The organism is Cryobacterium sp. MP_M3 (assembly GCF_015752155.1).
Lineage (GTDB): Bacteria > Actinomycetota > Actinomycetes > Actinomycetales > Microbacteriaceae > Cryobacterium.
Genome location: NZ_JADOVI010000002.1, coordinates 1 through 55,930 on the forward strand (window position 1 = coordinate 1; position 55,930 = coordinate 55,930).

56 protein-coding genes (1 of these 56 cut by a window edge) are annotated in these 55,930 nt (G+C 68.1%); 32 read left to right on the forward strand and 24 right to left on the reverse strand.

All coding sequences use genetic code 11. From position 1 onward, the window contains the following. Nucleotides 1-303 precede the first annotated feature (303 nt). The 5 genes from IWX89_RS19065 to IWX89_RS03175 form a co-directional block, all read right to left on the reverse strand. Complete coding sequence (locus IWX89_RS19065; RefSeq protein WP_374220479.1) at nt 304-759, reverse strand: zinc-binding dehydrogenase; 456 nt, start codon at nt 757-759, stop codon at nt 304-306. Between the two features lie 138 nt (nt 760-897). Then, entirely contained in the window at nt 898-1,080 is a 183-nt protein-coding gene (locus tag IWX89_RS19070; RefSeq protein WP_196902142.1) for an alcohol dehydrogenase catalytic domain-containing protein, read from the reverse strand. A gap of 98 nt (nt 1,081-1,178) precedes the next feature. Next, nucleotides 1,179-2,963: a class I mannose-6-phosphate isomerase gene (locus IWX89_RS03165; protein WP_196902143.1), complete on the reverse strand. Its 1,785-nt coding sequence runs from the start codon at nt 2,961-2,963 to the stop codon at nt 1,179-1,181. A gap of 4 nt (nt 2,964-2,967) precedes the next feature. After that, complete coding sequence (locus IWX89_RS03170) at nt 2,968-3,888, reverse strand: ROK family protein (protein WP_196902144.1); 921 nt, start codon at nt 3,886-3,888, stop codon at nt 2,968-2,970. Nucleotides 3,889-3,953: 65 nt separating this feature from the next. Continuing rightward, entirely contained in the window at nt 3,954-4,988 is a 1,035-nt protein-coding gene (locus IWX89_RS03175; RefSeq protein ID WP_196902145.1) for a LacI family DNA-binding transcriptional regulator, read from the reverse strand. A 92-nt stretch (nt 4,989-5,080) separates the two neighbouring features. Between IWX89_RS03175 and IWX89_RS03180 the strand changes: the two genes are divergently transcribed. The 6 genes from IWX89_RS03180 to IWX89_RS18950 all read left to right on the forward strand — a co-directional run bounded on the left by IWX89_RS03180 (nt 5,081) and on the right by IWX89_RS18950 (nt 12,822). Continuing rightward, on the forward strand, nt 5,081-7,210 hold the full coding sequence (locus IWX89_RS03180; protein WP_196902146.1) for a beta-galactosidase: 2,130 nt from the start codon (nt 5,081-5,083) through the stop codon (nt 7,208-7,210). Between the two features lie 100 nt (nt 7,211-7,310). Then, nucleotides 7,311-8,561, forward strand: a complete 1,251-nt coding sequence (locus IWX89_RS03185) for an ABC transporter substrate-binding protein (protein WP_196902147.1) — start codon at nt 7,311-7,313, stop codon at nt 8,559-8,561. 1 nt (nt 8,562) lies between these two features. After that, complete coding sequence (locus IWX89_RS03190) at nt 8,563-9,528, forward strand: carbohydrate ABC transporter permease (protein ID WP_196902148.1); 966 nt, start codon at nt 8,563-8,565, stop codon at nt 9,526-9,528. Further along, nucleotides 9,525-10,379: a carbohydrate ABC transporter permease gene (locus tag IWX89_RS03195; RefSeq protein WP_196902149.1), complete on the forward strand. Its 855-nt coding sequence runs from the start codon at nt 9,525-9,527 to the stop codon at nt 10,377-10,379. The genes IWX89_RS03190 and IWX89_RS03195 overlap by 4 nt, the downstream gene beginning before the upstream one ends. Before the next feature lie 54 nt (nt 10,380-10,433). Beyond that, entirely contained in the window at nt 10,434-11,855 is a 1,422-nt protein-coding gene (locus IWX89_RS03200) for an ADP-ribosylglycohydrolase family protein (protein WP_196902150.1), read from the forward strand. Nucleotides 11,856-12,456: 601 nt separating this feature from the next. After that, entirely contained in the window at nt 12,457-12,822 is a 366-nt protein-coding gene (locus IWX89_RS18950; protein WP_307836382.1) for an ANTAR domain-containing protein, read from the forward strand. A 922-nt stretch (nt 12,823-13,744) separates the two neighbouring features. On the opposite strand, the gene IWX89_RS03210 is transcribed toward IWX89_RS18950, so the two are convergent. Further along, a complete protein-coding gene (locus IWX89_RS03210; RefSeq protein ID WP_196902151.1) occupies nt 13,745-14,362 on the reverse strand; it encodes an ABATE domain-containing protein in 618 nt (205 codons plus the stop codon). Between the two features lie 109 nt (nt 14,363-14,471). On the opposite strand from IWX89_RS03210, the gene IWX89_RS03215 reads away from it, so the two are divergent. From IWX89_RS03215 to IWX89_RS03225, 3 genes are read left to right on the forward strand one after another with little or no spacing between them, the layout of a single operon-like run. Next, a complete protein-coding gene (locus IWX89_RS03215) occupies nt 14,472-15,023 on the forward strand; it encodes a carboxymuconolactone decarboxylase family protein (RefSeq protein ID WP_196902152.1) in 552 nt (183 codons plus the stop codon). Nucleotides 15,024-15,055: 32 nt separating this feature from the next. Next, nucleotides 15,056-16,003 carry a pyridoxamine 5'-phosphate oxidase family protein gene (locus IWX89_RS03220; RefSeq protein ID WP_196902153.1) on the forward strand — a complete coding sequence of 316 codons (948 nt, stop codon included), beginning with the start codon at nt 15,056-15,058 and terminating at the stop codon, nt 16,001-16,003. Further along, nucleotides 16,000-16,461: a nuclear transport factor 2 family protein gene (locus IWX89_RS03225; RefSeq protein WP_196902154.1), complete on the forward strand. Its 462-nt coding sequence runs from the start codon at nt 16,000-16,002 to the stop codon at nt 16,459-16,461. The genes IWX89_RS03220 and IWX89_RS03225 overlap by 4 nt, the downstream gene beginning before the upstream one ends. A 25-nt stretch (nt 16,462-16,486) precedes the next feature. Here IWX89_RS03225 and IWX89_RS03230 read toward each other — a convergent pair whose 3' ends face one another. Continuing rightward, complete coding sequence (locus tag IWX89_RS03230) at nt 16,487-17,029, reverse strand: NADPH-dependent FMN reductase (RefSeq protein WP_196902155.1); 543 nt, start codon at nt 17,027-17,029, stop codon at nt 16,487-16,489. A gap of 115 nt (nt 17,030-17,144) precedes the next feature. Between IWX89_RS03230 and IWX89_RS03235 the strand changes: the two genes are divergently transcribed. Beyond that, nucleotides 17,145-17,552, forward strand: coding sequence for a nuclear transport factor 2 family protein (locus IWX89_RS03235; RefSeq protein ID WP_196902156.1), 408 nt, complete (start codon nt 17,145-17,147; stop codon nt 17,550-17,552). Between the two features lie 19 nt (nt 17,553-17,571). Here IWX89_RS03235 and IWX89_RS03240 read toward each other — a convergent pair whose 3' ends face one another. Further along, complete coding sequence (locus tag IWX89_RS03240) at nt 17,572-18,462, reverse strand: LysR family transcriptional regulator (RefSeq protein WP_196902157.1); 891 nt, start codon at nt 18,460-18,462, stop codon at nt 17,572-17,574. A gap of 115 nt (nt 18,463-18,577) precedes the next feature. On the opposite strand from IWX89_RS03240, the gene alsS reads away from it, so the two are divergent. Beyond that, entirely contained in the window at nt 18,578-20,329 is a 1,752-nt protein-coding gene (gene alsS / locus IWX89_RS03245; protein WP_196902158.1) for an acetolactate synthase AlsS, read from the forward strand. Beyond that, nucleotides 20,326-21,057: an acetolactate decarboxylase gene (gene budA / locus IWX89_RS03250; RefSeq protein ID WP_231382857.1), complete on the forward strand. Its 732-nt coding sequence runs from the start codon at nt 20,326-20,328 to the stop codon at nt 21,055-21,057. The genes alsS and budA overlap by 4 nt, the downstream gene beginning before the upstream one ends. A gap of 32 nt (nt 21,058-21,089) precedes the next feature. On the opposite strand, the gene IWX89_RS03255 is transcribed toward budA, so the two are convergent. The 7 genes from IWX89_RS03255 to IWX89_RS03285 all read right to left on the reverse strand — a co-directional run bounded on the left by IWX89_RS03255 (nt 21,090) and on the right by IWX89_RS03285 (nt 26,518). Next, nucleotides 21,090-21,584: a 2'-5' RNA ligase family protein gene (locus IWX89_RS03255; RefSeq protein WP_196902159.1), complete on the reverse strand. Its 495-nt coding sequence runs from the start codon at nt 21,582-21,584 to the stop codon at nt 21,090-21,092. 74 nt (nt 21,585-21,658) lie between these two features. Then, nucleotides 21,659-22,459 carry a WbqC family protein gene (locus IWX89_RS03260; protein WP_196902160.1) on the reverse strand — a complete coding sequence of 267 codons (801 nt, stop codon included), beginning with the start codon at nt 22,457-22,459 and terminating at the stop codon, nt 21,659-21,661. Next, entirely contained in the window at nt 22,459-23,208 is a 750-nt protein-coding gene (locus tag IWX89_RS03265) for a PIG-L deacetylase family protein (RefSeq protein WP_196902161.1), read from the reverse strand. Before IWX89_RS03265 ends, IWX89_RS03260 begins: the two co-directional genes overlap by 1 nt. A gap of 127 nt (nt 23,209-23,335) precedes the next feature. Beyond that, on the reverse strand, nt 23,336-24,262 hold the full coding sequence (locus tag IWX89_RS03270; protein ID WP_196902162.1) for a Ppx/GppA phosphatase family protein: 927 nt from the start codon (nt 24,260-24,262) through the stop codon (nt 23,336-23,338). Beyond that, a complete protein-coding gene (locus IWX89_RS03275; RefSeq protein WP_196902163.1) occupies nt 24,243-24,689 on the reverse strand; it encodes a DUF2871 domain-containing protein in 447 nt (148 codons plus the stop codon). Before IWX89_RS03275 ends, IWX89_RS03270 begins: the two co-directional genes overlap by 20 nt. A gap of 54 nt (nt 24,690-24,743) precedes the next feature. Beyond that, complete coding sequence (locus IWX89_RS03280; RefSeq protein WP_196902164.1) at nt 24,744-25,445, reverse strand: ABC transporter ATP-binding protein; 702 nt, start codon at nt 25,443-25,445, stop codon at nt 24,744-24,746. Continuing rightward, on the reverse strand, nt 25,442-26,518 hold the full coding sequence (locus IWX89_RS03285; protein ID WP_196902165.1) for an FtsX-like permease family protein: 1,077 nt from the start codon (nt 26,516-26,518) through the stop codon (nt 25,442-25,444). The genes IWX89_RS03280 and IWX89_RS03285 overlap by 4 nt, the downstream gene beginning before the upstream one ends. A 184-nt stretch (nt 26,519-26,702) precedes the next feature. On the opposite strand from IWX89_RS03285, the gene IWX89_RS03290 reads away from it, so the two are divergent. From IWX89_RS03290 to IWX89_RS03295, 3 genes are read left to right on the forward strand one after another with little or no spacing between them, the layout of a single operon-like run. Continuing rightward, on the forward strand, nt 26,703-27,698 hold the full coding sequence (locus tag IWX89_RS03290) for a histidine kinase (protein WP_307836388.1): 996 nt from the start codon (nt 26,703-26,705) through the stop codon (nt 27,696-27,698). Then, nucleotides 27,665-27,949 carry an ATP-binding protein gene (locus tag IWX89_RS18955; protein ID WP_307836389.1) on the forward strand — a complete coding sequence of 95 codons (285 nt, stop codon included), beginning with the start codon at nt 27,665-27,667 and terminating at the stop codon, nt 27,947-27,949. Before IWX89_RS03290 ends, IWX89_RS18955 begins: the two co-directional genes overlap by 34 nt. Continuing rightward, nucleotides 27,946-28,575, forward strand: coding sequence for a response regulator transcription factor (locus IWX89_RS03295; protein ID WP_196902166.1), 630 nt, complete (start codon nt 27,946-27,948; stop codon nt 28,573-28,575). Before IWX89_RS18955 ends, IWX89_RS03295 begins: the two co-directional genes overlap by 4 nt. A gap of 30 nt (nt 28,576-28,605) precedes the next feature. Here IWX89_RS03295 and IWX89_RS03300 read toward each other — a convergent pair whose 3' ends face one another. Beyond that, nucleotides 28,606-30,846 (reverse strand): hypothetical protein, encoded by a 2,241-nt coding sequence (locus tag IWX89_RS03300; RefSeq protein ID WP_196902167.1) that lies wholly within the window; start codon nt 30,844-30,846, stop codon nt 28,606-28,608. A gap of 212 nt (nt 30,847-31,058) precedes the next feature. On the opposite strand from IWX89_RS03300, the gene IWX89_RS03305 reads away from it, so the two are divergent. The 4 genes from IWX89_RS03305 to IWX89_RS03320 are packed head-to-tail and all read left to right on the forward strand — an operon-like array spanning nt 31,059 to nt 36,332. Then, nucleotides 31,059-32,321 (forward strand): MFS transporter, encoded by a 1,263-nt coding sequence (locus IWX89_RS03305; RefSeq protein WP_196902168.1) that lies wholly within the window; start codon nt 31,059-31,061, stop codon nt 32,319-32,321. Next, entirely contained in the window at nt 32,321-33,556 is a 1,236-nt protein-coding gene (locus IWX89_RS03310) for an alanine racemase (RefSeq protein WP_196902169.1), read from the forward strand. Before IWX89_RS03305 ends, IWX89_RS03310 begins: the two co-directional genes overlap by 1 nt. Continuing rightward, nucleotides 33,553-34,866 carry a D-arabinono-1,4-lactone oxidase gene (locus IWX89_RS03315; RefSeq protein ID WP_196902170.1) on the forward strand — a complete coding sequence of 438 codons (1,314 nt, stop codon included), beginning with the start codon at nt 33,553-33,555 and terminating at the stop codon, nt 34,864-34,866. The genes IWX89_RS03310 and IWX89_RS03315 overlap by 4 nt, the downstream gene beginning before the upstream one ends. Further along, entirely contained in the window at nt 34,863-36,332 is a 1,470-nt protein-coding gene (locus tag IWX89_RS03320) for a glycoside hydrolase family 1 protein (protein ID WP_196902171.1), read from the forward strand. The genes IWX89_RS03315 and IWX89_RS03320 overlap by 4 nt, the downstream gene beginning before the upstream one ends. 104 nt (nt 36,333-36,436) lie before the next feature. On the opposite strand, the gene IWX89_RS03325 is transcribed toward IWX89_RS03320, so the two are convergent. Both IWX89_RS03325 and IWX89_RS03330 read right to left on the reverse strand, forming a co-directional pair. Beyond that, nucleotides 36,437-37,171, reverse strand: a complete 735-nt coding sequence (locus tag IWX89_RS03325) for an ABC transporter permease (protein WP_196902172.1) — start codon at nt 37,169-37,171, stop codon at nt 36,437-36,439. After that, on the reverse strand, nt 37,168-37,926 hold the full coding sequence (locus IWX89_RS03330) for an ABC transporter ATP-binding protein (protein WP_196902173.1): 759 nt from the start codon (nt 37,924-37,926) through the stop codon (nt 37,168-37,170). The genes IWX89_RS03325 and IWX89_RS03330 overlap by 4 nt, the downstream gene beginning before the upstream one ends. Before the next feature lie 172 nt (nt 37,927-38,098). Here IWX89_RS03330 and IWX89_RS03335 point away from each other — a divergent pair, with 172 nt between their 5' ends. Both IWX89_RS03335 and IWX89_RS03340 read left to right on the forward strand, forming a co-directional pair. Beyond that, nucleotides 38,099-38,665: a LemA family protein gene (locus IWX89_RS03335; protein WP_196902174.1), complete on the forward strand. Its 567-nt coding sequence runs from the start codon at nt 38,099-38,101 to the stop codon at nt 38,663-38,665. A 12-nt stretch (nt 38,666-38,677) separates the two neighbouring features. After that, complete coding sequence (locus tag IWX89_RS03340) at nt 38,678-39,568, forward strand: M48 family metalloprotease (RefSeq protein WP_196902175.1); 891 nt, start codon at nt 38,678-38,680, stop codon at nt 39,566-39,568. 101 nt (nt 39,569-39,669) lie between these two features. Here the strand turns inward: IWX89_RS03340 and IWX89_RS03345 are convergent, their stop codons facing one another. Beyond that, nucleotides 39,670-40,875: a winged helix-turn-helix domain-containing protein gene (locus IWX89_RS03345; RefSeq protein ID WP_196902176.1), complete on the reverse strand. Its 1,206-nt coding sequence runs from the start codon at nt 40,873-40,875 to the stop codon at nt 39,670-39,672. Between the two features lie 313 nt (nt 40,876-41,188). On the opposite strand from IWX89_RS03345, the gene IWX89_RS03350 reads away from it, so the two are divergent. The 6 genes from IWX89_RS03350 to ilvA are packed head-to-tail and all read left to right on the forward strand — an operon-like array spanning nt 41,189 to nt 47,679. Then, complete coding sequence (locus IWX89_RS03350) at nt 41,189-42,319, forward strand: ABC transporter substrate-binding protein (RefSeq protein WP_231382858.1); 1,131 nt, start codon at nt 41,189-41,191, stop codon at nt 42,317-42,319. After that, a complete protein-coding gene (locus IWX89_RS03355) occupies nt 42,306-43,169 on the forward strand; it encodes an ABC transporter permease subunit (RefSeq protein ID WP_231382878.1) in 864 nt (287 codons plus the stop codon). The genes IWX89_RS03350 and IWX89_RS03355 overlap by 14 nt, the downstream gene beginning before the upstream one ends. After that, on the forward strand, nt 43,166-44,056 hold the full coding sequence (locus tag IWX89_RS03360; RefSeq protein ID WP_374220480.1) for an ABC transporter permease: 891 nt from the start codon (nt 43,166-43,168) through the stop codon (nt 44,054-44,056). The genes IWX89_RS03355 and IWX89_RS03360 overlap by 4 nt, the downstream gene beginning before the upstream one ends. Next, nucleotides 44,053-45,174 (forward strand): ABC transporter ATP-binding protein, encoded by a 1,122-nt coding sequence (locus IWX89_RS03365; protein WP_196902178.1) that lies wholly within the window; start codon nt 44,053-44,055, stop codon nt 45,172-45,174. The genes IWX89_RS03360 and IWX89_RS03365 overlap by 4 nt, the downstream gene beginning before the upstream one ends. 44 nt (nt 45,175-45,218) lie before the next feature. Next, on the forward strand, nt 45,219-46,451 hold the full coding sequence (locus IWX89_RS03370; RefSeq protein WP_196902179.1) for an AI-2E family transporter: 1,233 nt from the start codon (nt 45,219-45,221) through the stop codon (nt 46,449-46,451). Next, nucleotides 46,444-47,679 carry a threonine ammonia-lyase gene (ilvA, locus tag IWX89_RS03375; RefSeq protein WP_196902180.1) on the forward strand — a complete coding sequence of 412 codons (1,236 nt, stop codon included), beginning with the start codon at nt 46,444-46,446 and terminating at the stop codon, nt 47,677-47,679. Before IWX89_RS03370 ends, ilvA begins: the two co-directional genes overlap by 8 nt. Nucleotides 47,680-47,748: 69 nt before the next feature. On the opposite strand, the gene greA is transcribed toward ilvA, so the two are convergent. Beyond that, on the reverse strand, nt 47,749-48,240 hold the full coding sequence (gene greA / locus IWX89_RS03380) for a transcription elongation factor GreA (protein WP_196902181.1): 492 nt from the start codon (nt 48,238-48,240) through the stop codon (nt 47,749-47,751). Between the two features lie 106 nt (nt 48,241-48,346). Beyond that, nucleotides 48,347-48,748: a DUF4307 domain-containing protein gene (locus tag IWX89_RS03385; protein ID WP_196902182.1), complete on the reverse strand. Its 402-nt coding sequence runs from the start codon at nt 48,746-48,748 to the stop codon at nt 48,347-48,349. Nucleotides 48,749-48,817: 69 nt separating this feature from the next. Here IWX89_RS03385 and mca point away from each other — a divergent pair, with 69 nt between their 5' ends. Next, complete coding sequence (mca, locus tag IWX89_RS03390; protein ID WP_196902183.1) at nt 48,818-49,681, forward strand: mycothiol conjugate amidase Mca; 864 nt, start codon at nt 48,818-48,820, stop codon at nt 49,679-49,681. After that, nucleotides 49,678-50,046 carry a hypothetical protein gene (locus IWX89_RS03395; protein WP_196902184.1) on the forward strand — a complete coding sequence of 123 codons (369 nt, stop codon included), beginning with the start codon at nt 49,678-49,680 and terminating at the stop codon, nt 50,044-50,046. Before mca ends, IWX89_RS03395 begins: the two co-directional genes overlap by 4 nt. Nucleotides 50,047-50,072: 26 nt before the next feature. On the opposite strand, the gene IWX89_RS03400 is transcribed toward IWX89_RS03395, so the two are convergent. Next, entirely contained in the window at nt 50,073-50,774 is a 702-nt protein-coding gene (locus IWX89_RS03400; protein ID WP_196902185.1) for a hemolysin III family protein, read from the reverse strand. Nucleotides 50,775-50,843: 69 nt separating this feature from the next. On the opposite strand from IWX89_RS03400, the gene IWX89_RS03405 reads away from it, so the two are divergent. From IWX89_RS03405 to IWX89_RS03415, 3 genes are all read left to right on the forward strand, one after another. Continuing rightward, nucleotides 50,844-51,629, forward strand: a complete 786-nt coding sequence (locus IWX89_RS03405) for an isoprenyl transferase (protein WP_307836393.1) — start codon at nt 50,844-50,846, stop codon at nt 51,627-51,629. Nucleotides 51,630-51,636: 7 nt separating this feature from the next. Continuing rightward, nucleotides 51,637-52,758: an aminotransferase class V-fold PLP-dependent enzyme gene (locus IWX89_RS03410; protein WP_196902187.1), complete on the forward strand. Its 1,122-nt coding sequence runs from the start codon at nt 51,637-51,639 to the stop codon at nt 52,756-52,758. A 234-nt stretch (nt 52,759-52,992) separates the two neighbouring features. Next, nucleotides 52,993-54,327 carry a PhoH family protein gene (locus IWX89_RS03415; RefSeq protein ID WP_307836419.1) on the forward strand — a complete coding sequence of 445 codons (1,335 nt, stop codon included), beginning with the start codon at nt 52,993-52,995 and terminating at the stop codon, nt 54,325-54,327. 83 nt (nt 54,328-54,410) lie between these two features. On the opposite strand, the gene IWX89_RS03420 is transcribed toward IWX89_RS03415, so the two are convergent. Both IWX89_RS03420 and IWX89_RS03425 read right to left on the reverse strand, forming a co-directional pair. Continuing rightward, on the reverse strand, nt 54,411-55,826 hold the full coding sequence (locus tag IWX89_RS03420; RefSeq protein WP_196902189.1) for an aspartate ammonia-lyase: 1,416 nt from the start codon (nt 55,824-55,826) through the stop codon (nt 54,411-54,413). An 80-nt stretch (nt 55,827-55,906) separates the two neighbouring features. Then, nucleotides 55,907-55,930: the end of a carbonic anhydrase gene (locus IWX89_RS03425; RefSeq protein WP_196902190.1), read on the reverse strand. The gene runs 630 nt beyond the window's last position; the window shows 24 of its 654 coding nt (coding positions 631-654); its start codon lies beyond the right edge, outside the window — the gene reads right to left on this strand; its stop codon occupies nt 55,907-55,909.

Below are 55,930 nucleotides of genomic sequence, written 5' to 3' on the forward strand. Positions count from 1 at the left end.
GTGGGCAGATCTCATGGCCACCAACGGGCAGTTCTACTGACCGCCAGTGGGCAGTTCCGTGGCCGCCTATGGGCAGTTTGGCATGGCCGCTAACACAGCACGAAGGCCCAGGAGCGGTGGGCCTGCGCCAGCGCGGCAGCGACCGCGCCCTCCCGCATGGCGGACGCGGTCGGCTCGTCGCTTGGAGCGATCAGAACGGGCTCGTCGACGGGTCCACGAGCGGGCGAACCTCGCAGCGTTGAGCGCGTCTTCGACGTGTTCGAGGTCGAAATGTGAACTCAGTAGCGCGTCGAGCAATGGGCCCTAGGACGCTAGCTCGTTCGCGTAGCGGAAGGCGCCGGTGAGTTGAGGTTCCGTAGCTTGGATGCGCGAAACGGGTAGCGTGAAGTCCGCGGTGCCCATTCCAACAAGCACAACTCGTCCGGCGAGGCGAACAGCTTTCATCCCTGGCTGCACTGCGGCGGAGGCCCCACTCGCGTCAATGAAGGCGTCGACGTCGAGTGCGAGACTGGAGACGTCCTCGGCAATCGGGTCGATCACGTGAGTGGCACCGAACTGTGATGCGACCTGCGTCGATCTTCTGCGACATCGCTCACGATAATTTCGGAGGCGCCGAACGATCGCGCGACTTGAGCGCAGACGATTCCGATCGGGCCGGCCCGCAATATGGATGCGGGTCCCGGGTGCAGTCGCGGCCTTTTGATTGCTCCAGATACCAATCGAAAGGGGCTCGCAAAGCGCGGCAGCCTCAAATGACATGTGGTCGGGAATGGTGAATGCGTAGTCGGCCTGAATGCTCCGGAACTCGGCGAATGCGCCGTCAATAGGAGGAGTGGCATAGAACTCTATTGCCGGACAGAGGTTGTATCGCCCGCGCTCACACTGGTCGAATCGACGTCAGGCGCATTGTGGTTCGATCGCGGCGCGTTCTCCTATTCGCGCCCGCGGGCCGCTTGATCCAACCTCGACTACGGTGCCCGAGGCTTCGTGACCGAGGCTTCGTGACCGAGGATCAGCGGGGCGTCGACCACAAAGTCCCCTTTGCGACCTTCGCGGAACTAGTGAACGTCGGACCCGCATATTCCTATCGCCTCGATCTTGATTAGCACCTCGGGGAGGGCACCTCCCTCACTTCCAAGGCACCTCGCTCATGAACACGCTAGCCATCATGGTCGAGCTCATCGCGTCACCGTCGTCGTGGTGTCGCGAACATACGCTTTCAGGGTCGCGAATTGTGTGCTCGCCGCGCCAGCTGTTGGGCGGATACCGTATGCCCCTACACTCGCCGGCACGATGAATGTCTCGGCGTAATGGATCGTGTAAGGCTCGAAGGCTTCGGTAGGACTGAACACCTCCACCTCATCACCCTCGACTAGGTTCAACACGTTGACCGTCCCCTCCGTGTCATGGTGCACCGTGCCCGTGAACCAGTGACGCCGGGTTTCGATGAACTCCAGTTCGTGTAAGCCGGTTCGCTCCTCGCGGGTGTCGCCGGTCTGTCCCAGCACCTCGACTTGTCCAAGAAGGTTGTTCTGCACCCACTTGGTGTCTCGATTCCACTGGATGTTTGCGATGCCGTGATCGAGATGGATCGGCCGGGGAATGCCGTCGAGGCCAAGCCGCCCCCAATCCCACAGTTTGAACGTGAAGATGTAAGGGGTGGCGGAGATCTCCAGGACCATCGAGTTGGCGCCTGAACAGTGCACGGTTCCGGCTGGGATACTGAAATGATCGTGCTTTTTTGCCGGGATGGCGTTGATGAACTCATCCGCCTTGAAGGGAGCCAGTCCAGTGGCCGCCGTGCGCAGCGACGTCATAAGGGCCGACGGGTCAGTGCCCGTCTTTAGGCCTAGGTAGACCACGGCGTCGTCCTCACAGTCGAGCAAGTAGTAGCTCTCGTCCTGGGTGTAGGACATCCCGAACTTGTCGTTGATGTAGTCGGTAAGCGGGTGCACCTGGAGGGAGAGATTTCCTCCGCCCATCGTGTCGAGGAAGTCGAACCGAATGGGGAACTCGGCGCCGAACCTGGCAAACGTCTTCTCCCCGAGCAGTTCCCGGGGTTTCATGAGCACGAGGTCCATCGCCGGAACCTCGATTACCATGCCGTCTGCCTCTAGCAGCAACGAGTTCTCTTCCGGGACGCAGTCGAAGCACCAGGCGTAGTTGTCCGGAGTGGGGTCTAGCCCGAGGCGCGACTTCATCCACTGGCCCCCCCACACGCCCGGATCGAAAAATGGAACCACACGGAACGGTCGGCTCGAAGCGTCTGACATCGCGGTGCGGAAGGAATCGCCGTCGATCATGGCGCTCTCGGAGATGCCGCGGTTGGTGTCGAGGAGGTAGTCGAGGCGATCAAACAGGTCCCGTTTGTGGCGATCCGCGGTGCGCCATTCGACGAAGTACCCGCGCTTGTACTTTTTCAGGATGTCTTCCGCGCCGTTGTTCGTGCGCCAGTTGCCCGCGCCCGCTCGCTGGCGCTTCTGGATTTCCCACCGTGCAAGGTCGGCGAGGACTACAACGGCACGGTCGGCAGGGACCAGAGCGGCCCCCCATCCGATGACTATCGTCGGTGTCGTGGTGGAGGCCACGGTGGTGGCGATTCGTTCAAGCGCTTCCTGATCGTAGAACTCTGCCAGTTCGAAGTGGCTCATCACGCCGAAGACTCGGTCGTCAGTGAGATTGCGGGCGATCATGGCGTCGATCGCCGTCGCGGAAAGGGCTGCCTCTTCGACGTCGATCACATTCCAGCCGGGAAGGTGTTGCTGGGCCGACTCGGCAATTTCGCGTGTCTCGACTCCGGGGTACGCGTCAATCACAATCATCGGTTGGGCGGTTGAGCGCTGGTTTGCTATGCGGGCCAGGGACACCCAGATCTGCGACCCGGTGAGAATGCGGCTGCCGCCGGGGAGCGAAATTGCCGGGCTGGTGACATAGCTACTACTGCGTGTCTCGAGTGAGGTCACGACTTTACTTCCTTTCCTTCGGCGGCAAACTCTCGAGGCTTGCGAGGCCGCGCATCACCGAGAGCTGTGGGTGGTCGGGGACCAGAATTGGAGGGCGATACGACGAACTCCAGAGGTGTTCGCGCACGTATTGGGTGAGGCGAGGCAGAAGGAGATCTTTCGCTTTCATGACCCCGCCACTGATGATCGCCACGGAAGGGTCGTACGCGTGGCAGAGCGACACCAGGGTTGCTCCCCAAATAGCGATGAATCCGTCGAGCACTCGGTTCGCATGTGAGTTGCCTCGCTGTGCGGCTGAGACCAACCGCTCAATGTCCTCAGGTCGGGTTTCGGCTTCCCCTGGCTGAGCGTCCCATGCCCGCCTGAGCGCCCAGGTGCTCGCGAGGGCTTCGGCACAGCCGACGTTTCCGCATGGGCAGACGGGACCGTCGACCGCAACGGTCATGTGGCCTCCGAGTATCCCAGCGTGATCACGGGCGCCGCGGAGGAGTGTGTCAGAGATGCAGGCCGCCGTGCCGATGCCGGTGCCGAGCACCATGAGCACAGCGTCGTGTTGATTCATCGCGACGCCGTAGCGGATCTCTCCAAGCAACGCGGCACGGGCATCGTTCTCGATGAATGCCGGCACCCCGAAACGTTTCGCGGCCCAGTCGGTAAGGTTCACGTTCTGGATCTGGGCGTACTTGCCGTGCGCTGACAGTAGGGCGCCGCGGGATCGGTTCACAACTCCGGGTACAGCGATGCCGACGGAGGTGAACCGCGCGCGGGTGTCGAGCGACGCGATGAACGAATCCAAGGCGTCTTCGAGCGTGGTGAGCGTGAAAGTGTCGTCGACTGTCAACAATCGCGACGAGATCACCGCGCCCGACTGGACAACGCCGATTTTGGCGGCAGAGCCCCCTAGGTCTATGCAGAGCTGCTGCACGATCCTCCCTTGATTATTGGTAACGATATCATGAAGAGTTCAAGGAGGAGAATCGCCGAGGAAAGCTAGCGGCGCGAATTGCGTACGACAGTTGGCATCTCCACGACCACTGCGGGTGCGTCGGGATCGCCGTCGAGCCTGCGGAATAGCATCGTCGCAGCCTGACGTCCCAACTCGCGGGCATCGTGATCGACGACGACAACGGGAACAGGCATGAGTTCGGAGAGCTCGAAGCTGTCGAAGCTCACGAGCGCCGGCATAGTCTCGAGGGGCCGTCCATGGGCCAGGAGCTCTCCGATGGCCTTTAGGGCACCGACGGCGTTGCGGTTGTTCGCGGCGAAAAGCGCCGTCGGCGCATCCGGGCTCATGAGGACATCCGTTGCCGCCAGGGCGGCTTCGCTGATATCGTTTTGCCCGAGACGCACGTGCCGCGGATCGGCCGCGAGGCCCGCAGCCACGAGCGCCTGTCGAAATCCCTGGAAGCGGCGCATGCCGGTGAAGGTTGATGCATCATTGCCGAGGTATCCGATCCGCGTATGGCCAACGTCCAGCAACGCCTGCGTTCCCCGTAGCGCTCCACCGATATCGTCGACAATGACGGCGTCAACGTCGACGCCAGCGGCCATGCGAGAAGCGAGCACTAACGGTGTTCCGCGGAGGCGATTGGGTTGCAAGTGGTCCGACCGACCGCCGCTAGGAACAAGGATGAGACCCTCTACTTGACGGCCGATGAAGTCAGCAATCAACTGCCGCTCGCGCGCCGAGTCTTCCCCCGTCGTTCCGAGGATGATGCGTCTACCCCGTTGCGAGGCGATGTCCTCGACTCCGAGAGCAAAGTTGCCGTAGTACGGGTTCGCAATGTTCGTGATCGCGACACCAACAAGTCCGCTGGGCTGGCCGGGCCGGATGCTTCGCGCGTTCTCGTTGCGCTGGTACCCGAGCATCTGAACCGCATCGATAACGCGTTGCTGAACTTCGAGGCGAACGCTCTTGCCGCCGTTCAAAGTCCTGGAGACGGTCATCGGGCTCACCCCGGCGAGGAGTGCGACTTCTTTAACGGTCGGCTGTCGGGAGGAATCGTTCTGACCTTGCGTGCCCATCGGTCGCTCCTCGTCCCGCCGTTGCGATGTCCGCTGATAACGATACCGCTTTGTGATTGACAGTACGTGTTGGTATCGATACCATCATCAACATGAACCCCGTCAGAGTGGACTCGCGAATTGGTATTCAGCTGTGGAGCGAACGCGACGACTCGCCTCAACGAGTCGATGAGCTCCTTGCGCGAGCCGCCGAAGTCGGCTTCGGACAAGTTCGTATTTTTCTCATGTGGCCATGGATTCAGGGCGAGTCGGCCGAGCAGTGGGATTTCGCGCTGTGGGATTCGGTTTTCGATGCAGCGGCCCGTCACGGCATCACGATCAAAGCAACCCTGACGGCGAACTCGGGGCCATGGTGGCTCGGCACGCCCTCCGTTCTTCATTCCCACACCGTGACACTCGACTCCTCCTGGCTTGACGCCCAGGAGGCCTACATCAGCGCGTGCGTCGCCCGCTACGCCGGCCACCCCGCCCTGGGGCAATGGATTCTGTGGAACGAGCCGAGCTACGCACTTGATCTGGGGGAGAACGCTCGGTCGCACGCAGCGCGCGAGGCGTGGGTAGCAGTACTTGAAACCGCTTACGACGGCAACGTCTCGGCTCTCAACCTCCGTTGGCGAACGGGTTACACCAGCTTCGAGGAGGTCCCGTTTGCGCAGGCGATCGCGCATCCGGCTCATTCTTCCAGCCACTGGCGCTCGTGGCGGCCCATCCTCGATGACTTCGATCTCCGCGCACAACTGCTTGAGGATGAACTGACCCGGATCGCGACCATCGTCAGGCGCCACGACCCCAGTACCGAACTGTGCGTCAATCCGAACCAGACCCTCAATAACCATGCCGAGTATGGCTACCGCTTGGAGCGCCTCGCCTCCACTGTAGGAGTGCTCGGCGCAAGCTTTCACGCACCCTGGTCCTTCGCAGACTTTGCCGCCGTGGATGATCACACGTCGCTCGTCGTCGCGGGCGTGAGCCTGCTCCAAAACATTCCGGGTCCTCACACGACCGAGGTCACCGAAGTTCAGACCGGCAACACCTTCTATGCTGGCATCAACCCGCTTGGCGTTGGCCGTGCAGAGATCGCGAGCAGCTACCTGGCCCCTCTGCTGGCCGGAGCTGAGTCGGTCACTGGCTGGTGCTTCAATACCCGCCGTCCTGACTTCGAAGCGGGCGAGTGGGGACTGCTCAACGATGACGACTCCTTGAACGAACGGACGGAGGCGATCTCGCATGTTCGCGATGTACTCGGGCTTCTCGATGACCGCGTTGGCAAGTGGGAGAGATCCCCGAATCAGGCCCGCGTGCTGACATCGGAACGATCGCAAGCCGTTCAGCTGGCCGTGGCCCAGAACAGCGACACCCCATGGAGCAAACGTGCAACAGCGGCCATCCACGGATCGGCCCTCGCTGTTGTGGAGCTCAACCGCCTCGGGGTCCGCGCCGGCCTCGCACCGTTAGGTGCCTCACTTCCGTCCTCTGTAGAGCTGGTCGTTGCACTCGATATGATCGCCTGGGAGCAATCAGCCGTGGAGGAGCTCCTGAACGCGGCCCGAAACGGCGCCACAGTGCTCATCGACGGGACGACCGGTGAGTTCGACACCGACATTCTCCTGCACCGCCCGTGGCCGGGTCACTACGCCGAGCAGGTCGGAATTCGAAGCCTCGGACTCAGCAGTTCCGTGGTCGGCGGGGTCGGATTCGGGGTGCGTTCAAATGGCCAGGATCTGGGGACGGTCACCGGAGTACGAGCCGACGTTGCGTTTGATTCGGCCGAGTGGTCTCCAGTTGAGTCGCTCGTGTACGCGAAAGACTCTCTCCCCGTCGTGTGGGAGCGGCCGTGGGGCGCGGGTCGTTTGCTGTATTCGTCGGCGTCGATTGCCACCAGCATGCTTGAGGCCGGTTCTCCGAGGCAGGTTGCCTCGGCCGTGTTCGCGCTCGCCTCCGATCGCATCGAGCGGGATGTCCGCCCCCTCAGTCCAGCGACGACAGTGCTCTCGGTGCACGGCACGATGGGCGTCGCGCACGGCATCTTCGCCCCCGAAGTATCCCGGCGCCGGGGTGAACCGGTCGCGGTGTCGATCGAGCCCGGGACATACATCGATCTCTGGACGGGCGACACCTACACGGTGCCGTTGTCCCGCGTCCTACGGCTGCCTGCCGTGGACGGCATAGTCCTACTGGTGCAAGGCCGACCGACACGTGAGGTCACACCCTCACCGCGATGACGATCGGCTCATCCAGTAGTTCCCGATCCGATTGCCACAGTCGCTTTCGGTTCGGTCAACAGCAAGGCCCACAACACCCTGTATCAAAGGAGATCCAAACATGAACAAAAAGAACGCGGCAAGGCTGGGCGCAGGTGCCCTCGCAGTCGCACTAGCCCTCACGGGTTGCGCTGGAAGCGGGGGAGGCGGCGATGAGGAAGTCACCCTTCACGTTTTCACCTTTGGTTTCGACAAAACCACCGATAAGGTCTTTGATTCTTTCACCGAAGATACCGGCATCAAGGTAGTCGCCGAACGGGTCGCTTCTGACCAATTTCCGAGTGTGCTGCAGTCGCGTGTGTCGGCCAAGACCGATCTCGACCTCATCAACTTGCGCGGCGGCTCCGAGTTCAACAAGTACGCCGAAGCAGGAACGTTCGCAGACATCACGGGTGCTAAGTACCTAGGGAACGTCAGCAAAGGCGCCATCCAAAACGGAATCTTCGACGGTAAGTCCTACGGCTTCTCTATGAGCTCGTACGTCGTCGGGGTCTACTACAACAAGGACCTCTTCGACAAACTCGGAATCAGCGTCCCGAAGAACTGGGACGAGTTCACCGCTGCCGCAACAACCATCCGAGAAAAGGGAAATGGTGTCGCTCCTCTTGTGGCCAGTGCGGGTGACAGCTGGACAAACCAGTACTACTACCACAACGCGATCGCGACATTCGCCAACGAGAACCCGGATTTCATGGAGCAGTTGAAGACCGGCGACGCGACCTGGGCCGATAACCCCATGATGCTGACCCAGTTCGAACGCTTCCAGGATCTCGTCAAGAGTGGCGATTTCATCACAGGCGCGCAGAGCCTCAAGTACACGGACGCGCAAGCAGCGTTCGGTGCAGGTAAGGCGGCAATGTGGGTCATGGGAAGCTGGGGGATCGGCGGACTCACGCCGGCCGGATTCACTCCTGGCGCGTTCGCTCTGCCGATCAATGACGCGAACCAGCCCACAGCCGTGGCTTCCTCGCTGTCGGACAACATTGTCGGTGCAACCAGCTGGAGCAAGCACCCGAAAGAGGCGCAGCAGCTTCTGGAATGGTTGACCACTCCCGCGTTTGCTAACACGTTCCAGGAGCGCCAGGGCATCAAGTCCACCGTTGCTGGGATCGACGCGCCCTATTCCGAATTCCAGGGCGGCTGGGATGCATTGTTCCCGGACTCCGTAGCGTTCCCGCCGAACGTCGGCCCGAGCGTCAACGGAGAAGGACCGGCAGTCATCGGAGAGATCTTGGCTGGAACGCTCACGCCGGCGGCTGCGTTGGACAAGTTCCAGGCGTTGCAGGATTCCGACAACTTGACTGGATACTGACATGACTAGCCCGACCGATACGGCTGTGAATAGCAGCCAGTCTGCCGGGCCGGCGGACCGCACCCTCACTCGAGAGGGTGGGGGTGCGGTCCCGCGCAGATCCCGGTTCGAATGGACCTTTCTTCTGCTCGCGCTGCCCGGCCTGGCGATCTATATGGCCTTTCTCGTCTGGCCGGTCCTCGCATCATTCATCTACTCATTCACCCGATGGGACGGAATCAACGAACCCGTCTTTGCTGGCCTGACGAACTATCAACGGCTGTTCAGCGACCGTCAATACGGGCAGGCCCTGCTCACCACCCTGGCTTTCGCAGCCATCATCCTCGTGGGACAAGTCTCCGCCGGCTTAGGGCTCGCGTTGCTTCTCAATAAAGCCCGTCGCGGAACATCTCTGATGCGGGCGGCCTTCTTTACCCCCGCCCTGCTCAGCACCGCAGTGATCGCCCTCATCTGGGGGTTCGTCTACAACCCGCTAGTAGGCGTTACGCCCCTCATTGCGCAAGGACTAGGAGCGACAACCGGGCCCCTTGCCGACGTACTCGGCAACGCGTCCAGTGCAATCTGGGCCGTGAGCGGAGTGGTGATCTGGCAGTACGCCGGATACATCATGGTCATTTACCTCGCCGGTCTGAAAAATGTGCCGCTGGAAGTGTACGAAGCCGCCGACCTCGACGGAGCTACCGGCTGGCGCCGCTTCCGCTCAATCACGTGGCCTCTCATTGCACCGTCTACCACGGTGGCCGTGACGATCTCGCTGGCGGGCAACCTCAAACTATTCGACCAAGTCTTCCTGCTCACCGGGGGTGGCCCGGCCGGCGCCACCGACACCGCCGCCACACTGATCTATCGCACTGCGTTCAGCAATTCCAACTATGGATACTCCGTCACCCAGTCGGTGATCCTCACGCTGTTGACCGTTGTGATCGTGATCGGTCAACGGGCACTCGCCTCAAGGAGCAACAAATGACCATCACTACGTCTGGGTATCCTCGCCGGAAGGCTGCGAGTTCGGGACTGCGCGCTTTGGTGCTGGCGGTCGCGTTGGTGGCCATCATCGGACCGCTGGCGCTCATGGTCATCACATCGCTGAAGACGCAGGGAGAGATTTTCACCAGCCCGATTGCTCTGCCCGCAGCTCCCAGCCTCGACAACTACGTGAGGGCCTGGGAGCTCGGAGGGATCCCGGCCAAAGCGTTGAACAGTATCCTGGTGACGGTCGGCAGTGTCGGGATTGCGACGATCGCTGGAGCATGCGCAGGGTATGTCGCCGCGAGAATCAGGCCCCGATGGGTCGGCGGGGCGGTGACCGCTATCTTCGCGTTCGGACTGTTTCTGCCCGCGCAGAGTGCCCTGGTTACCCTCTTCGTCCAGATGCAGCAACTGGGACTCACCGGCACCCTTTGGCCCATCATCCTGGTGGACACTGCCACGCAACTGCCTTTGACCGTCGTCATTTTTGCTGCATTCTTCGCCTCGTTGCCGGAGGAGATTGAGGAAGCCGCGTTTGTGGATGGGCTCGGGCGGTTTGGAGTGCTCTCGAGGATTGTCATCCCAATTGCCAAACCGGCGATCGCCACAAGCATCATCCTCGGAGTTGTCGCCGTCTGGAATGAGTTCTTCGTAGCACTGATATTTGCTACCGATCCGTCGCTGCAAACTCTTCCGATTGGCTTGGCCGCATTCCGCGGCAATTTCGCCACAGACTGGGGAGCATCGCTTGCGTACAGCACCATGGTCGCCGTGCCAGTGCTGATCCTCTACGTGGTTCTGCAGCGATACATCATGGACGGCGTCGCGTCGGGAGCCGTGCGCGGCTAACCGTCCCCACACAAAAACAATCAGCTCACAACGAACGTAGGAAAAGGAAGAATCATGGCTGGCTGGGCAAACTCAAGAGAGCTCCTGAATGAGGAACTTCGGCAAAGTGTCGAAGAGGGCAAAGATCCTGCGGCCGTCGCCGAAGTAGCGGACAAACTCGCCGACACCATCACCGCTGCCGAAGCACAGGACCTTCATGAGCGACTCGTCCGCCTCCCGCTACGACGCGATTTTCCTTTCACTGAACCAAACTCCCTTGACGGGATTCGTGCGTTGAGGGAGCGCCCGCAGCACCAACCTGACGATCGGCCCACCGATCTGAAGGACGCCATGCACGGGGCCTGGCTCGGACGAGCAATCGGATGCGCGCTCGGGAAACCGGTCGAAGCCTTCATGCTGCCACATTCCGACCCATCCTGGATCAGGCAGCGAAACTACTTGACGGCCATCTCCGCCGAGGAGTGGCCCATCCGCGGGTACATCCCCGAACACTCCCCAGCCGCGGAACAAACTGGTGAAATTTGGTGCCCTGCGTCCACCCGCGAGCACATCGCGTATATGGAATCCGACGACGACATCCGGTACACCGTACTGGGGCAACTGATCCTTGGTCGCTACGGCATCGATTTCACCTCCGCCGACGTCGCACGAACGTGGCTGGACCGCCTTCCATACAACTGGGTCTGCACCGCCGAAACGCAGGCCTACCGAAACCTTGTAGGCCATTACGACGCTGTCCGATACCAAGACCCCGCCTTCGAGCCCGAAGACGACTCTGTCATCGACTGGGAGTCAGTGGCTACCACGATGAATCCCTACCGGGAGTGGATAGGCGCACAAATCCGGGTCGACGCCTACGGGTACGCAGCACCAGGCAGGCCGGAACTTGCCGCTGAGCTCGCGTTCCGTGATGCGCGCATCAGCCACGTCAAAAACGGCGTATACGGGGCAATGCTCTGTGCCGCCATGATCGCTGAGGCCTTCATCACCCGAGACGTACACAGAATTGTCGAGGCGGGCTTGGGGGAGATACCCGCAACTTCGCGCCTGTTTGCGGCGGTACGAGAGACGATAGACATCTGTGCTGCCCACGGCAATTCTTTCGACGATTTCGAACAGATTATTGCGGAGCTCTATGAAGCGTTCGGCTCCTACCACGCCACCCACACCATTAACAACGCGTGCGTCGTCGTTGCAGCCCTGCTGGTCAGCGGCGGAGACTTCCATACCGCGACTACGTTTGCGGTGATGGCGGGGTGGGATACCGATTGTAATGGCGCTACGGTCGGTTCGATCGTCGGTGCGTTGAACGGAGCGTCTTCGATCCCTGCCGCCTGGGCCGATCCTCTGAATGACACTTTGAAATCGCAAGTGGCGGGCTACCATCCCATCGCGATCTCAGAATGTGCGTCGCGGTCTGTGGACATCGCGAACAGCGGCGGGCCACACCCCACTTGGAAGCAGTGGGTGCAATAACCCAGCTCGGTATGTCGACAAGGCCGACATCGGGAGCCCACGTCGACTGTCGGGCCTGATGCAGGAGCTGGCGACACCTGCATCAGACCCGAATTACGCATCGGGGCGATCGACTTGTACACGAATCAGCCCTATCAACTCGGTGAGCAAGATATTCGGCACATAGAGGTCCTCACAACCGTCGTGAGCCGGATGGTCCTCTCTCGAGCTCTCAGACTGTCCGAGAGTGACCTTGTGGGTGAGGCGGACACGGCCACCCGGAGAGCGTTCTCTCGCCGGGAGATTCATCAAGCCACGGGCATGGTCCTGGCGCAGCTGGGCATTCCCGCCGCGGATGCCTTCACGAAAAGCAGATCGAAGGGTCCCATGATTGACAGCACTCGCGAAGATCGCTTGATCGACACCTTCGCGACCCTCGCTGACACTCTCGTAGCCGATTGCGACGTGGTCGATCGTCTACAGACGCTGGTCGAGAGTTGCGCGGATCTCTTCGACATTGCAGCGGTGGGCATCCTCTTGGCGGATGACGACGGCGAGTTGGAGGTGCTCGCCTCGACAAGCGAGGCGAGCAGGCTTGTCGAGATCATGCAATTGAGTGCCCGTGCGGGACCCTGTGTGGAATCCTTCACGACCGGCGCGGTCGTATCGCGGCGCACTCAACCTGCTGTCCAACCTTCCCGGCGCACTACCGCCCCAGGACGTTCGAGCCGCGCAGGCCCTGGCCGACGTGGCGACGATTGGAATCCTTCAGGAACGCACTCTCCGAGAAAGCATGTCCGTCCGCGAACAGCTCACCAACGCACTGACGTCCCGGGTAGTGATCGAACAGGCCAAAGGCGTGCTCGCGCACTCTCGCGGCATCTCCATGGAGGAAGCGTTCACGCTGCTCAGGACGTACGCCCGAACCAACCGCTTGCTGCTCTCGCGAGTGGCCCAAGGCCTCGTTGAGCAAACCCTGGTGATCTGAGGCCTCCGGCTCGAAGATTGCCGGCCGGCGCACAGTTCGTGCACGTCAAGATATGGACTCGTACTCGTGATCTGCATTATCGAGGACAAGCGGGCCCGAGACCGTTTGACGTAACGAGGCCGCCGAAGCACCGAGAAACGCACCGTCGAAGGACACCTAGTCGAAGGCCAAGTCACCACGAACTGAAAGCAAGCCCTCGATCAACTCACCATGGTCTACCCAGACCGAATCAACCCGCACCTCTAACCAATTCCCGACACGTATACATACGACTTGCCAGGCTCCGACTTCGGGCAAGAAGACCGCCCAGGCAGAGGAACCAACATCGACCGATCGGCTCGGACGGAATCTGCTGCATCATGGTCGCGCGGAACGGCATCGTCCAAGTCCGCCAAACCCGATTCCACATCAGCCGCGCCCTCGCCGGCCAGACCCTCTAACTCGTCGAGACCACCGACCACCTCCTCGTCTTCGACGACGAAGGCACCGAGATCCTGGAATTCAGCTGGCCCGAGCCCGGCACCGCCTACGTCAGCTCCGGCAGACCGCGCGGACGGCGACCGAAAACCATCAAACTGTCACCGATGTCCTGATACAGGAAGTGTTACCGATGTCCTGATAGAGAATTGTCACCCCTGTCCCGATGCATCACACATCACAGCGGCATTGCTACCGTGCCCACATTTTGCCCACACTTGCCAGAAATCACTGTGATTCTTCAAGTTCCCGAGTGACCGAAAAACGTTGAAATTACGCGGAAGTTGGCCTTGTGTGAGGCCATGGCTGGGGCGGATCTAGGGTTCGAGTCCCAGTGGGGGCACAGGAATGCCTGATCACATCTGGTGTCAGGCGACGAGTGACACGAGATCGCCGGTACCAACGGCGCGCGATTCCGCCTGACGCCGAAGCGCAACGGCCCGATTCACTCGGCCGTGGACCTCTGTATGCCGCGCGCGGACCGCACTGACCGGTAGTGCCGCGCCGCACGGGCGCGGTTGCCGCAGGCGACAGAGCACCATTCCCGGCGGGGGTGTGTTTTCGCGAAGTACAGCACGCACCCTGGCGCGTGACAAGCCCGCAGCCGGGCACCGTTCTCGCCCAACTGGTGTTGGGCGTCGCCGGCGATTTCGGCCAGGCAGGCGTCCACCGGAGAGGCCGGAGAATCGGCGGAGAGTTCCAGGACTGCGCCATCGAGGCGTAATCGTGGAATCGGACGCTTGCCGGCGGCGGCGTTCACGATACGAACCGCCTCCTCCACGCCGGCAATGGCCGACGCGGCGGCGGGACGCTGATCGCCCGTGATGTGGGCCGCCAGTCGGCGCACCGCGTCGCGCAGGTCCCGTGCGCTCAGGAACTCCGCTACCGTTGCGGCGACCCCCGAACGGTCGACGCCGACGGCGTCCAGCCACGCGTCCAGGTCCGATGGCGCCGCGAAGTCGTCATGCAGGCCGTCCGTGTCTGCCCAGATCGTCGCCATCAGCCGCACGGGGACCGGCTCGTCGGCGAGCACCCACTCGTGCTCCGGTCGTTCATTCTCCATGGACACAATCTATCACGGAAGAAAAGAGTTGCATCCGTTAGAACATTCATGGTAGAACTTCTAACGGAAGAAGTTCAATTCATGCATTAGAACCTAAGAGAGAACAATCATGATCGCCACCACTGCCGCTACCATCGCTCCCGTCCAGCCCGAGACGGCCACAGGCCTCGCCAAGGACCTGCTCGACCAGGTGCAGAAGGGACTGGGTCTCGTTCCCAACATGACGAAGGTCATGGCCAACAGCCCCGCGCTGCTGAAGGGATACCTCGCTTTGTCCGCTGCAGTCGGATCCGGCAGCCTCCCCGCGGCGGTGCGCGAGCGCCTGGCGATCTCCACCGCGCAGTTGAACGGTTGCGAGTACTGCCTCTCCGCCCACACCTACATCGGCGGCAACATCGCCAAGGTGGATGCCGCCGAGCTCGACGCCGCGCGTCGCGCCGAGTCGAGTGACCCGCATGTCGCCGCACTGCTGAAGCTCTCCAACACCATCGCCGAGAATGCCGGCGCCGTCGAAGACCAGGCGATCGCCGCTGCACGGGCCGCGGGGGTCACCGACCAGGAGATCGGTGAGCTGGTCGCCAACCTCGCGCTGAACATCCTCACCAACTATTTCAACGTCCTCGCCGATGTGGAAAACGACTGGCCCGTCGTCGGGCTGTAAGCCGCGACGCGACCCTCACGGAGATGATGCCGATGGCTGGCCCTGAGCAGCTCGCCGACGTGGGCTTCCACGCCGGCGAGCGGGCAGTGCAGCGCAAGGCCGGGGTGGAGAAGGACGCGGCCCGTCTGTCCCGGATGCTCGAGCCCGTCACGCTGACCGGCGGCATCGCCGGATTCCTCAGCGACCGGACGTTCGTCGTCATCTCCGGGAGGGACGCCGCGGGGCGTCTCTGGACGTCCCCGCTGGTCGGCCCTCCCGGGTTCCTGGAGGTGCTGTCCGACACCATCCTCGCGGTCCATGCCGTGATCCCCGCAGGAGATCCGCTCCACGGGCTGCCCGTAGGCCAGAAGATCGGGATGACAGCGGTCGAATTCGCCACCCGGCGCCGGGTGCGCCTCAACGGCATCCTCACCGTGAGTGACGGTGACCTTCTCCTCGTCGAGGTCGAGCAGGCCTTTGGCAACTGCCCGCAGTACATCCAGCAATGCATTCTCGCGCCCGTCGACCTCGACCGGGGCGGCCTTGATCAGGTCCGGTACGGCAGCACGCTCGAGCCGCAAGACATCGCGCTGGTCCAGGCTGCCGACACGTTCTTCCTCGGCACCGCGCACCCCGGACGGGGAACGGATGCATCCCACCGCGGCGGCCCGGCCGGGGTCGTCCGCGCAGACGGACACGGACTGTGGTGGCCCGATTACACGGGCAACAATCTCTTCAACAGCCTCGGCAACCTCGCCGTGAACTCCGAAGCAGCACTGTTGTTCTTCGACTTCACCACGGGGCAGACGCTCCACCTGTCCGGCACGACCGAGATCGAATGGGGCGAACCCGGCCGCCCTGGAGACGACGGACACACCGGCCGAATCGCACGATTCACCCTGCAACGCCTCGTGGCCGGGCCGCTGCTCCCGGCACGGGAGACCGCTCAACCCCCCTCCGCGCAACCCCGCGCTGACCGATTGACGAGGAGAGTCCGATGACCGAAACCCGCCCCCCGTTCCCACCATTCGATCTGGCCTCGGCCCTGCAGAAGGTGCAGGCAGCCGAGGACGGCTGGAACAGCCGCGACCCCGAGAGGGTCGCCCTCGCCTATACGCCGGACTCAATCTGGCGCAACCGCGACGTGCACGTCGTCGGTCGGCCGGCCATCATCGAGTTCCTCACCGCGAAATGGCAACGCGAGCACGACTACGCACTCCGCAAGGGGCTGTGGGGCTTCCGCGAAAACCGGATCGCCGTCCGGTTCCAGTACGAATGGCACGACGATCACGGCAAGTGGTGGCGCAGCTACGGCAACGAACTCTGGGAGTTCGAGTCCAGCGGGCCCATGAGCCGTCGCGAGGCATCCATCAACGACCACGAGATCACCGCGGCCGAACGACGCATTTTCGGGTCCCGTCCACAGTCCGAACTCGGCGTCGACTTTCCGGTGTGGTGATGGCCCTGGTCACCGGCGGTGGCCGCTACGCGTCCGTGCTGTTCCGCTGCTCCTGATCGAGCATCGTGGTCCACCAGCGGGCCAGTGCGTCGCGCTCCGGCTGCGTTCTGATCGTGCCGGAGTCAACCATGTCGCGGGTGATCGGGAGGTCGATGCAGGCCCGGTCGAGAATCTGTGCATCGACGTAGCCGAGGACCGACTCCAAAGTGGCAATGGCACCGTGGCCGCGCCCGGGGGCAGCCGCGTTGATCCACGCAACGGGCTTCCCGGAGACCACCTCGCTGCCGACGGTCCAGTCCAGGAGGTTCTTGAAGCTGCCGGGCAAGGTGCCGGCGTATTCGGGCGTGCTGAATACGACCGCATCCGCAGCAATGATCTGTTCCCGCAGCTCCGCTACCGTGGCGGGAACGGGGTCGCGGTCGTCATCAGGGTTGAAGGCGGGTAGTGCCGACAGACCCTGATAGACGATCGCCGCAGAGCCGGCGGGAGCCAGTTCGCGCACGGTAGCCAACGCGGCGTTGTTGGTCGATGATTGCCGTGTACTGCCTGAAACGAGCAGGAGTCTCATGATGATGCGTCCCGTTTTGACAAGAGGTGGAGGAACCAGGTCGAGCCAATCGTACAGAGTCCCCCGCGACGGGCGACCCTCTCCGTGAACCACCGACAGAAGGAACATGATCACAATGAACGCGAACCAACACCAGTCCAACGGCTCGACCCGTCTGGCCTACATCCTCGGTGTGCCCCTGGCCGAGGACGTGGTGCGCCAATGGCCGCAGATGGGCGAGATCGTGCGTACCCGCGAGCTCATCGGGAGTGTCGAGGGCAACTTTCCCGAGCTCACGCTCGAAGTCGGGAGACGCCTGCGCCTCCCCGATGTCGTGGTGGTCGAATGGACGTGCAACTACGGCGACGGACGACTCTTCCGTAACGTGACAATCGGCGAGCTCGAGGACGGCACGGCCGTGCGGGTCACCGACTACTGGGGCGAGCCGACCGACACCCCACAGTGGCGCACGTCACTGACCGACCGGCTCGACATGCCCGGTGACGGCATTTGGAAGGACAACGCCCACCTCAGCCACCATTAGCACGAACAACCGGGCGGCGTCAGCCTGCTGTGTCCTTGCCAGGGAGGGCGAGGTCGACGAAGGCGCGCACCGCCGCCGAGACCCGCCTGCTGCGGGACGCCGCCAGGTAGACGGTGAACTCCGGCACGTTCGCGACCGGGAGCCGCCGCACGCCGTGGGCGTCGCGCGCGGCGAACTGCGGCAGCAGGGCGACGCCGAGGCCGTTGGCGACATACTCGGCGGCGGTGCCGATGTCCGAAACCTCGATCATCACCCTCCGTTCGACGCCGGCCACGGTGAATGCGTCGTCGACGATCCCGCGGCTGGCATAGCCGGGCGGGAGGTCGATGAACTCCTCCTGGGCGAGACCGTCGAGTTCGACCGGGCCGGCGGAGACGAACCGGTGGCTATCCGGCACGACCAGCACCATCGGCGACGACGCGATCGGCCGGGAGATCAGCGCCCCCGGCACCGGTCCGCTCAGGGCGAGGAAGGCCAGGTCGAGCTCGCCGGAGGCCAGGTCGTCGACCAGCCCGGCCGACCCGCGCCGGGCGGCACGCAGGCGCACGCCGACACCCGGATGCCCGGTGCGGAACAGGCCGAGCAGCCCGGGGACGTCGACCAGGGTGACCGAGGTCATCAGCCCGATCACGATCGACCCCGTGATGGCGTGCGTGGTCTGCTGGGCGGCGTCGCGCACCTCGTTCACGGCGTCGAGCGCCTCCCGCACCTTGGGCAGGAGCAGGTCGCCCGTGGAGGTGAGCCGGATCTGCCGGCGGCTGCGGTCGAAGAGCTCGACGCCGAGTTCGCTCTCGAGCGACCTCACCCCGGCCGACACGGCGGACTGGGCGATGGTGAGCCGGTCGGCGGCGCGAGTGAAGTTCAGTTCGGCGGCGACGGCGCTGAAGAATTCGAGCTGGCGGAGGTCCATCCGTCAATCATCTCATTCCCAGATTGGTGGCATCCGTCATCGGCGTTGTTTCGTATCGGTCGGCGAGGGACGATTGATGCAGGCACCGGACTCTCGGTGCCGGGAGGCAGGCATCATGACGAACCCATCCGTACGCAACGACGAGGCGACGGATGCCGCGCACGCGCCGGCAGACCCGGTCACGTCCTACGGCGCCGGCACCGCTGCCCTGGCGCGCCGCTCCGCCGACCGGGTCGTCGAGTGCCTCACCGCCTACGGGGTCAAGTGGGTGTTCGGGGTTCCCGGCGCCAAGATCGACCCGGTCTACGACTCACTCGTCGACGACGGCCCGGAGCTGATCGTCTGCCGGCACGAACAGAACGCCGCGTTCATGGCCGCGGCGGTCGGCCGCCTGAGCGGCCACCCCGGCGTCGTGCTCGTCACGAGCGGCCCGGGCACCTCCAACCTGGCGACCGGCCTGCTCACCGCGACGACCGAGGGGGACCCGATGGTCGCCCTCTGCGGTGCCGTCTCCCGCGCCGACCGCCTCAAGCGCACCCACCAGTCGATGGACGCCGTCGGCATGCTCTCCGCCGTGACGAAATCCGCCGGTGAGGTCAGCGTCGCGGACAACGTGCCGGAGGCCATCGCCAATGCCTTCCGGCAGGCGACCCAGGAGCCCAAGGGCGCCGCCGCGGTCGTGCTGCCCTACGACGTGCTCGTCGACTCGACCATGGTGACGATGAAGAACCCGCACTGGGTGCCGCAACTGGGCGCCGCCCCGGCCGAGAGCGTGCAGCGCGCCGCGGCACTGCTGCAGAACGCGACCTTCCCGGTCATCCTCGCCGGCGCGCGCTCGGGCTCCGACCGCGCCACCGCGGCCGTGCGCCGGCTGCTCGGCGTGGCCGGCCTGCCCGTGGTCGAGACCTTCCAGGCCGCGGGGGTCATCTCGCACGAGCTCGAAGAGCACTACCTGGGCCGGGTGGGCCTGTTCCGCAACCAGCCGGGGGACATCCTGCTGCACAAGGCCGATGTGATCCTGGCCGTCGGCTACGACTTCGTCGAGTACGAACCGTCGAAGTGGAACAAGGACCACCAGCGCGTGATCATCCACCTCGACGAGCTCGCGGCCGACCTCGACGACTACTACCGCCCGACCGTCGAGCTCCGCGGGGATGTCGCCGAGACCCTCGACGCGCTCGCTCGCCAGATCGACGGGCTCAGCCTGCCCGCGGCGGCGGCCGCCGTGGTCGCCGAGCAGCGCTCTCGCCTCGCGCAGGCCGACCAGGCGACCGGCCACGACGAAACCGAGGGCGTGCACCCGGCCGACCTCACCCTGATGATGCGGGAGCTGCTGCCCGACAACACCACGGTGCTCTGCGACGTCGGCTCGCACTACATCTACATGGCCAGGCACTTCCGCACCTACCACCCGCGCACCCTGCTGTTCTCGAACGGGCAGCAGACCCTCGGAGTCGCCCTGCCCTGGGCGATCGCGGCCACCCTCGTGCGGCCGGGCACCCCGGTGGTGTCCGTGTCGGGCGACGGCGGCTTCCTCTACTCCGCGATGGAACTCGAGACGGCCGTGCGGCTCGGGTCGACCTTCACGCACGTGATCTTCAACGATGGAAGCTACGACATGGTGGCGTTCCAGCAGCAGGGCAAGTACGGTCGCACCTCCGGGGTCCAGCTGGGCGACTACGACGTGGTCGGCTACGCCGAATCGTTCGGCGCGCACGGCTACCAGGTGACCCACCTCGCCGACTTCGCCGCCGTGCTGGCCACGGCCATGGCCGAGCCGGGCCCGAGCATCATCGACGTGCGGGTCGACTACCGCAACAATAGAGACGAACTGATGGCCGACCTGGAAAGCGATGTGCTGCAATGAGTGAGATGACCGTGTCCCGGCACGAGATTTTCCAGACGAGCCTGATGAGCGCCCTGCTCGACGGCGTGTACGAGGGTGAGATGACCGTGCGCGACCTGCTCGGCCATGGCAGCTTCGGCATCGGCACCTTCAACGGCCTCGACGGCGAAATGCTCATCGTCGACGGCAGCTGCTACCAGTTGCGCGCCGACGGCGGCGTGTCGAAGGCCGACCTCGGCGCCCACACCCCGTACGCGGTCGTCACCAACTTCGTGCCGCACATCGAGAGCGAGCTGCCGCCCGGCGTGCTGCGCGCCGAGGCCTCCGACGTGATCGACCGGATGACGGCATCCGAGAACTACATGTACGCGCTGCGCATCGACGGCGACTTCGAGTGGATCCGGATGCGCACCGTCGTCAAGCAGCAGAAACCCTACCGGCCGATGGTCGAGGCGACCGACGAGGACGCCATCGTCGAGCTGCATGACGTCACCGGCGTCGTCGTCGGCTTCCGCACCCCGCTCTACGAGCAGGGCATCGGCGTGCCCGGCTGTCACGCGCACTTCATCACCGACGATCGCACGGCGGGCGGGCATGTGCTCGACTTCAAGCTGCGCTCCGGGCGCGCCGCGCTGTGCCTCGGCACCGACCTGCGGCTGCAGCTGCCGCTGACGGATGCCTTCCGCGACGCCAATCTCGCACCGGAAGACCTCGCCAGGCAGCTGCTCAAGACCGAGTCGCACGCCTAGCGGCCGAACCGCGGCGCTCAGCCGGGCTGCGCTCAGCCGGGTGGCCGGAGCGGCGCGAGCGGGAGCGTGGCGAGCACCGCCCGGCCGGCCGGCCGGGACCGGGGCGCCATGTCGACCAGGGCGATCTGGGTCAGTTCGAATTCGTCACCCTGGTGCACCCGCCCGGCGCGCTTGACCGTGACGTGGGCCCGGAAGCCCGGCCCGGTGAAGGCCGGTTCGTCCGGCGCCGCGGCGAGCGGACGAACGGCGTCGACCAGGGTGCGGTGCAGCCCGGCCAGGGCCGGGTTCGGGGCGATCAGGGTCACCGGGATGTTCTCCCGCCGCCCGAACAAGTCGTCCTCGGCGGCGGTGACCGAGAGCACGGTCTGGCCGGCGGTGGCGGCGGCGATCGCGTCCGCGATCTCGGCGGCCGGGGCATCCGTGTGGAACGGCGGCAACACGGTGATGTGCGGCGGCCAATCCGGCACGAGAAAGCTGTCGCCGGTGCGGAGTGGGACGAGCGGGAGAACGACGACGAGGCGGGTCATCCGCCGAGTCTAGGCCGCACGCGAACCAGCGAACGGCCGGGCGGGCGACGGCCGGTGTCCGCCGCTGCCGGACGTCAGCTGGCCCCGAGGGGCCCGGTTAGCAGGTCAGAGCCAAGCAGTTCAGAGCCGAGCAGCTCTGAGCCGAGCAGATCCGCGGCGCTCGAATCCGCGCCGATCCGCTCGAATCGGGTGTGGCCGGCGAGCATCGGCCCGGCGGCCGGTCCGCAGGCGAACAGCAGATCGGCGGCCGCGAGGTGCGGCACGAAGTCGCCGGTCGGCTGCGGATAGACCGGCTCGGTGAAGACCTGTTCGAAGACCGGAATCCCCGTCCGTTCGAAGCCCGACCAATCGATGTGATGGGTGGTGGACGTGCTCGTGAGGTGGGCGTCGCCGCCGGCACCCTGCACCAGGTCGAGGAGCCGTTGCTCGCGATCCCCGGAGTGCGGGAGGTCCCGGGCCCGCACGATCCGCACGTCGGCGGCCAGGTAGCGGCAGAGGGTCTCGATGAGGTCCAGATTGAGGTCCACGAGCATCGTGTGGCGTCGCGCGTAGATGTTCTCGATGAGCGGGAAGACCTCGCCGAAGAACGGCGTGTCCCCGTAGTGCGTGCGCAGGAAACGCAGGTGATCGGAGCGCCAGTCAAGGCTCTCCGCGATGCGGGCGTCCTTTAGAACCTGACGGTCACCGGTGCTCTGCACCGGAACGCTGAGCCATTCCGGCTTTCCCGCGCGGGTGCGGAACAGCTGGCGGGCATGGAATTCCTTCCGGGTGAACTGCACGCTGTCGTAGGCGACGAAGACATCGCTGGCCAGGACCTTGGCCAACAGCTTCGACCAGGGCATGAAATTCGGTTGGTGCACCGAGACGGTAGGCATCAGAAAACCGCCCTCAGAGTCATGAATCCTTCGGCGCTGTCCGTAGTGATCTCCCGGCCGCGCAGCCGAGTTTGCAGCTCCAGGCCCTCCGGGCTGCCGTGGAACAGCGGGTCGCGCATCTGGGACGCGTGCGTGCGCAGGGCGTCCAGCTTCTGGGGAAGATAGTCCGTGATATCGACGAAGAAGTCGGGGTGGAATCGTTCATGGTCGGGGGCCCAGAACAGGCTCGTGTTGTCATAGGCAAGCACGAGCGGAACGAAATGGCGCGAGCACCGGGGGCCGGGCCGGGTTGCGGTCATGCAGGCCCGGTGCAGCGCCTCGTGGTCCTGGTTGTAGCTCGTCGCCGGGATCAGCAGCATCGTCGGCTTGATCGTCTCGATGGCGAGCCGGGCGTCGCGCTCGATCAGCCGCACCAGCTCCTTGCGTGGGACCGTGTCGAGGGCCATGTGGATGTCGTCGTCGGTGAACATCACCTCCCAGTCGTCGACCTGGAGCAGTTCCATGGCCGCGCGGCATTCCTGCAGTCGGGTGTCCGCGCTGACCGTGAGCATGCCGGAGTCGTCGTCGTTGTCGTCGGAACCGTAGTGGTCCATCGTGCCGATCGAGCCGAACAGCACGTAGGCCTCGCCTCCCAGCGCCTTGACCTTCGCGATCGTGCCCGCGCAGCCGTAGGCCTCATCGTCGGGATGCGGAGAGATCACCAGCACCCGCTGCCGCGCCAGGAAGTCCTCGCCCGGCGTGTTTCCCATTTCGTCCCCCTAGACAATTCCGGACGACGCCGTCCGGTTCGCGGTACCACTGCAGGATCCCGTTTGTCTGGATGCTAGCGGATTTCTCGCCGGTGCACACGGTGCAGCTTCCGCGCGGCGGTGGAGCCTAGCCCAGGTGGTCGAGGTAGCGCAGGATGATGCCCTCGCGCAGCGCCCAGGGTGACACTTCGAGCTCGGTCACGTCGAAGGCCGCCATCGCCGCGCTGAGCACGATCCCGCCGGCGACGATCTGGAACGTGCGGTCCGCGGTGATCCCGGGCAGGGCCGGGCGCGCCTCGGCCGGGATCCGGGCCAGGCGCGGCACCCAGTCCGCGAGCTGGGAACGGCCGAGCAGCATCCGTTCGCCGGAGCCGAAGCCCTCGGAGGTGGAACCGGCCAGCCTGGCCAGGGACCGGATCGCCTTCGAGGAGCCGACCACGTGGTGCGGCGCGGGGAGCCCGGCGAAGGCGTCGACGGCATCCGCGAGCACGGCGGCCGCGTGCTTCCGGAGCGCGCTGACCTGCTCGGGCAGCGGAGGGTCGTTGTGCAGGAAGCCGATCGTGGAGCGCCCGGCGCCGAGCGGGAGCGACACCGCGACGGTCGGGATCTCGTTGCCGCCGGCGGCGATCTCGAGCGAGCCGCCGCCGATGTCGAAGAGCAGGATGTCCCTGGCCGACCAGCCGTACCAGCGGCGCACGGCGAGGAAGGTGAGCCGGGCCTCGTCCTGGCCGGAGAGCACCTGCAGGGCGACGCCGGTCTCGCGTTCGACCCTGGCCAGCAGTTCGGCGCCGTTCGTCGCGTCGCGGAGCGCCGAGGTGGCGAAGGGGAGCAGGTCGTCGACGTGGTGGCGCCGGGCGATGCCCGCGGCGTTGCCCACGGCCTCGAGCACGGCCGTGCAGCCTTCCTCGGTGATCTCGCCCGCCGGGGTGAGGTAGCGCATCAGCCGGAGCACGGCCTTGTCGGAGGCCATCGGCACCGGTTGCGCGCCCGCGTGCGCGTCGACGACCAGCAGGTGGACGGTATTCGAACCGACGTCAAGAACTCCGAGGCGCACGCTCCGACGATAGCGCCTCGCGGGCGTGGGCCCGCACCTGTCGTCCGAGCGCGACGAAGAGGATTCCCAGCGCGGTCGTGATCAGGATGTGGCCCAGCCCCGAGATACCGGCGATCGCCGGCGACGAGGTCCCGCCGGTGACGGTGATGACGCCGTTGGCGATCATGGTCGACACGGTCACGGCGAGGCCGGCGCTGTACACCCAGAAGAAAGGGGTGAGCAGGCCGGTCGAGGACAGGTCGAACAGCTTCTCGAGGGCCAGCACCAGGAGGAAGAAAAGCATCCCGAGCGCGAGCAGGTGGGTGTGCACGAGCGAGAGCTGGCTGTCGCCCGTGAAGTCGTTCGCCTTGGTGAATTCCCGGTAGAAGAACCCGGAGGCCAGTCCCGCCACCAGGCAGGTGAGGGCGGCGTAGTACAGCTTGGTCATGTCGATCCTTCGTCGGTGCGGTGCGGTGCGGTGCGGTGCGGGCCCGTTTTCAGGCTACGCGGTGACGGTGTGCCGGCTCGCCCGCAGGGTGCCGTCGACCATGGTGTGCACGGAACTCATCAGCGGCAGCAGGCGCTGGTCGTGGGTGACCAGCACGGTGGCGGTGTCGTGCTCCCTCGTCAGCCGCAAGATCAGGTCGAGGATGCTCGCGCCCCGCTCCTGGTCGAGCGCGCTCGTGGGTTCGTCGATGACCAGCGCGGTCGGCTCGTTCATCAGCGCCCGGGCGATGTTCACCCGCTGGCGCTGCCCGCCGGAGAGCTGGGCCGGCCGTTTGCCGGCCTGGTCGGCCAGGCCGACCGCATCCAGCAGCTCCAGGGCACGGATGCCCGCGGCCCGCCGCCCGCGCCGCCCGCTCGCCCGGCCGCCGAGTTCGCCCATCACCACGAGCTGGTCGGCGGCCGTGAGCGCCGGCAGCAGGTTGGACTGCTGGAAGATGATCCCCAGGCGGTCCCGGCGCAGCTCCGCCCGCTCGGACATCGACAGCGCGGTCGCGTCGACCCCGCCGATCCGCACGGTTCCGCTATCGGGGGTGATCAGCGTCGACGCGACGGCGAGCAGGCTCGATTTGCCGGAGCCGGACGGCCCGGTCACGCCGGCCACGGTGCCCTGCCGCACAGTGAAGGTGACGTGGTCGACCGCGGTGATGCGGTTCTCGCCGTCGGGGAAGGTGAGGGTGACATTGTCGAGCTGGATCATCGGTTGCTCCCGAGGGCGGTGAGGGGGTCGGTGGTGGTAACGGAGCGGAGGGCGAACGCGGCGCCGGCGAGTCCGAGGACGATCATGGCGGCGGCGGGCACCACGGTGGTCAGCGGGCTGAGCACGAACGGCAGCACGGTGCCGGCGGCGGCCCCGAGGAGGGCGGTCAGGATGATGCCGACCCCGACGCCCGCGACGAGCACGAGCACCGCCTGGCCGAGCGCGTCGCGGACGAGCATCGGGTTGGAGGCGCCGAGCGCCTTGAGGATGGCCACATCCGGTTGGCGCTGGATGCTCCACACGGTGAAGAAGGCGCCGACGACGAGGGCGGAGATTCCGAACAGCATCGCCACCATCAGCAGCAGGGACCCGATCTCGGACCGGAATGCGCCGAGCGCGGTGAGCGAGGCGAGCACCCCGGCGGAGGAGGTGCCCGTGGCGGCATCCGCGGCCGGGTAGTCGACGCCCGGGCCGGTCACCGCGAGAACGGTGGCGTAGGCGTCCGCCCGGCCGGTCGCGGCACCGATCGCCTGCCAGTCCGCCAGCTGCAGCCACACCACGGGAGTGTGCGAGTACCAGGTGTCGGCGGTGACCGTGTCGACGAGGTAGCGAGAACCGGCCAGCTCGACCGGGTCGCCGGCGCGCAGGGAGAGGTCCTCCGCGACGGTCTGCGGGAGGCTCAGGTGGCCGGCCCGGGTCGGGACGTCGCCGGACAGGTCCGAGCCGGATCCGGCTCCGAACACGGCGACGGCCGCCGTTCCTCCTCCGGAGGACAGCCGCAGCTGGCTGATCCCGAGCGGGCTCACCTGTTCGACCCCCTGGCGCTCGCTCCACGCCTCGGCGTCGGCGGCCGTGACCTCGGAGTCCGAGTAACTGACCGCTGCGTCCCCCTCCGGCGCGGAGAAGACGATCCGGTCGGCGCTGAGGCCGGTGACCGCCGAGATGTTCTGGTCGGCCAGGCCGGCGGTCAGGCCGGACAGGAAGCCCACCAGCAGGGTGATCAGGGTGACGACGGTGCCGATCAGCACGAACCGTCCCCTGGCAAATCTGAGGTCACGCCAGGCTACGAACACGAAAAGGGCTCCTTCGTCGGGATGAGCGTCCGGACTGCCGGACAGGTCAACTCTCGCCCGGGCGGCGCTCGCCGTCATCGTGCGGGTTGACCGTCTTCTCCGGCCCGAAGGAGGAAGATCCTTTCCACCTTTCGACGGATGCCGGCCGGGCCGGCTCGGCGTAGCCTGAGGGAGTGATCTCAGCGTGACCGGGCCCCAGGGCTCCGCCCTCAACCCCGTCTTCCTCGGCCTGCGGATCGGGCTGCACTCGCTCGTCCTCGGACTGGTCGTGCTCGTAATCGCGACGTCCGGCGCCGCCGGCTTTCCCGGGGCGATGGTGCTCACCATCGTCGCCGTCGTCTTCCTCGGCAGCTACGCCTTCGGGGCGCTGCTCGGCCGCAGCCTGGGCGGCGCGGGCGGCGCTCTCCGCTCCGGCGCCTGGCTGGCCCCGGCCTGGCTGGGCGTGCTCACGGCCGAATGGCTGGTCCTCGCCGCGCTCAGCGCCGAAGCGATGTACCTGGTCTTCCCGCTGTTCTTCCTCTACCTGCACGTCCTGGCCGGCTGGCGGGGCCCGGTGGCCGTGCTCGTCACGACCCTGCTGGCGATCCTCGCCTTCGGCAACCAGCGCGGTTTCAGCGTCGGCGGCGTCGTCGGTCCGCTGCTCGGCGCCGCCGTCGCGGTCGCCATCGGGCTGGCCTACCGCTCGCTCGCCCGCGAGGCGCAGGAGCGCGAGATGCTGATCGACGAACTCCTGACCGCCCGCAGCCGGCTTGCCGCCGCCGAGCGGGCCGCCGGCGTTCAGGAGGAACGCGGCCGCCTCGCCCGGGAAATCCACGACACCGTGTCCCAGTCCCTGTCGAGCATCGTCATGCTGCTGCACGCGGCCGAGCGGAGCGACCCGGCCGGCGACGCCGCGGCGGTGCGGATGAGGCAGGCGCGGGACGCCGCCACGGCGGCGCTCGCGGAGACCAGGCAGTTCATCGACGAGCTGGCGCCGCCGATGCTCCGGCAGGGCACCCTGGTCGAGGCCCTGGAACGGCTTGCCGCCGAGACCGGCAGCACCAGCGGCATCCGGATCGGCGTCACCGTCGCCGGCGAGTTCGAGCCTCTGCCGACCCGGTACGAGACCGCGCTGCTGCGCATCGCCCAGGGGCGCTGTCGAACGCCGTGCAGCACGCGGGAGCCACCCGGATCGACCTGACCCTGAGCACCCTCGACACGGAGGTCATCCTCGACGTGGTCGACGACGGTGTCGGCTTCGACACCGCGACGGCAGGTCCGGCCCCTGGAACAGCCGGGGCAACGGCCGGGGCACAAGCCGGGGCCGGGCGCACCTCGTTCGGGCTGCGGGCGATGCGGGAACGGGTGGCCGAACTCGGCGGCACCCTCACGGTCGAGAGCACGCAGGGAGGCGGCACGAGCGTCGTGGCCGGCTTCGAGGTGAGCGAATGAGCATCCGAGTCCTGATCGCCGACGACCACCCGATTATGCGATCGGGCCTGGTAGCGCTGTTCGACACCGAGCCGACGATCAGCGTCGTGGCCGCAGTCGGCACACCGGACGAAGCCGTCGCCGCGGCGGAGCGCCTCCGGCCGGACGTCGTGCTGATGGACCTGCAGTTCGCGGGCGAGTTCCGGGGGGCCGACGCCACCCGGCGCATCCGTGCCCTGCCGAACCCGCCGAGCGTGCTCATCTTCACCAACTACGACTCGGACAGCGACATCATCACCGCGATCGAGGGTGGGGCCGCCGGCTACCTGCTCAAGGACACGCCGCCCGACGACCTGATCGCCGCTATCACCGCCGCTGCCGCCGGCCAGTCCGCGCTCGCCCCGGCGGTGGCGACCCGGCTGCTGTCGCGGGTGCGCAACGCGAGTCCGGCGCTCAGCGCGCGCGAACTGGAGGTGCTGGCCCTGGTCGCCGAGGGCAGCAGCAACACCGACATCGCCGCCCACCTGCACCTCAGCGAGACCACGGTGAAGTCGCACCTCGCGCACATTTACCCGAAGCTCGGGGTGTCCTCCCGCACGGCCGCGGTCGCGGCGGCGCGCCGGAGCGGGCTGCTGCGCCGGCAGTAGCCGCCGGCACGGCGGCTCGTGCCTGGTGGGTCAGTCGACCGCGGGGGCGACGAAACGCTGCCACGCCCAGGCCCCCGTGCTGAGCGCCGCGAAGGCGCCGGCCGCCACCCAGAGCAGGGTGATGGTCCCGTTGCCGTGCCACGGCGTCATCGCCGGCGACAGCACCGCGAACATGATCGTGAAGGCGAGCACGGTCAGGCCGGCCCAGGCCGGCGGAGACCAGGCGAGGATGCTGCGCCCGCTGGTGCTGCCGATCGGCACCAGCACGATGGCGGCCGACCCGATCGCGGCGAGAACGACGCTGTTGGCGACCTCGGCGCCGAAGGCGCTGGCGAAACCGGTGGCCTGCGGCAGCACCCCGAGCGCCAGCCAGCCCGCCACGGCGAGCAGGATCAGGCTCCCGGCCCGCACGGCCGCGAGCTGGCCGCGGCGTTCCGGCCGGGCGTCGGCCGCGATCGTGACGCTGCCGAGCAGCCCGAACAGCAGCGCCGGGTGGATTTCGAACACCCGCGACGCGAGCGCGCTCACCCCGACGAGGAGCAGGTAGCGCGGCAGGAAGGTGACGGATGCGTCCAGCCGCAGCACCTGCCGGCCCCACCACCGGGGTACGAGGGCGCCGACCCCGTTGACCACCAGCAGGGCGATCATGACGGCGACCAGCAGCCTGAGGTAGGCCGGCCGGCTGCCCACCGGCCCCGACAGCATCACCAGGGTCGCGGCGGAGACCAGGGCCGCCCCGGCCACGAGCCAGCGGTTCACGAGCACGGTCGGTGCGGTCTCGAAGTCGTCCCGCGGGTGGTTGCGGCCGGCGATCGGGGCGCGGGGCCAGAGCGGGCGCCCGGCCCGGGCACGGGAGATGGTGCCGGTGAGCAGGCGGGCCGGGATGGCCAGGAGCAGGAGGCTGCCGAGGGCGAGCAGCGCGGCCTGCAGCCAGGAGAAGCCGGAGCCGGGCGGGAGCACGGCCGTCGTGAACTGGGTCGGGTCGTTCCAGCCGCCGGCGAGCCCGGTCGGCGGAACGACGGCATCCGGGCGGGGAACCGGGGGGAGCGCCTGCGGGCCCGGCGGTGCCGCGTCCGGCGGCCGGACGGGCTGCGCCGGAGGGGCCGTCGTCGTGCCGTCGCCGGCACCGCCGCCCCCGGCCGGCGGTGTTGCGGGAGCGGCCCCGGCACCCCCGCCGCTCGAGGGTGGTGCCGCAGCCGGCGCGTCGCCGTAGAACACGGTCCTCGCCGGGCTGCCGCCGCTCATGTTGCCGGCCGGATCCTGTTGCACGGCGCGCACCTGGTAGGAGCCGGCGGCGACACCGCCGGCGGTGCAGCGCCAGACGCCTCCGGAGACCCGGGCCGTGCACACCGAATACGGCCCGGCGAAGACCGTCACGGTCGCGCCGTCCTCACCCGCGCCGTCATAGCTGGTCCCGCTCAGCGGCACCCGCGCCGAGTCGGCGGGGGAGGCCAGCCCCGGGGCGGCGGGGGCGTCGACGTCGAACCGGAGCGTGACGGGGGCGCTGGAGTTGGACGAGGAAGGCACGCTGAACGAGGTCTGCTGTACCGCGGTCACGTCGACCGGACCGTCGGCCAGGCTGCCGGCGAAGGTGCACGACCAGGCGCCGGCCCCGTCAGCGGTGGACGTGCACCGCTGGCCGCTGCTCAGCTCGGTGATGACGGATGCGTTCGGGTAGCCGTTCCCGCGCACGACGCCGTTCGAGTCGTCGCCGCCGGTGGGCCCGCCGCTGACGCTCGGCGCCGCGAGTACCGCGATGGTCTGCTCGGCAGCGAGGGCAGGCTGCCCGGTGACGACGACCCGCAGGGGAACGGACGGGCCGCTCGGCAGCGGCACGCGGGTGCAGGTCCAGGCGGTGGACGGACCGGCGGCCACGATGCAGAGCGGGTCGTCGCCGGTGGGGGACAGCAACTGGATCTCCTGGCCGGCCTCCCGGGTGCCGGACACCGTGGTGGTTCCGCTGCCGACGAAACTGCCGGCGGGCGGGCTGTCGATGGTGGGGGCGACCGCCGCCGCGGTGTCTCGCGGGGTCGGGGTCGGAGTCGGCGACGGGGTCGGCGTGGGCGCCGGGTCGGCCGGGACGGACTGCGCGGCCCCCGGCCGTCCGGCCTGGGCGTGGGCCGCGGCGGGGGCGGAGACGGCCGCGGCGCACACCCCGAACACGAGCACCAGCACCAGGCCGAGAGCGGATGCGGCGGCCCGCCCCGGGTTCGATCGGCGGCACTGTCGCGCGCCCGTGGGGCGCGATACGGCGAAGCGAGACCGAAGCATGAATTCCCCCTGCCACCATTTCAGGGGTCATGGCCGGAAAAGTCAACGTCAGTGACCCCGCGTGTCTCTGACGCGGCAGATTCGTTCTCTCCGGCCATGGTGCATACTGACGTCAGGGTCGTTCGTCCCGCTCCGTGTCGGCGAAGGGTGAGGTCTCTCATGGTCCAGGCCCGCCCCCTCCTGGCGTCCCGCCCCGGCCGCCCGGACGCCGGATGACCGGCGCCGACGGCACGACGGTCGTCGCCGTCCTCGCCGAGCCCGACCGGCGGGTGCCGGGCCGGTGGATCGCCGCCTTCGCCACGGCCTGGCTCGGCATCTGGATGGCGCAGCTCACCCCGATCCAGTTGCTGCTGCCCGCGCAGATCGACCGCCGGCTGCACCCGGAGCACTGGATCGACAGCGTCGTGGCGTTCGGCGTCATCTCCGGCATCGCCGGGGCCTGCGCCATCGTGGCCTATCCCCTGGCGGGGGCGCTCTCCGATCGCACCACGAGCCGGTTCGGCCGCCGCCGGCCCTGGATCGCCGGCGGAGCGCTGCTGTTCGCCGCGGCCCTGCTGCTGCTCGGCCTGCAGGTGACCCTCGTCGGCATCGGCGTGTTCTGGGCGCTGGCGCTCACCGGTTTCTGCGTGCTGACGGCCGCGCTCACCGCCACCATCTCCGATCAGGTCCCGGTGCGGCAGCGCGGGTTCGTGTCCGGCTGGCTGTCCGCGCCGCAGGCCATCGGCACGATCCTGGGCCTGCTGCTGGTCACCATGCTGTTCACCGGCCAGCTCGCCGGGTACGCGGTCGTGGCGGTGCTGCTGCTCTGTCTCACCGTCCCGTTCCTGCTGCTGCCCGACGCGGTGCTGCCCGCCCGGCACGAGCGCCTGACCCTTCGCGCGGTCGTGGAGGGCCTGTGGATCAGCCCGCGCGAGCATCCGGACTTCGGCTGGACCCTGCTCAGCAGGGTGCTGGTCAGTCTCGGGAACGCCCTCGGCACCACCCTGCTGCTGTACTTCCTGATGTTCGGGCTGGGCGACGCCCACGCCGAGGACGACCTGATCCTGCTGACGCTGGTCTACATGGTCTTCGTGATCGTGGCGTCGATCGCCTTCGGACGCCTGAGCGACGTGCTGAACCGGCGCAAGTTGTTCGTCTTCGTCGCGGCCGGGCTGCACGGTGTCGCCGCGGTCATGCTCGCGTTCATCCCCGCGCTCCCCGCGGCGATGGTCGCTGCGGGGATCCTCGGCCTCGGCTACGGGGCCTTCCTCTCGGTCGACCAGGCGCTGGCGACCCAGGTGCTGCCCGACCCGGCCACGCGCGGCAAGGACCTCGGCATCATGAACATCGCCACCGCCGTGCCGCAGGCCGTCGCCCCGCTGCTCGGCGCGGGCGTCGTGGCGGCATTCGGCGGCTTCCAGGGTCTCTTCGTGCTGGCCGGGCTGTGCGCCTTCGCCGGGGCGATCGCCGTGGAGAAGGTCACGGCGGTGCGCTGATGGGCATCGACCTGTCCATCACGACGGATGCCGCGCCCTGGCTGACCCCCGGCCGCTACTGGCCCGCCCTCACCGAAGCGACCTCCGGCCTCGACACTCCCGTCGCCGCGCTGCACCTCGGCGCCCTCCGGCACAACACCGCCGACCTGCTCACCCGCGCGGCGGGCAGCCCGATCCGGGTCGCGACCAAGTCGATCCGGGTGCGCGGCGTGATCGAGGCCATCCTCGCCGTGCCGGGCTACCAGGGGCTGCTCGCCTACACGCTCGCGGAGGCGCTCTGGCTGGCCGACACGATGACCGACATCGTCGTCGGCTACCCGACCGCCGACAGAGGGGCGATCCTGGCCCTCGGCCGGTCGCCGGAACTCGCCAGGCGGGTCACCCTGATGGTCGATTCGCTCGACCATCTCGACTTCATCGACGCCGTCCTCCCTCCGGGCCGGCGGGAGACCATCCGGCTCTGCCTCGAACTGGACTCCGGCTGGGACGCGCCCGTGCTCGGCCACCTGGGCGTCCACCGCTCGCCGGTGCACACGGTCGGCCAGGCCCGCGCGCTCGCCGCCGGCATCGCCGCCCGCCCCGGTTTCCGCCTCGTCGGGCTGATGGGCTACGAGGCGCAGATCGCCGGGGTCGGCGACCGGCCGGCCGCCAAGCCGCTCGAAGGCGTCGCCATCCGCTGGATGCGCCGCCGCTCGAGCGAGGAGCTGGCCACGCGCCGTGCCGCCGCCGTCGCGGCGGTGCGGGAGGTCGCGAACCTCGAGTTCGTCAACGGCGGCGGCACCGGGTCGCTGGAAAGCACCCGTGCCGACGCTTCGGTGACCGACATCGCCGCCGGCAGCGGGTTCTTCGGCGGGCACCTCTTCGACCACTACTCGGACTTCCGGCCGGCGCCGGCCGCCGCGTTCGCCCTCTCCGTCGTGCGCAAGCCGACTGCCGCGACCGCGACCCTGCTCGGCGGCGGCTGGATCGCCTCCGGGCCGCCCGGGCCCGACCGCAGCCCGCTGCCGGTCTGGCCGGAGGGCCTCGCGTTCGTGCCGCGGGAAATGGCCGGCGAGGTGCAGTCGCCGGTCACCGGCGCCGCCGCCGCCAGGCTCCGGGTCGGCGACCGGGTGTGGCTGCGGCACACCAAGTCCGGCGAGCCGAGCGAGCACGTGAACGAGTTCGCGGTGGTCGACGACGGCCAGGTGGTCGACCTGCTGCCCACCTACCGCGGCGAAGGGAAGGCGTTCCTGTGAGCGCGAGCGGCGCCCGGTGGAGCAACTGGGCCGGCAGTGAGACGGTCCGGCCGGTGCGGGTGGAACGCCCGACGAGCGTCGGCGCCGTGCAGCGTGCGGTTCAGGCCGCCGCCGCGGCCGGGCTCAGGGTCAAGGCCGTCGGCTCCGGCCACAGCTTCTCGGGCATCGCCGTGGCCCCGGGGGTGCAGCTCGACCTGAACGGCCTCTCCGGCCTGGTCGCCGTGGACGAGTCCCGGGGCCAGGTCACCCTGGCCGCCGGCACCCGGCTGCACCAGCTGCCCGCCCTGCTCGCGCCCCGCGGGCTCGCCCTGGCCAACATGGGCGACATCGACCGGCAGACCATCGCCGGGGCCACCTCCACCGGCACCCACGGCACCGGCGGCGGCTTCGGCGGGCTGGCCACCCAGATCACGGCGGTGACCCTGGTCACCGCCGACGGCGGCCTGCTCCGCGTCAACGCCGCCGAGAACGCCGAGCTGTTGCCGGCGGCCCGGCTCGGACTGGGAGCCCTCGGCATCCTCGTCGACGTCACCGTGCAGTGCGTGCCCCGCTTCCTGCTGCACGCCGTCGAGACCGCCGAGCCGCTCGAGGAGGTGCTCGAGGGGTACCTCGAACGCTCCCGCACGGTCGACCACTTCGAGTTCTACTGGTTCCCGCACACCATTAGCGCCCTGACCAAGAGCAACACCCGGCTCCCCGGGGACGCGGCCAGGGTGCCGGTCGGCCGGGTCGCCGGCTGGGTCGACGACGAACTGCTCGCCAACGGCGCCTACCGGGCGATCTGCGCCGCGAGCACGGCGCTGCCCGGCCTGGTGCCCGGCTTCAACCGGCTGGCCGAACGGCTCGCCGGCCGCCGCGAGTACACGGATGCCTCCCACCGCGTCTTCATCTCCCACCGCACCGTGCGCTTCCACGAGATGGAGTACGCGCTGCCCCGGCACCTGGTTCCGGCCGCCCTCCGCGAGGTGCGGGCCCTGATCGACGCCCGCGGCTGGCGCATCTCCTTCCCGCTCGAGGTGCGCTCAGCCGCCGCCGACGAACTGTGGCTCTCCACCGCGCAGGGCCGGGAGACCGGGTACATCGCCGTGCACCGGTACCACCGGGAAGACCCGGCCGAGTACTTCCACGCCGTCGAGGCGATCATGCGCGCACACGACGGACGCCCGCACTGGGGCAAGATGCACTACCGCGACGCCGAGACGCTCCGCCCGGCCTACCCCCGGTTTGCGGATTTCCTCCAGGTGCGTGACAGGCTCGACCCGGAGCGCCGCTTCAGCAACAGCTATCTGGAAAGAGTCCTGGGTCGATGAGCACCAAACCGGCAGGCAACACCCCCGCGGCGAGGGCCTGGCCCCACCGCGCCCGCGAGCTCGGCGACCGGCTGCCCGCCGGCTTCGTCATCGGCACGGGGACGTCCGCGTTCCAGGTCGAGGGCGGCGCCAGGGACGGAGGGCGGGGCGAGTCGAGCTGGGACCCGTTCACCGCCACGGCGGGCCGGATCGTGGACGGCTCGAACGCATCCGTCGCCGCCGACCACTTCCACAAGCTCGACGAAGACCTGACCCTCCTCCGCGAGCTGGGCGCCGACGTCTACCGGTTCTCCTTCGCCTGGTCACGGGTGCAACCCGACGGCCGGGGCGCGCTCAGCCGCACCGGGCTGGCCTTCTACGACCGGCTGCTCGACGGACTGCTCGCCGCCGGGATCAGCCCGATGGCGACGCTGTTCCACTGGGACACGCCGCTCCGGCTCCGCGGCGGCTGGCTCGGCCGCGACACCGCGCTGCGCTTCGGCGACTACGCGCACATGCTCGGCGAGGTCTTCGGCGACCGGATCGACTCCTGGCTCACCCTGAACGACCCGGCCACCGTCTTCCTGAACGGGTACGCGCTCGGCACGGATGCGCCGGGGGAGAAGCGCCGCTTCGCCGCCCTGCCGGCCGCTCACCACCAGCTCCTCGGCCACGGCCTGGCCGTGCAGGCGCTGCGGGCGGCCGACGTGCCCGGCCGGATCGGCATCGCCAACCTGCACACCCCCGTGCAGGCAGACAGCGGCCGGGAGGCCGACGAGGTCGCGGCCGAACTGTTCGACGTGCTGCACAACCGGCTCTTCGCCGACGCGGTGCTGCTCGGCCGCTACCCCGAGCCGCCCGAGCCGTATGCGCTCGACCTGCGGATGCTCCTCGAAACCGACCCCGACGACCTCTCCACCATCCACCAGCCGCTCGACTTCTACGGGCTGAACTACCTGCAGCCGTCCCGGATCAAGGCCGGCCCGGCCGCGGCGAAGCCCCCGGCCGGCCCGCCGCGGGACCCGGCGAAGTCCGAGACGACCGTGTCGTTCCCGTTCCACGTCACCCCGTTCCGCGAGTTCCCGGTCACCGGGGCCGGGGCGGCCATCGCCCCCGAGTACCTGGCCGTTGCCCTCGGCGAACTGCACACCCGCTACGGAGACCGGCTTCCGCCGGTGTACATCACCGCGAACGGCGCCGGGTTCCCCGACGCGGCGGACCGGTACGGCGTCGTCGACGACCCGGCCCGGATCGACTACCTCGCCGAGCACCTCGGCGCGGCCCTCGACGCCGTCGCGCCCGGGGGCGTCGCCGACGGCGTCGACCTGCGCGGCTACCTGGTGCGGTCCCTGCTCGACGGCTTCGAGTGGACGGCCGGCTACACCCAGCGCTACGGCCTGGTTCACGTCGACTTCGCCGACGGGAACCGCAAGCGCACCCCGAAGTCCTCCTACCGCTGGCTCCAGCAGGTGCTCGCCGCCCGCTGACCTGCCCCGCATTCTCCGCCGAACTGTGACGTCGGCCCGGTTTTCGGCCCCGAAACCGCGTTTAAGTCACAGTTCGGCGAGGTGGGCGGGGGTGGTCGCGCGGGTTACGGGGTGCGGCGGCGCAGGGTGATCGAGCCGAGCACGACCGCGCCGACGATCCACGCCCCGATGATCAGCAGCTCACCGCCGACATACGCGGCATCCTGGGAATCGTTCGCCACAGCCTGCAGCGCGTCGATCGCGTGCGAGAGCGGAAGCCAGTCGCTGAAGGCGCGGAGGGCATCCGGCAGCTGGTCGCGCGGGAGGAAGATGCCGCCGAGCAGGATCTGCGGGAAGACCAGCGCCGGCATGAACTGCACGACCTGGAACTCGGTGCGCGCGAACGCGCTGGCGAGCAGGCCGAGGGCCGTGCCGAGCACGGCGTCGGCGACCGCGACTGCGAGCAGCAGCCAGACCGATCCCGTGATCGTCAGGCCGCAGACCCAGACCGAGTAGCCCACCGCGACCGCGGACTGCAGCACCGCGAGCAGTCCGAACGCCAGCGTGTACCCGAGGATGAAGTCGCCCTTGCCGAGCGGCATCGACAGCAGCCGCTCGAGCGTGCCCGTCCGTCGTTCCCGCAGGGTGGTGATGCTCGTGACCAGGAACATCACGATGAACGGGAACAGTGCGATCATCGCCGGGCCGACCGTGTCGAAAACCGGGGTGTCCGAGAAGATCCAGGCCAGCAGGCCGATCAGCAGGCTCGGCACCACGAGCAGCAACACGATCGTGCGCGGGTCGTGGCGGATCTGGGTGAGCACGCGCCCGGCGGTGGCCAGCGTGCGGCGCGGGTTCACGCGTCGCCGGCTTCCCGGGCGGCCGGGTCGGGCGACGGATGCGCCGCGATCAGGGCGAGGAACGCCGCCTCCACGTCGCGAGTGCGCGTCGCGGAGAGCAGGCCGGCCGGGGTGTCGTCGGCGAGGACCTCGCCGTGCCGCATCAGGAGCAACCGGTCGCAGCGGCTCGCCTCGTCCATCACGTGGCTGGACACGAGCAGGCTCGTCCCGGTGGCGGCCAGCCGGTGGAACAGGGCCCACAGTTCCACCCGCAGCACGGGGTCCAGGCCCACGGTCGGTTCGTCGAGCACGAGGAGCTCGGGGGAGCCGAGGAGGGCGCCGGCCAGGGACACCCGGCTGCGCTGCCCGCCGGAAAGCGACCCGGCCAGCTGGCCGGCATTGGCGGCCAGGTCGGTGGCCTCGATCACCCGGTCGATGTCGTCACGGGTCGCGCCCAGCACGGCGGCGAAGTAGGCCAGGTTCTGGCGCACGGTGAGGTCCTCGTAGACGCTGGCGTCCTGGGTGACGTAGCCGACCCGGCCGCGCAGCGACGCGGTGCCCGCCGCCCGGCCCAGCACGGTGACCTCCCCGGACTGCACGATCTGCACCCCCACGATCGAGCGCATGAGGGTGGTCTTGCCGCATCCGCTCGGCCCGATCAGGCCGACGACCAGGCCGCGGGGCACGGTCAGGCTCAGCCCGTGCAGCACCGGATGCTTCCCCCGCCGGGCATGCAGGTCGCGCACCACGACGGCGGGAGCGGCTTTGTGCACCATGGTTGCATTATTCGCCGATCAGGCCCGGAAGTCATCCTCCGCGGAGGGTGATTCTTGGAGTGTCATGGGAAGTGCATGGGAGCGTCAGGGCGCGCGGTTATGATGGGCGTGCATCGCAAGTCACGGTGCCCCGGGCCGTTGCCCGCCCCGCTTATCGCAAGGAGACCCTGCCATGGAATGGCTCATCCCGGTCCTCATCGTTGTTGCCCTCGTCGCCATCATCGGGATCTACCTCTGGGCCACCTACAACTCCCTCGTCACCCTCAAGGTGCGGGTGGACGAGGCCTGGAGCGACATCACCGTGCAGATGAAGCGGCGGGCCGACCTCATCCCCAACCTGATCGAAACGGTCAAGGGCTACGCCGCGCATGAGAAGGCGGTCTTCGAGAACGTCACGAAGGCCCGCGCCGAGACGCTGAGCGCCCAGGGCCCGGCCGATGCGGCCGCCGCCGAGAACCACATGCAGACCGCGCTGAAGAGCATCTTCGCCGTCGCCGAGGCCTACCCGCAGCTGCAGGCGAGCCAGAACTACCTGCAGCTCCAGGCCGAACTGGTCGACACCGAGGACAAGATCCAGGCGTCACGCCGGTTCTACAACGGCGGGGTGCGCGAGCTCAACACGAAGATCCAGGTCTTCCCCAACAACCTCATCGCCCGCAACCTCGGCTTCACCCAGCGTGACTTCTTCGAGGTGTCCGACTCCGCCGCCATCGCGGAGCCGCCTCGCGTGCAGTTCTAGCGGCAGGCGTCGATGTACAGTGCCATCGCGCGCAATAAGCGCAACACCGTCTTCATCATCATCCTGTTCCTGGCGATCATCGCCGGGCTCGGCTGGATTGCGAACTACGTCTACAGCCCCCGGGGCAGCTACGGCATCCTGATCCTCACCCTCGTGGTGGCGAGCGGGTACGCCCTGGTGCAGTACTTCATGGCGGGACGCCAGGCCGTCGCGATGAGCGGCGGCATCCGCATCAACAGCAAGGCGGAGCATCCGCGGCTCTGGAACATCGTCGAGAACCTGTCGATCACCACGGGAACCCCGATGCCCGAGATCTACGTGATCAGCGACCCGGCGCCGAACGCGTTCGCGACCGGCCGCGACCCGCAGCATGCGATCGTCGCGGCGACGACCGGGCTCCTGGAGATCATGGACGACTCCGAACTCGAGGGCGTGATGGCGCACGAACTCGGCCACGTGCGCAACTACGACATCCGGCTGTCGATGGTGGTCTTCGGACTCGTCGTCGCCGTCGGCTTCATCTCGGACATGTTCCTGCGGATGGCGTTCTTCGGCCGCAACAATAACAACAACAACGGCAACCCGATCGTCATGGTGTTCGGGCTGGTCGCGATCATCGTGGCGCCGCTCGTGGCGAGCATGGTTCAGCTCGCCGTGTCCCGGCAGCGCGAATACCTCGCGGATGCGACCAGCGCGCTGACCACCCGGCACCCCGACGCCCTCGCCAGCGCCCTGGCCAAGCTGGAGACGTACGGGCGCCCGATGCAGAAGCAGAACTCCTCGATGGCGCACCTCTGGATCGCCAACCCGCTGAAGCCCGGCATGATGGCGAAGCTGTTCAGCACCCACCCGCCGATCGACGACCGGATCGAACGGCTGCACACCATGGGCCGCAAGTTCTGACCTGACGCGTTCTGCCTGACCCGTTCGGCCTGATCTCGACAGGCTCGATCACCGCCGGTACTCGAGCCTGTCGAGACCGCGCCGAGTCGGGTCGCTTCAGGTCAGTTCAGCTCCGCCGCCAGGCCGGCGGCGAGGTTGCCGCGCCGCACCACCGCGATCTCGTCCAGCCCCTGCCAGGCGGCGGTCTCCCGCAGCACCGCGGCGAGGCGTCCGGCGGTGTCGGCCGGGGCATCCGGCTCGGCCCACGCGGCCTGCACCCGCAGCACCCCGGACTGGCGGTCGTTCTTCAGGTCCACCCGGCCGACGATCGTGTCGCCGAGCAGCACCGGCAGCACGTAATAGCCGAACACGCGCTTGGGCTGCGGAGTGTAGATCTCGATCCGGTAGTGGAAGTCGAACAGGCGCAGCGCCCGCGCTCGTTCCCAGACGACAGGGTCGAACGGGGAGAGCACGGCGGCGGCGTCCATCGAGCGGGGAAGCCTGGCGTCCCGGTGCAGCCAGGCCGCCCCGGCCTTGCCCGGCCCGCCCCAGCCGGCGACCTCGACCGGGATCAGCTCCCCGGCATCTTCCAGCTCACGCACGGCCGCCAGCGCCGGCACCGACTTCAGCCGGAAGTAGTCCGCGAAATCCTTCGCCGTTCCGATGCCGTGGGCGCGCGCCGACCGGCTGATCAGCTCCCGGTGGGCGTCGGCCCGGTCGACCCGGCGGCCGAGGAGCTCAGCGGGGAACACCTGCTCGGGCAGCCCGTAGACCCGTTCGAACCGCTGCCGTCCGGCGCTCACCACGTCGCCCCAGCGGAAGAGCACCTCCAGCCCGGTCTTCACATCGGACCAGCCCCACCAGGGGCCGCTGCGCTTGTTCGCGTCGTGCTCGATCGCACTGGCCGGCAGCGGGCCCTTCTCGGCCAGCTCGGCGAGCAGCCAGTCCAGCATCGGCCGGTTGCCGGCCGCCCAGCTGTCGGGCATGCCGGCGGCCTCGTCGCGGTAGTGCTGCATCCGCCAGCCGAACAGCGGCCAGGTGTCCAGCGGCAGGAACGACGCCTCGTGCGCCCAGTACTCGGTGAACCGGGCCTCGCGGCCGCTGGTCAGCCGGTCGAGCTTCGCCTTGTCATAGGCGCCGAGACGGCTGAACGCGGGCATGTAGTGGCTGCGCTCGAAGACGTTCACCGAGTCGATCTGCAGCAGCTCGATCCGGTTCACGAGGGCATCCAGCTGACGGATGCCGGGCGTCGCCGCGGACCGGCGGCCGAAGCCCTGGGCGGCCAGCGCGACGCGGCGCGCGAGCGCGGGGGAGACTGTCTGGACCATCAGATCGACCCTACTGCTCGCCTCCCGGACTGTGGTCCGCGACGTTCGGAATGGAGATTCTCGTGGCGCGCCGGCCCAGGCGCCGCGGATCGCGGCGCGTCGCGAAAAACTCCATCCCGGGGCGACGGATTGGGGGCGACGGATGCCGGGGGCGGGGGCCTGCGGCATCCGTCGCCGAGCATTCACGTGCCGTTCAGGCGGGTGCCGCACGCCGGTCGACCGCGCCTCCTAGTCTCGCGGTGACCAGCAACCCGGCATACAACTGCGCGCGTCGATACGCATGCGGCCTGTCGCTGGCCCAACGGAGGACAACTTGATCACCACACGCACCCTGGTCGCGTCCCTGGCCGCCACGGCCATCCTCGCGATCGGCCTCACCGGATGCTCCGGCGCCGCAGCGAGCGGCACCGGCACGACCGACGCCGCCACCGCCACCAGCCTGAGCGCGTTCGGCGACCTGCCGGCCCTCGAAGCCGCCGCGAAGGCGGAGGGCAGCCTCAACGTCATCGCGCTGCCGCGCGACTGGGCGAACTACGGCGCCGTGCTCGACGCGTTCACCAAGAAGTACCCCGAGATCACGATCAACGAGGCCTCGCCGGACGGTTCGAGCGCCGAGGAGATCCAGGCCGCCGACACCCTCAAGGGCCAGGACACCGCCCCCGACGTCTTCGACCTGGGGCTGGCCGTCGCCCTCTCCAGCACCGACCGCTTCGCGCCGTACCAGGTGGCCACCTGGGCCGACATCCCCGACGCCCTCAAGGAGGCGAGCGGACTCTACACCGGCGACTACGGCGGATACCTCGCCGTGGGCTACGACCCCGACGCCGTCCCGGCGCCGAAGAAGCTGAGCGACCTGCTCGGCGCGCAGTACAAGGGCAAGGTCGCCATCAACGGCGACCCGACCCAGGCCGGGGCCGCCTTCGCCGCCGTCGGCATGGCGACCGTGCAGAACGGGGGCACGGTCGATGACTTCCAGCCCGGCATCGACTTCTTCAGCAAGCTGAACGCGGCCGGCAACTTCGTCAAGATCGACCCGACCCCGGCCACCATCGCCTCGGGCGAGACCCCCGTCGTGCTCGACTGGGACTACCTCAACGTGGGCTACGGCACCAAGCTCGACGGCCAGCGCAACTGGAAGGTCGTCGTCTTCAGCGGCACCGGCTACGCCGGCTACTACAACCAGGCCGTGAGCAAGGATGCCCCGCACCCGGCCGCCGCCCGGCTGTGGCAGGAGTTCCTCTACAGCGACGAGGGCCAGAACCTGTGGCTCGGCGGCGGGGCACGCCCCGTCCGCGCCGAGGCGATGACCGCCGCGGGCACCATCGACGCGAAACTGCTCGGCGCCCTCCCCGAAGCCCCCGCCGAGACCGTGGTCCCGACCAAGGAGCAGAGCGCCGCCGGAGCCGCCCTGCTCGGAACGAAGTGGGCCGCTGCTGTCCAGTAGCCTCCGCAGAACGGCAGCGGCCTTCGGGCTGCTGCCGTTCGCGGTGTATGTGCTCCTCTTCCTCGTCGTGCCGACCCTGATCGCCGTCGGCACCGGGTTCTTCGACAAGTCCGGCGCGTTCACCCTCGACACGGTGGCCGCCCTCGGCAACCCGGTGGTGCTGGATGCCTTCCGCAACTCGTTCGCCCTCTCCACCCTCACCTCGGTGATCGGCGCCCTCGTCGGAGCGACCGCCTGCTACGGCCTGCTCGGCGCCCGGCCCGACGGCGCCCTCCGTGCCGTGGTCGATTCGCTCAGCGGCGTGCTCGCCCAGTTCGGAGGGGTCATGCTCGCCTTCGCCTTCGTGGCGACCATCGGCATCCAGGGCATGGTCACGCTCTTCCTTCGCGACACGTTCGGGGTGGACATCTTCGCCGACGGCGTCTGGCTCTATGAGCTGCCCGGGCTGGTGCTGCCCTACCTCTACTTCCAGGTGCCGTTGATGATCATCACCTTCATGCCCGCCCTCCAGGCGCTGAAACCGACCTGGGCCGAGGCCAACGCGACCCTCGGCGGCAGCCGCACCACCTATTGGCTGCGGATCGCCGGCCCCGTGCTCGCCCCCTCCTTCCTCGGCAGCCTCCTGCTGCTCTTCGCGAACGCGTTCTCCTCCTACGCGACCGCCGCGGCGTTGACCAGCCAGGGATCCCAGATCGTGCCGCTGCAGATCCGCTCCGCGCTCACCAGTGAGACCCTGCTCGGCCGGGAGAACCTGGCCGGGGCGCTCGCGCTCGGGATGGTGCTGGTGATGGTGCTGGTGATGGCCGGCTACTCCGCCCTGCAGTCCCGCGCCGCACGGTGGCAGCGATGACCGTCGTCCGGCAAGCCGGCGACCGCACCCGGCGCGGCGCCCGGCCGGGTCCGGTCGCGCGGGCCGGCGTCGCCCACGCTCCCTCGCGCACCATGCGGGCGGTGCTTCTGGGCGGGATCGGCCTGTTCTTCCTCATCCCTGTCGTGGCCATGGTCGAGTTCACCCTGCGCAAGGGCCTCGGCGGCGGGCACGATGCCTCCCGCTGGATCGCCCTGGCCCAGGGCGGCCTGACCGGGCAATACCGGCAGGTGCTCGTCGCCCTCGGCAATTCGGTCGGCCTGGCCGTGGGAACCGTGCTGATCGTGCTCCTGCTGCTCGTGCCCACCCTGCTGCTGGTGCACATCCGTTTTCCCCGGCTGCGACGGGTGATGGAGTTCTTGTGCATCCTGCCGATCAGCATCCCGGCGATCGTGCTCGTCGTCGGGCTGGCCCCGGTCTACTCGCTGCTCTCCCGGCTCGCCGGCAGCGGCGTCTGGACCCTCGCCTTCGCGTACGGCATCACCGTGCTGCCCTACGCCTACCGGGCGATCCAGGCGAACCTGGACGGCGTCGACGTGCGCACCCTCAGCGAGGCGGCCCGCACCCTCGGCGCCGGCTGGGGGAGTGTGCTGTTCCGGGTGCTCGTGCCCAACCTGCGCCGCGGCATCCTGGCCGGGGCGTTCATCGCCGTCGCCGTGGTGCTCGGCGAGTTCACCATCGCCTCCCTGCTGAGCCGGGTGAACCTGCAGACCGCGCTCGTCGTGGTCAGCAAGGCCGACCCGTACACGGCCGTGATCCTCTCCCTGCTCGCCCTGACCTTCGCGTTCCTGCTCCTGCTCCTCATCGGCCGCCTCGGCGCCGAACGCACCCGCCCGCGACGACGACGCCCCATCGGAGGCCGGCCATGACCCGGAACACCATCACCACAGCCGGCACCGGCAACGCCCCGAAGAGCCCGAACGCCGCGCCGCCCGGGCAGGCCGGGCGGCGCGGAGCCGTGGTCGAGTTCACCGGAGTGTCCAAGCACTTCGGCGGCCATCGGGCGCTCGACGGATTCGACCTCACCCTGCACGCCGGTGAGTTCGTCGCGCTGCTCGGTCCGAGCGGCAGCGGCAAGACGACGGCCCTGCGAGCTCTTGCCGGCCTCGAATCGACGGATGCCGGCACCATCCTGATCGACGGCGTCGACGTGTCCCTGCTGCCGACGAGCCAGCGCGACATGGGCATGGTCTTCCAGGCGTACTCGCTCTTCCCACACCTGAGCGCGGGGGAGAACGTTGAATTCGGCCTCCGGATGCGCGGGGTCGCCGCCGCGGCCCGTCGCAGCCGGGCCAGGGACGCCCTCGCCCTCGTCGGGCTCGACGACCACTACGACCGGTTCGCGCACCAGCTCTCCGGTGGCCAGCAGCAGCGGGTCGCCCTGGCCCGCGCCCTGGTCACCGAACCGAGGGTGCTCCTCCTCGACGAGCCGCTCTCCGCGCTCGACGCCAAGGTGCGGGTGAGCCTGCGCGAGGAGATCCGGCGGATCCAGACCGAGCTGGGCATCACCACCCTGTTCGTCACGCACGACCAGGACGAGGCGCTCGCCGTGGCCGACCGGGTCGCGGTCATGCGTGACGGCGGGATCGAGCAGGTCGGCACGCCGGAAGACTTGTACTCCCGGCCGGCGTCGCCGTTCATCGCCGACTTCGTCGGCCTCAGCAACCAGCTGGCCGGGGTCGTGCGCCACGGTTTCGCGGAGCTGTACGGCACGAAGCTGCCGCTCGTCGACCCGTCGCAGGCCGACGGCGACGTGCTGGTCGCGGTCCGGCCGGAAGACCTCGAATTCTCCGGCGACGGGGTGGCCGGCGTCGTTGTCGCGTCCAGTTTCCACGGCTCGCTCCGCCGCACCCGGGTGCGGCTCGCCGACGGCGCCGAGTTGTCGGTGCAGCACGTCGTGCGGGTCCAGCCCGTTCCCGGTGACAGCGTGCGGCTACGCTTCTGCGGCGCCCCGGTCTCGGTCGAGGCGGTCGCGGTGTCCCGGTAACGGGCATGCACGGCGGCGAATGCGGGATTGCCTAGAATGATCCGGTGACTGAATCCACAGGAAAGCCAGGCTGGGGCGCACTGCTGAGCGGGCGCAAACGGCGCGCCCTGGAACCGATCCCGAACGGGGTCGATGAGAACATCCCCGCCGGCATCCGCCTGGCCGGCGCGTGGTCGTGGCGGCTCGTCGCCATCGGGGCGGCGATCGCCGTCTTCCTTTTCGTCGTGGTGCAGTTGCGGCTCATCGTCATCCCGCTGCTCGTCGCCGTGCTCGTCTCGTCCCTCCTGGTCCCGCTGGTCGCGTTCCTCGTGCGGCACAAGTGGCCGAAGGGCCTCGCCGTCGCGCTCTCCCTGCTCGGCACCCTCGCCGTGCTCGGCGGCCTGATCACCCTGGCCGCCACCCAGATCGCGGATGGCACGACCGGCCTGAGCACCCGGCTCGCCGCCTCCTACGCCGGGCTGAAAGACCTCCTGCTCGCCTCGCCCCTGCACCTGACCGAACCGCAGATCAACGACTACCTGCAGCAGGCGTGGACGGCCATCCAGGCCGACAGCCAGGTCTTCGTCAGCGGGGCGCTGTCGGTGGGATCCTCGCTCGGCCACCTGCTGACCGGGCTGCTGCTGACCCTGTTCAGCCTCCTGTTCATCCTCATCGACGGGGCCGGAATCTGGGCCTGGATCGTGCGGATCTTCCCGCGTCGCGCCCGCGCCGCCGTCGCCGGGGCCGGCAAGGCCGGCTGGGAGACCCTGGGCAACTTCGCCAAGGTGCAGATCCTCGTCGCCTCGATCGACGCCGTCGGCATCGGCGTCGGGGCCGCGCTGCTCGGGGTGCCGCTCGCGGTGCCGATCGGCGTGCTGGTCTTCCTCGGTTCGTTCATCCCGATCGTCGGCGCCGTCGCGACCGGCGCGGTGGCCGTGGTCATCGCCCTGCTCTTCAACTCCTGGCCGATCGCGCTGGCCATGCTCGGCGTCGTGCTGCTCGTGCAGCAGATCGAAGGCCACGTGCTCCAGCCGCTGATCATGGGCACGGCCGTCAAGGTGCACCCGCTCGGCGTGGTCCTCGTCGTGGCGGCAGGGTCGCTGCTCGCCGGCATCCCGGGCGCCCTGTTCGCCGTGCCGATCGCGGCGGTGCTGAACGTCATGATCAACTTCATCCACCGCGGCACCTGGCGTGCCGTGCCCGCGGACACGGTGCCCGCCATCAGCTCCCCGCTCTGGCAGACCGTGCCGCAAAGCCGCCCCGGCTTCCGCCCGAACGAGAGTGCCGCCCATGAGTAACGTTTCCCTCGTCGGCCCCACCCTGGCCGACTTCGAGGCCGCTCGCGGTGTCGTCGCCACGGTCGCCCGGGTCACCCCGATGGAGAGCTCCCGCTATCTCAGCGAACTGCTCGGCTCGCCCGTGCACCTCAAGTGCGAGAACCTGCAGCGCACCGGGTCGTACAAGATCCGCGGCGCCTACAATCGGCTCTCCCAGCTGACCGACGAGGAGAAGAGCCACGGCGTCGTCGCGGCCTCGGCCGGCAACCACGCCCAGGGGGTCGCCTTCGCCGCCCGTGAACTGGGCATCAAGGCCACCATCTTCATGCCCGTCGGCGTTGCGCTGCCCAAGCTCCAGGCCACCCGCGACTACGGGGCGCACGTCATCCTGCGCGGGAACACGGTCGCCGAGCCGCTCCTGGCTGCCGCGGCCTACGCCATCGAGACCGGCGCGATCCTGATCCCGCCGTTCGACCACCCGGATGTCGTCACCGGCCAGGGCACGCTGGGCCTGGAGATCCTCGACCAGGTTCCGGCCCTCGACACGGTCATCGTGCCCATCGGCGGCGGGGGCCTGATCTCCGGCGTCGCGAGCGCGCTCAAACAGCGCGCCGCCCGGGAGGGGCGCACGATCCGGGTGATCGGCGTGCAAGCGGAGAACGCCGCTGCCTACCCGCCGTCCCTGGCCGCGGGCGTGGCCACCGAGATCGTGATCTCGCCGACGATCGCCGACGGCATCGCGGTCGCCAAGCCGGGCCTGCTCAACTTCCAGATCGTGCGCGACGTGGTCGACGAGGTCGTCACGGTCACCGAGGACGACACCGCCCGCGCGCTGCTCGTGCTGCTCGAGCGCGCCAAGCTCGTGGTCGAACCCGCCGGGGCGGTCGCCGTGGCGGCGATCCTGGCCGGGAAGATCACCGCGGCCGGGCCCACCGTCGCGATCCTCAGCGGCGGCAACATCGACCCGCTGCTGATGCAGCGCGTGATCAGCCACGGCCTCGCGGCATCCGGTCGGTATCTCACCCTGCGGATCATGCTGCCCGACCGCCCGGGTCAGCTTGCCCGCATCTCGGAGCTGCTGGCGGAGGCGCACGCCAATGTGATCGAGGTGCTGCACACCCGGCACGGGGTCGGCCTGCAGATCAGCGAGGTCGAGTTGAACATCAGCGTCGAAACGCGCGGACCCGACCACCGCCAGCACGTCGTTGACGTGCTTCGCTCGGCCGGCTACGACCCGCAGATCGACTAGTCCGGTCTACGTCGGCTCGAGCACCGCCGTCGGTGGTCGAGCCTGACGAGCCCCCGCCCGCTCGGCCGGTTAGTTTCCGGCCCAGGTCTCGACGAGAAGGATCTCGACGGCGATGTCCTTGCCGCCGGGCGTGGTGTACGACGTCTTCGCCCCGACCTTCAGGCCGAGGATGGCGGAGCCGAGCGGGCTCTGCTCGCTGAACACGTCGAGGTCGCTGCCTCCGGCGATCTCACGGCTGCCGATCAGGAATCGCGTCTCATCGCCCGCGATCGTCGCGGTGATGACGGTGCCCGGCTCGACGACGCCCTGGCTTTCGGGCGCGTGGCCGACCTCGGCGTTGCGCAGCAGCACGACGAGGGTGCGGATGCGGGCCTCCATTTTGCCCTGCTCGTCCTTGGCGGCGTGGTAGCCGGAGTTCTCCTTGAGGTCGCCCTCTTCACGCGCGGACTCGATCTTCTTGGCGATCTCGACCCGTCCGACGGTGCTCAGGGACTCAAGCTCGGCGGCCAGGCGGTCATAGGCCTCCTGGGTCAGCCAGGTGACCGTTGTTGGGGTAGTCATGGGTTCTCCTCCTCGTGCGCGTAGTGCGGTGAGTGTGACGCGCAGGGTCTGCCTGCGGCAATACAACGGACGCCCCGACGTATTACGTCAGGGCGAAGTGATCAGTCTAGGTCAGCCAGCACCGGTAAATCAATCCGGTGTTGCTCTGCTCGGTCGTGCGCACGACCTCGGTGAAGGCCCGTGAATACCGCTCGCTGGGCGGCAGGTCGATCACCTTCCAGCCGACGACGGTGAAGCCCTCGTTCAGCGCCTCGACCGCGCAACTCGCAGGCCGGCCGACCGGGATCGACGCTTCGAAGGTGACACTGACACTGTGCTCGTCGATGATGCTGTGCCGGATGTCCCGGGTCTCCAGCAGGGGCTGCGACCCGCCCAGCCCGATCCAGGCCACCCATACCACGAGCACGGTGAGGAGGGTCCCGGCGCCGATCCAGAGCAGTCGCCGGTCACGGATGCGCCGATTCGGGGCGCGGCCGTACCGGGTGTCGAGGTTGCTGCTGACGGCCACTGCGGCTCCACACTCACTGTTCAACGATTAGTCTTATCTCAAGGTTATCTGGCATTTCTGAGGAGTTTGATGACACTGCGACTCTTGGCGGTGCACGCCCATCCCGACGACGAGTCGAGCAAGGGTGCGGCAACCTACGCCTACTATCGGAGCCTCGGCGCCGAGGTGATGGTGCTCAGCTGCACCGGGGGCGAGCGCGGCAGCATCCTCAACGACGCCATGGCCGGCCACGCCATGGCCGAGCGCGACCTCGCCGGCCTCCGCCGGCTCGAGATGCAGGCCGCGCAGGGCCACCTGGGTGTGCAGCACCGTTGGCTGGGCTATGAAGACTCCGGAATGAACGACGACGGCTCCGTTCCGTCCAACTCGTTCGCCGCCATCCCGCTCGACACCTCGGCCGAACCCGTCGTTCGGGTCATCCGGGAGTTCCGGCCGCATGTGCTCATCACCTACGACGAGAACGGCGGCTACCCGCACCCCGACCACATCCGCTGCCACGACGTGTCGATGGAGGCCTACCGCGCTGCGGCCGACCCGGCCAGGTACCCGGATGCCGGTGCCCCCTGGCAGGTCGACAAGCTCTACTTCGACCGGATCTTCAACCTCGAACGCGTCGACGCGATGTTCCTCGAACTGAGCGTCACCGAGCCGGAGTCCCCGCTGTTGGAGCCGCTCGGCGAGGCACGCGAATGGATGAAGAACTACCCGAAGCTGGCGACGACCCACGTGCCCGTCGGCGACTTCCTCGAGGCCAGGGACGCGGCCCTCCGTTCCCACGCGAGCCAGGTGGCGCCGGGCAGCAGCTTCTTCTTCTGGCCCAACGACCTCATCCGCAAGGCCTGGCCGTACGAGGACTTCCAGCTCGTCGAATCGAAAGTTGACACCGAAATGCCCGAATCCGATCTCTTCGCCGGCGTGCGGGACGACTCGTGACCGCGTTCCTGCTCGCCGGGCCGGTCGCGGGTTTCGTGCTGGCGAACACCCCGCCGCCCGAATTCAACCCCGACACCGTGACCCCGGGGCCGGCCGGCTTCGTGGCGATCTTCTTCGTCGCCGCGATGGTGGTGCTGCTGGGGTTCGACCTGAACCGGCGCATCCGCCGCAACACCTACCGTGCCCAGATCAAGGAGCGCCTCGCCGCCGAGATGGCCGCGAACGCCGCGCAGGAGTCGGGCGAAACGGATGCCGCCGGCGAAGCCGGCAGCCAGCCGACGCCCGGCCAGTCGCCCGGCCAGTCGCCCGGCCAGTCGCCCGGCCAGTCGCCCGGCCAGTCGCCCGGCCAGTCGCCCGGCCAGTAGCCCAACCAGTAGACCGGCCGCCCTCGTCAGGGGTAGAGCGGGTGGGTCGCGATGATCAGGATCGCCACCCAGTGGCAGAGGAACGCGACCACGGTCAGGCTGTGGAAGATCTCGTGGAACCCGAAGACGCCCGGCACCGGGTTGGGCTTCTTCATCCCGTAGACCACGGCCCCTACCGAGTAGCACAGGCCGCCGATCATGATCAGGGCCATCATCGCCGCGTTCGCCTGGAAGAAGTCGACGATGAACATCAGCGCGCCCCAGCCGAGGGCGAGGTAGAGCGGAACGTAGAGCCAGCGCGGCGCGTGGATCCAGAACACCCGGAAGGCGATCCCCAGGATCGCGCCACCCCAGACCAGGGACAGCAGCAGGATCGACTTGGCCGGCGGCAGGGCCAGAACCGCGATCGGCGTGTATGAACCTGCGATCAGCAGGAAGATGTTGGCGTGGTCGATGCGCTTGAGCACGAGCCTGGTCATCGGCTTCCAGTTGAACCGGTGGTATAGCGCCGAGTTGCCGAACAGGAGCATCGAACTGAGCACGAAGACGAACGAACTCCACTTCGCCGCGTCACCGTCGGCGAGCACGAGCAGGATGATGCCGGCCACGATCGTGACCGGGAACGTTCCGGCATGGATCCAGCCTCGCCAGGTGGGTTTGACGTCATCCGGGTGCGGAATGTCATTCTCCAGCAGCGGCAGGTTGGGGATGTCGTCCTCGGTGGCCATGCAGCCAGAATACGACAGGGCGCATGCCCGGTGCGGCACGCGAGCGCCAATGTGGGCTACCGTGAATGTGTGCAGAAGCGGCAGGTTCCCTGGGCGCGCGGCATCCTCTACGGGGTGTACCAGCGCCGCCTTCGTCGCGGGCTGACGCCGGATGTGCTTCCGGACCACGTGGCCATGATCATCGACGGCAACCGGCGGTGGGCCAGGCAGCTCGGCTTCGATTCGGCCGCCCACGGGCACCGCGCCGGGGCCGCCAAGATGCGCGAGTTCCTCAAGTGGTGCGACGACCTGGGCATCTCGGTGGTCACGCTCTACCTTCTCTCCTCGGACAACCTGACCAACCGCGGCAGCGAAGAACTCTCCGAACTGACCAAGATCATCGCCAAACTCGCCGAGGAACTCTCCCGCTACCGGGACTGGCGGGTGCAGCAGGTCGGTTCCAAGGCCGGGCTGCCCGACGCCCTCGTCGCGGCGCTCGACGCCGCGGAGGCGCGAACCGCCCGGAAGAAGGGCCTGCACATCAACCTCGCCGTCGGCTACGGCGGACGCACGGAGATCACCGACGCGATGCGCAGCATCGTCGGCGCGCACCTCGAGAACGGCGGCACGCTCTCCGACCTTGCCGAGACGCTCACGCCCGACCTGATCGGCGCGCACCTCTATACCGGCGGCCAGCCCGACCCCGACCTGGTCATCCGCACCTCGGGGGAGCAGCGGATCAGCGACTTCATGCTCTGGCAGAGCGCGCACAGCGAGTTCTACTTCGTCGAGGCCCTCGGCCCCGACCTCCGCCAGGTGGACTTCCTGCGGGCTCTCCGCGACTTCGCCAAACGCCAGCGCCGATTCGGCGGGTAGGAGACCGATGGACGCCATCGACCGGTTCGCGGAGGGCTTCCTCGAGGAGCCCGGCTACCTCGACTACGCCCGGGTCGGGCCGATGTCCGCGTCGGTCGTCGCCGAGACCCTCGGCCAGAGCGAGGTGCTCTCCCGCGTCCGCTACGGCAGCCTCGCGCACCTGCATGAGCAGGACGAACGGCTGCGCACCGCGGTCGCGCAGGCCACGGGATTCCGTGCCGACCAGGTCGTCTGCGAGCCGAACACCACCACCGGGATCATGCAGGCCATGTTCGGCCTGACCGGTGCGGTGCTCCTGTCGCCAAACGACTTCCCGACCGTTCCCTTCGCCGCCGTGCGGGCCGCCGAGGCCCTGCGCGTGGTCGAGCCGGTCTGGCTGGCGACCGAGCACGGCAGGGTCACGCCCGGCGAGATCAGGGAGCAGCTCACCCCGGCCACCGTCGCCGTCGCGGTCTGCCTGGTCGACTCCCGCACGGGTCACCGGGCCGACCTCGACGGCATCCGCCAGGTCATCGGTGACCGTCTGCTGATCGTCGACGCCATCCAGGGCTTCGGGATCGTCGACGCCCCCTACGAGGTGGCGGATGTCGTCGCCTCCGGGGGCCAGAAATGGACCAGGGCAGGCTGGGGCACCGGGTTCCTCGCCCTGAGCGACCGGGCGGTGGAGCGGCTGGTGCCGGTCTTCTCCGGTTTCGCCGGCACCGACACCGCCGAGCCGTGGGATGAGGTGCTGCCGCCGAGCCGGAGCGCCAACGCATTCCGGGTGAGCAATGGAGACCCGATCGCCCAGGCGAGGTTCGCCGCCGCCCTCGACGACGTCGCCCAGGTCGGTATCGGCCGGATCGAGGCCGCGGTCGCCGTGAACGTGTCGGAGCTGATCGACCTGGCCGACGAGTTCGCAATCCCGGTCGTCTCCTCACGGGACGAGCGGGAACGGGCCGGCATCGTGGTGCTCGAACCGCCCAAGGCCCAGCTGACCGTGCTGACCGCGGCCCTGCACAACCACGGGGTGACGGCCACCACCCGGGGCGGAACGGTGCGGCTCTGCGCCCACGCCGTGCTCTCGGTCGACACGGTCGACATGCTCCGAGGGGCGTTCACGTCGTATGCCACCGCGGCGATCTACTGAACCGGCGTTTTCGTGGGGAACGCCGACGACCCGGTGACGGATTGATTAACGTCTGATATCAATGGGCGTGTCGGACTTCCCCTGGAACCCTTCGGAAAGTAGCGTCACATCCATCAGGTATAGCGCCTGGTCGAGACGGCCACATAAGTACGGCTCGAGACCTTAGTGGCCAGCTCGCAAACACAATCCGCGCCTTTCGAGGCCGGGGTGGGAGTGGTTGTGACCGCTAATCAGATCGACCAAAAAGGTTCGCACCGAAGCATCACCGGGGCAGACCAAGCCGAGTGCACGTACGTGCTTGACACCTCCGTCCTCCTGTCCGATCCCAAGGCGATCTTCCGTTTCGCGGAGCACGCGGTCGTGCTCCCCGTCGTCGTGATCGCGGAACTCGAGTCCAAGCGCAACGACCCGGAGATCGGGTATTTCGCCCGCCAGGCCCTGCGGCTCCTCGATGAGCTGCGGGTCAAGCACGAACGACTCGACTTCCCGATCCCGGTCGGTGAGGGCGGCAGCCTGCGGGTGGAACTGAACCACTCCAACATGTCGGTGCTCCCGTCCGGGCTGCAGCTCGGCGACAACGACTCGCGCATCCTGGCCGTGGCGATGAACCTCGCCAACGACGGGCTCAACGTGACCGTCGTCTCCAAGGACCTCCCGCTGCGGGTCAAGGCGGCGTCGATCGGACTCCTCGCCGACGAGTACCGGCACGAGCTCGCGGTCGACTCCGGCTGGACAGGGATGGACGAGATCACCCTCGGTTCCAACCAGATCAACGAACTGTACGAGAACGAGGTCATGCACACCCGGCTCGTGCAGGACATGCCCGTCAACACGGGCCTGGTCATCCACTCCGACCGTGGCTCCGCCCTCGGGCGGGTCACCGGCAAGGGTGAGATGAAGCTCGTGCGCGGCGACCGGGACGTCTTCGGGCTGAAGGGCCGGTCGGCCGAGCAGCGCCTGGCCATCGACCTGCTGCTCGACCCGGAGATCGGCATCCTGTCGCTCGGGGGGCGAGCCGGTACGGGTAAGTCGGCGCTCGCCCTGTGCGCGGGCCTCGAGGCCGTGCTGGAGCGCCAGCAGCACCGCAAGATCATGGTCTTCCGGCCGCTCTACGCGGTCGGCGGGCAGGAGCTGGGTTACCTTCCCGGCGACGCGAACGAGAAGATGAGCCCGTGGGCTCAGGCGGTCTTCGACACGCTCGGGGCCATCGTCTCGGAGAACGTGCTCGAGGAGGTCCTCGACCGCGGCATCCTCGAGGTGCTGCCGCTCACGCACATCCGCGGCCGTTCGCTGCATGACGCGTTCGTGATCGTCGACGAGGCGCAGTCCCTGGAGCGGAACGTGCTGCTCACGGTGCTCAGCCGGATCGGGCAGAACTCCCGGGTCGTGCTCACCCACGACGTCGCCCAGCGGGACAACCTCCGGGTCGGCCGCTTCGACGGGGTGGCCTCGGTGATCGAGACGTTGAAGGGGCATCCGCTGTTCGCACACATGACGCTCACCCGGTCGGAGCGCAGCGCGATCGCCGCGCTCGTCACGGAGATGCTCGAGGGCAACGAACCCGCCTGAGGACCGCGCCCGTCGACTTCGACGGAGATTCTGCTGACACATGCGTTCAGCCGGAATCTCCGTCGGAGTCGCAGGCCGGGCGGCTACCGGGCCTGGGGCGGACGGGTCATGCTGAGCACGTCGAGCGCCGTGTCGAGCTGCTCGAGGGTGACCTCGCCGCGGTCGACGAAGCCGAGGTCGATGACCGACTCGCGCACCGTCATCCCCTGTGCCACGGAGTGCTTGGCGACCTTCGCGGCTGCCTCGTAGCCGATCACCCGGTTGAGCGGGGTGACGATCGCGGGCGACGACTCGGCCAGGGCGCGGGCGCGCTCGAGGTTCGCGGTGAGGCCGTCGATGGTCTTGTCGGCCAGCACGCGGGTCGCGTTGGAGAGCAGGCGGATCGACTCGAGCAGTGCCGTGCCCATCACGGGGATGGCCACGTTCAGCTCGAACGAGCCCGACGCGCCGGACCACGCGATGGTGGCGTCGTTGCCGATGACCCGCGAGCAGACCATGAGCACGGCCTCGGGGATGACCGGGTTCACCTTGCCCGGCATGATCGAGGAGCCGGGCTGCAGGTCGGGGATGTGCAGTTCGCCGAAGCCTGTGTTGGGTCCGGAGCCCATCCAGCGCAGGTCGTTGCAGACCTTGGTGAGGCTGACCGCGATCGTGCGGAGGGCGCCGGATGCGTCGACGAGGCCGTCGCGGTTCGCCTGCGCCTCGAAGTGGTCCCGGGCCTCGGTCACGGGCAGCTCGGTCTCCTCGACGAGGAGCTCGATCACGAGCTGCGGGAACCCGGCCGGCGTGTTGATGCCGGTGCCGACGGCGGTGCCGCCGAGCGGGACCTCGGCGACGCGGGGGAGTGCGGTGCGCACGCGTTCGATTCCCAGCCGCATCTGGCGGGCGTAGCCGCCGAATTCCTGGCCGAGGGTGACCGGGGTGGCGTCCATCAGGTGGGTGCGGCCGGCTTTGACGGCGCCGGCCCAGAGCACGGCTTTCTCCTCGAGGGCGACGGCGAGGTGGTCCAGCGACGGGATCAGGTCGTCGATCAGTGCGCTCGTCACGGCGATGTGCACCGAGGTGGGGAAGACGTCGTTGGAGGACTGGGACGCGTTCACGTGGTCGTTGGGGTGCACCGGGCGGCCCAGGCTGCGCGTGGCGAGGGTGGCGAGCACCTCGTTCATGTTCATGTTCGAGGACGTGCCGCTGCCGGTCTGGTACACGTCGATCGGGAACTCGCCGTCGTAGCGGCCGGTGATGACCTCGTCGGCGGCGGCGGCGATCGCGTCGGCGATGTCCTGGTCGAGCACGCCCAGGCGCGCATTGGCCAGGGCCGCGGACTTCTTGATCCGGGCGAGGGCCGCGATCTGCGCGGGCTCCAGCACGGAGCCCGAGATCGGGAAGTTCTCGACGGCGCGCTGGGTCTGGGCGCCGTAGAGGGCGGACGCAGGGACCCGCACCTCGCCCATCGTGTCGTGTTCGATCCGGAAGCCGGCTTCAGCGGTCTTGTCCACCACGGTGTGTATTACCTTTCGATTGTGAGACGGGGAGCTGGGAAAAGGAGTCGCGGCAGGTCACCCGCGGCTGGGCAGGCGGATCAGACCACGCCGACGACGATGTC

What these genes read in the sequence shown, in the direction of transcription:
- IWX89_RS03180 (WP_196902146.1), top strand. Translation starts at nt 5,081, where the DNA reads ATGAACCCCGTCAGAGTGGACTCGCGAATTGGTATTCAGCTGTGGAGC.
- IWX89_RS03210 (WP_196902151.1), bottom strand. Translation starts at nt 14,362, where the DNA reads ATGGAGAATGAACGACCGGAGCACGAGTGGGTGCTCGCCGACGAGCCG.
- ilvA (WP_196902180.1), top strand. Translation starts at nt 46,444, where the DNA reads ATGAGTAACGTTTCCCTCGTCGGCCCCACCCTGGCCGACTTCGAGGCC.
- IWX89_RS03255 (WP_196902159.1), bottom strand. Translation starts at nt 21,584, where the DNA reads ATGACCCGCCTCGTCGTCGTTCTCCCGCTCGTCCCACTCCGCACCGGC.
- budA (WP_231382857.1), top strand. Translation starts at nt 20,326, where the DNA reads ATGAGTGAGATGACCGTGTCCCGGCACGAGATTTTCCAGACGAGCCTG.
- IWX89_RS03195 (WP_196902149.1), top strand. Translation starts at nt 9,525, where the DNA reads ATGACCATCACTACGTCTGGGTATCCTCGCCGGAAGGCTGCGAGTTCG.
- IWX89_RS03215 (WP_196902152.1), top strand. Translation starts at nt 14,472, where the DNA reads ATGATCGCCACCACTGCCGCTACCATCGCTCCCGTCCAGCCCGAGACG.
- IWX89_RS03220 (WP_196902153.1), top strand. Translation starts at nt 15,056, where the DNA reads ATGGCTGGCCCTGAGCAGCTCGCCGACGTGGGCTTCCACGCCGGCGAG.
- mca (WP_196902183.1), top strand. Translation starts at nt 48,818, where the DNA reads ATGACACTGCGACTCTTGGCGGTGCACGCCCATCCCGACGACGAGTCG.
- IWX89_RS03365 (WP_196902178.1), top strand. Translation starts at nt 44,053, where the DNA reads ATGACCCGGAACACCATCACCACAGCCGGCACCGGCAACGCCCCGAAG.
- IWX89_RS03185 (WP_196902147.1), top strand. Translation starts at nt 7,311, where the DNA reads ATGAACAAAAAGAACGCGGCAAGGCTGGGCGCAGGTGCCCTCGCAGTC.
- IWX89_RS03330 (WP_196902173.1), bottom strand. Translation starts at nt 37,926, where the DNA reads ATGGTGCACAAAGCCGCTCCCGCCGTCGTGGTGCGCGACCTGCATGCC.
- IWX89_RS03240 (WP_196902157.1), bottom strand. Translation starts at nt 18,462, where the DNA reads ATGGACCTCCGCCAGCTCGAATTCTTCAGCGCCGTCGCCGCCGAACTG.
- IWX89_RS19065 (WP_374220479.1), bottom strand. Translation starts at nt 759, where the DNA reads ATGTCATTTGAGGCTGCCGCGCTTTGCGAGCCCCTTTCGATTGGTATC.
- IWX89_RS03230 (WP_196902155.1), bottom strand. Translation starts at nt 17,029, where the DNA reads ATGAGACTCCTGCTCGTTTCAGGCAGTACACGGCAATCATCGACCAAC.
- IWX89_RS03400 (WP_196902185.1), bottom strand. Translation starts at nt 50,774, where the DNA reads ATGGCCACCGAGGACGACATCCCCAACCTGCCGCTGCTGGAGAATGAC.
- greA (WP_196902181.1), bottom strand. Translation starts at nt 48,240, where the DNA reads ATGACTACCCCAACAACGGTCACCTGGCTGACCCAGGAGGCCTATGAC.
- IWX89_RS03305 (WP_196902168.1), top strand. Translation starts at nt 31,059, where the DNA reads ATGACCGGCGCCGACGGCACGACGGTCGTCGCCGTCCTCGCCGAGCCC.
- IWX89_RS03225 (WP_196902154.1), top strand. Translation starts at nt 16,000, where the DNA reads ATGACCGAAACCCGCCCCCCGTTCCCACCATTCGATCTGGCCTCGGCC.
- IWX89_RS03190 (WP_196902148.1), top strand. Translation starts at nt 8,563, where the DNA reads ATGACTAGCCCGACCGATACGGCTGTGAATAGCAGCCAGTCTGCCGGG.
- IWX89_RS03345 (WP_196902176.1), bottom strand. Translation starts at nt 40,875, where the DNA reads ATGGTCCAGACAGTCTCCCCCGCGCTCGCGCGCCGCGTCGCGCTGGCC.
- IWX89_RS03235 (WP_196902156.1), top strand. Translation starts at nt 17,145, where the DNA reads ATGAACGCGAACCAACACCAGTCCAACGGCTCGACCCGTCTGGCCTAC.
- IWX89_RS03260 (WP_196902160.1), bottom strand. Translation starts at nt 22,459, where the DNA reads ATGCCTACCGTCTCGGTGCACCAACCGAATTTCATGCCCTGGTCGAAG.
- IWX89_RS03200 (WP_196902150.1), top strand. Translation starts at nt 10,434, where the DNA reads ATGGCTGGCTGGGCAAACTCAAGAGAGCTCCTGAATGAGGAACTTCGG.
- IWX89_RS03340 (WP_196902175.1), top strand. Translation starts at nt 38,678, where the DNA reads ATGTACAGTGCCATCGCGCGCAATAAGCGCAACACCGTCTTCATCATC.
- alsS (WP_196902158.1), top strand. Translation starts at nt 18,578, where the DNA reads ATGACGAACCCATCCGTACGCAACGACGAGGCGACGGATGCCGCGCAC.
- IWX89_RS03320 (WP_196902171.1), top strand. Translation starts at nt 34,863, where the DNA reads ATGAGCACCAAACCGGCAGGCAACACCCCCGCGGCGAGGGCCTGGCCC.
- IWX89_RS03280 (WP_196902164.1), bottom strand. Translation starts at nt 25,445, where the DNA reads ATGATCCAGCTCGACAATGTCACCCTCACCTTCCCCGACGGCGAGAAC.
- IWX89_RS03360 (WP_374220480.1), top strand. Translation starts at nt 43,166, where the DNA reads ATGACCGTCGTCCGGCAAGCCGGCGACCGCACCCGGCGCGGCGCCCGG.
- IWX89_RS03410 (WP_196902187.1), top strand. Translation starts at nt 51,637, where the DNA reads ATGGACGCCATCGACCGGTTCGCGGAGGGCTTCCTCGAGGAGCCCGGC.
- IWX89_RS03265 (WP_196902161.1), bottom strand. Translation starts at nt 23,208, where the DNA reads ATGGGAAACACGCCGGGCGAGGACTTCCTGGCGCGGCAGCGGGTGCTG.
- IWX89_RS03310 (WP_196902169.1), top strand. Translation starts at nt 32,321, where the DNA reads ATGGGCATCGACCTGTCCATCACGACGGATGCCGCGCCCTGGCTGACC.
- IWX89_RS03295 (WP_196902166.1), top strand. Translation starts at nt 27,946, where the DNA reads ATGAGCATCCGAGTCCTGATCGCCGACGACCACCCGATTATGCGATCG.
- IWX89_RS03300 (WP_196902167.1), bottom strand. Translation starts at nt 30,846, where the DNA reads ATGCTTCGGTCTCGCTTCGCCGTATCGCGCCCCACGGGCGCGCGACAG.
- IWX89_RS03175 (WP_196902145.1), bottom strand. Translation starts at nt 4,988, where the DNA reads ATGGGCACGCAAGGTCAGAACGATTCCTCCCGACAGCCGACCGTTAAA.
- IWX89_RS19070 (WP_196902142.1), bottom strand. Translation starts at nt 1,080, where the DNA reads ATGCGGGTCCGACGTTCACTAGTTCCGCGAAGGTCGCAAAGGGGACTT.
- IWX89_RS03275 (WP_196902163.1), bottom strand. Translation starts at nt 24,689, where the DNA reads ATGACCAAGCTGTACTACGCCGCCCTCACCTGCCTGGTGGCGGGACTG.
- IWX89_RS03335 (WP_196902174.1), top strand. Translation starts at nt 38,099, where the DNA reads ATGGAATGGCTCATCCCGGTCCTCATCGTTGTTGCCCTCGTCGCCATC.